Here is a 57671-nt window from a genome sequence, read left to right as displayed (position 1 = left end):
GATATAATCGGATCCGGCCTTCACTTGGCGTCATGCCCGGCCTTGTGCCGGGCATCCACGTCTTGGCGGCAAAGAAAAGACGTGGTGGCCGGGACGAGCCCGGCCATGACGAATGCGGGGCATAAGGAAGCGACGTCTTGGAACTGCACCAGCTTCGCTGCTTCGTCGCGGCTGCCGAGGAACTGCATTTCGGCCGCGCGGCGCAGCGCCTGCAGATGATGCCGTCGGCGCTGGGCCGCCACATCAAGCTGCTGGAAGAGGATCTCGGGGTGCGGCTGTTCGCGCGCACCACGCGCGCGGTGTCGTTGACCGAGGACGGCGCTGTGCTGCTGCGCGAGGGCCGCGCGCTGCTCGGTCGCGCCGAGTCGATCGAGAACGGCTTTCGCCGCCGCCTGCGCAAGCCACAGGCGCGGCGGTTCCGGATCGGCGCGATCGACAGCGCAGCGGCCGGTCTGCTGCCGCCGCTGCTGCGCGACCTCCGCGCCGCCCATCCCGACGTCGCGGTGCAGCTGCTCGAGGAGAAGACCATCCGGCTGCTGCCGAAGCTATTGTCGGGCGCGCTCGACCTTGCGTTCGTGCGCCCGCCGGAGCGGCCTGACCGCCGCATCGAGTTTGTCCCGCTATTGCAGGAGACCGCCGTGGTGGCGCTGTCGCACAAGCACGGGCTGGCGCGGCGCAAGCAGATCGTGCTGCCCGACATCGCGGATCAGCCCCTGATCGTGCCGGAGCGCCGCTCGCGGCCGCACAGCCACGATCTGACGACAAAACTGTTCGACGAGGCCGGGCTGACGCCGCGTATCCAGGAGATCGCTGACGAGAAGCAGACCATCGTCAACATGGTCGCGGCAAGGCTCGGCGTTGCCATCGTGCCGCGCTGGACCGCGCGGATGGCGATCCCCGGCGTCCGCTTTGTGCCGCTCCGCCTGAAGCGCGGCAGCAGCGCCGGCCGCCTGCCGCTCGCCGCCGCCTGGCTGAAAGGCTCCCGCGATCCGGTCCGCGACCAGGTGATCGCGGTGCTCCAGGCACGGTTGAAGAGTTACGCGCGCGAGGCGTGAGGGCGCTTTGTTGCGTGATGCCTCGACGGCAGATGAATGATTTTTGCCGGTTGACCTAGGTCAATATGACCTGCGCCGCCAGGACGAGCCTGTCAGGCATGGCGAAGCGTCAGGACTGGGTCATGATCGCAGGGTGCGTCGCTACCGCTTTGGCGGTGGTGGCGCTCGTCGCCCTTTTCTCTGCCTGAGCTGTGTCGTCCCGTAGTGTTACGGGGGTGTCCAGCCAGGTACCTGAGATAACTGGCTAATTCCAAAAGCTCGAATCGCTGGCACAAACTGCACTGGCTTGATGAGTTCCTCCCGGCATAGCCTCCCCTTCCAACGTAGGGCGGCGTTATGGGCAACCTACTTTACAGCGTGTTTGTCGTGCTGATGGGGCTAAGCCCGGTCATCCTCATGGCGATTGCCATGTTCCTAAATTGAGGGCCGAAGCGGCGTCTTTCGGCGTGCCAACCACCAATCCATTCCGCTGGCGTGCTTAGTTAATAAATCCGCGATGCCTTAACCTGGTGAAAGGTTGACGTCAGCGCCGGCGTGTACGTTTGTATCCATGAATTGGGACCTGCTGTATTTCCGCCTCTCGCTCGTCTGGATGGCGATTACCGCTGCCATGCTGGTCTATGTGCTGGTCGCATAAGGGCTGCCTCTCCGTCGCCGAAGGCCTTCCGCCGGTATTTTCCTCACGCGCCGATCGGTGATTTGCCCGGTCGGGCAACTCAGCAAAACGCGTCAAGTCCCCGCACGGGGCCCGATCGGCACCCGGTTTTCCCTGCGCCCTCTGTTCAAGAGAGGGCGGATTGAAAAGCAAGGCTCGGGCAAACCGTGTCGCGAGAACGCAGAAGTTTGTCTTGCACGCGCCACCACACACTCAGTGTCGTCCCGGCGAAGGCCGGACGACACTGAATCTGAGACGCGCAGGTGTACCTTCGCTCCGGCGCAGGTAGCCAACGGTTCCCGTCGAGGCGGGTTTTCCGGGCCAAGCTGCCGACCGGGGCGTCACTCGGCCGCTGCAGCTCAAATCCTCCGATTTTGCGGATCGGCCATGAGTTCCTCGTTTGTAGACTCGCGTTATGTTATAATATAACAGTCATTCCATGGCGCATACCCACGACCACCACCATCACGGCCACGCCCCCCACGGGCACGGCCACGGCCCGCACGCGCATCCGGCGCAGGCCGCGCACTGGTCGATCCTGCGCATGCCCGTGCCGGCCCGTCTGCTCGCGGCGCTCGCGGTCAGCGCCGGCCTGTGGGCGGTCGTCTGGCTGGCGATGAGGTGAGACCGGTGGCTGCCCTTGTTACCTTCCGCGACGTGACGCTCGGCTATGACCGCCACCCGGCGGTGCATCATCTCAATGGCGCCGTCGAGGCGGGTGCGCTGCTCGCCGTGATCGGCCCGAACGGCGCCGGCAAGTCGACCCTGCTGCGCGGCATCGCCGGCGTGCTCAAGCCGCTGTCCGGTGTGATCGATCTCGACGGGCTGGATCATCGCGACATCGCCTATCTGCCGCAGTCTGCCGACATCGACCGCAGCTTCCCGATCTCGGTGTTCGACTTCGTCGGCACCGGGCTGTGGCGCTCGACCGGCTTCTTCGGCGGCATCGGCGGGGCCGCGCGCAAGAAGATTTTGGCGGCGCTCGCTGCGGTCGGCCTCAACGGTTTCGAGAACCGCCCGATCGGCACGCTGTCCGGCGGCCAGACCCAGCGCATGCTGTTCGCGCGCGTGCTGTTGCAGGACGCCCGCCTGATCGTGCTCGACGAACCGTTCAACGCCATCGACGCCAAGACATCAGCCGATTTGCTGGCGCTGGTGAAGCGCTGGAACGGCGAGGGGCGCACCGTGCTGGCGGCGCTGCACGACCTCGACATGGTGCGCAACAATTTCCCGGAGACGCTGCTGCTGGCACGCGGCCCGGTGAAATGGGGACCGACCGCCGAGGCGCTGACGGCCGACAATCTGATGGTCGCGATGCGGATGTGCGAGGCGTTCGACGACAGCGCCGCGGCCTGCGCCTCCGATCCACGCTCGCGGGCCGCCTGACGCCGATGCTATCCGACGCGCTGGTCACGCCCTTCACCGAATTCGAGTTCATGCGCCGCGCGCTGGCGGCCGTGATCGCACTGTCGCTCGGCGGTGCGCCGATCGGCGTGTTCCTGATGCTGCGGCGGATGAGCCTGGTCGGCGACGCCATGGCGCATGCGATCCTGCCGGGAGCGGCGATCGGCTTCCTGCTGTCCGGGCTCAACCTGTTCGCGATGACGACCGGCGGCCTGATCGCCGGCTTTGCCGTGGCGCTGCTCGCCGGCCTCGTCGCCCGCACCACCGAGCTGAAGGAGGACGCCTCGCTCGCGACCTTCTATCTCGTCTCGCTCGCGCTCGGCGTCACGATTGTTTCGATCAAGGGCACCAATATCGACCTGCTGCATGTGCTGTTCGGCAACATCCTGGCGATGGACGACCAGACGCTGCTGGTGATCGCGTTCAACGCCACCCTCACGCTCCTGGTGCTCGCGGTGATCTATCGCCCGCTGGTGATCGAATGCGTCGATCCGGTCTTTCTGCGCACCGTGAGCCGGGCCGGCGCGCCGGCGCATCTCGCCTTCCTCGCGCTCGTCGTGGTCAACCTCGTCAACGGCTTCCATGCGCTCGGCACGCTGCTCGGCGTCGGGCTGATGATCCTGCCCGCGGGCATCGCGCGGTTCTGGTCGCGCGACATCACCACCATGATCTGCATCGCGGTGGCGAGCGCGATGCTGTCGGGCTATGCCGGGCTGGTGCTGTCGTACCAGACCCGGATTCCCTCCGGTCCCGCGATCATCCTGGTCGCGGCGGGGCTCTATATTGTGTCGCTGCTGTTCGGCAATGTCAGCGGCCTGGTGCGGCAGCTGTTTCCCGGCCGCCATCTCGAGGCGTGAGTACGATGCGGCGATTGTTCGGCTTGATTGGTCTGGCGCTGCTGCTGGCGAGCGGACCGGCGCGCGCCGCGGAGCGCATCAACGTCGTCGCGAGCTTCTCGATCCTCGCCGACATGGTGCGCAACGTCGGCGGTAATAATGTCGACGTGACGGCGCTGGTCGGGCCCGACGGCGATGCCCATGTCTACGCGCCGACGCCGGCTGATGCCAGGAAGGTCGCCGACGCCAAGCTCGTGGTCATCAACGGCCTCGGCTTCGAAGGCTGGATGCCGCGGCTGCTGCAGGCCTCGGGCAGCAAGGCGTTGGTCGCGGTGGCGACCAAGGGGATCATGCCACGGAAAATGGGCGGCCATGACGATCCGCATGCCTGGCAATCCGTGGCCAATGCGAAGATCTATGTCGTCAACATTCGCGACGGTTTGATCGCCGCGGCCCCCGACCAGGCAGCCATCTTCAAGGCCAATGCCGACGCCTATCTTGCCAAGCTCGAGGCGCTCGACCGCGAGGTGCACGAGGCGGTGGCGAAAGTGCCGGAGGCGCGGCGCAAGGTGATCTCGACCCATGGCGCCTTCGGCTATTTCGCCGATGCCTACGGGGTCACGTTCTTCTCGCCGCTCAGCGTGTCCACCGATTCCGAGCCAAGCGCGCGCGATATCGCCGCAATCATCGCCCAGATCAAGCTTGCGAAAATTCCGGCAGTTTTTCTCGAAAATATCAGCGATCCCCGCCTGATCGAGCGGATCGCGGCCGAGACCGGCGCCCGGGTCGGCGGCACCCTGTATTCGGACGGTTTGACGGCCGAAAAGGGCGATGCACCCACTTACATTGATATGGTCAGGCACAATATAAAGGCCCTGACCAGCGCGCTCGCCGAGTAGGGCAGGGGCCTCCCTGCCGGGCTGAGTGCCGTGATCCAAGTTCCTTCGGAGTTGTTATGGCTGAAGCTTCGCAAAAAATTCCTGTGACCGTGCTGACAGGCTATCTCGGCGCCGGCAAGACCACGCTGTTGAACCGCATCCTGTCGGAAAACCACGGCAAGAAATACGCCGTCATCGTCAACGAATTCGGCGAGATCGGCATCGATAACGACCTCATCATCGGCGCCGATGAGGAAGTGTTCGAGATGAACAATGGCTGCGTCTGCTGCACCGTGCGCGGCGACCTCGTCCGCATCATGGACGGCCTGATGAAGCGCAAGGGCAAGTTCGACGCCATCATCGTCGAGACCACCGGCCTTGCCGATCCGGCGCCGGTCGCGCAGACCTTCTTCGTCGACGAGGACGTGCAGAAGAACGCCCGGCTCGACGCGGTCGTGACCGTCGCCGACGCCAAATGGCTGAGCGACCGCCTCAAGGACGCGCCGGAAGCCAAGAACCAGATCGCGTTCGCCGACGTCATCGTGCTGAACAAGACCGACCTGGTCTCCAAGCCCGAGCTCGCCGAGGTCGAAGCCCGCATCCGCGGCATCAATCCCTATGCCAAGCTGCACCGCACCGAGCGTTGCCAGGTCGGGTTGACCGATGTGCTGGAGCGCGGCGCGTTCGATCTCGACCGCATCCTGGAGATCGAGCCCGATTTCCTCGAGGCCGGCGACGATCACGACCATGATCACGATCATCATCACCACCATGATCACGACAATGGCCATGGCGGGTTGAAGCATTATCACGACGAGGACATGCAGTCGCTGTCGCTGCGTTCGGAGAAGCCGCTCGACCCGACCAAGTTCATGCCCTGGCTGCAGCAGCTCGTCGCCACCGAGGGCCAGAAGATCCTGCGCTCGAAGGGCATCCTCGCCTTCACCGGCGATGACGACCGCTATGTGTTCCAGGGCGTCCACATGATGCTGGAGGGCGACCATCAGCGGAAATGGAAGGACGGCGAGAAGCGCGAGAGCCGCGTCGTGTTCATCGGTCGCGAACTGCCCGAGCAGGCGATCCGCGACGGCTTCGAGCAGTGCATCACCACGTGATGAAAGAGTTCGATCCGGGCGAGGCCCCTTCTTCCATCGTTTCGATCACCGACCGCGTCAAGCCGCTGCCGCTCGGCGTGGCGGTGGGGTCCGTGCATTTCCTCGGCGACCGCGCGTTCTTCGTCGGCGCCGAGGAGGGTGTTGCGATCGCGACCGCCGACGGCGAGATCACACGGACGGAGACGCATTTCGGCGCCATCCTGTGCGCCGCCTCCGACGGCAAGCGGCTCGTCACCGGCGGTGACGACGGCAAGCTGATCGCGATCGATGCCAAGGGCGAGACCTCTGTCATTGCGACCGACGCCAAGCGGCGTTGGATCGACAATGTCGCGCTGCACAGCGACGGCACCGTGGCATGGTCGGCGGGCAAGACCGCCTTTGTGCGCAATCCCAAGGGCGAAGAGAAAACCTTCGAGGTGCCGTCGACCGTCGGCGGACTTGCCTTTGCGCCGAAGGGCCTGCGGCTTGCGATCGCGCATTACAATGGCGTGACCTTGTGGTTTCCCAACATGGCGGCCAATCCGGAGTTTCTGGAATGGGCCGGCTCGCATCTCGCCGTCATGTTCAGCCCGGACAACAAATTCCTCGTCACCGCGATGCACGAGCCGGCGATGCATGGCTGGCGGCTCGCCGACAACAGGCACATGCGGATGAGCGGCTATCCCGGCCGCGTCCGCTCGATGTCATGGAGCGTCGGCGGCAAGGGGCTCGCAACCTCGGGCGCCGATACCGTGATCGTCTGGCCGTTCACCAGCAAGGACGGCCCGATGGGCAAGGAGCCGGCGATGCTGGCGCCGATGCCGGCGCGGGTCGCGGTGGTCGCCTGCCATCCGAAGAACGACATCATGGCGGTCGGCTATGCCGACGGCACCGTGCTGATGGTCCGCCTCGAGGACGGCGCCGAGATCCTGGTGCGCCGGAACGCCGGCACGGCGGTGTCGGCGCTCGGATGGAATGCCAAGGGCACGCTGCTCGCCTTCGGCACGGAAGATGGTGACGCGGGCATCGCGGAAATGTAAGAGATCGCGGCAGACGAAGCGTTTTCGAGCGAAGTGGGTACCGGTTCGCGTGAAGAAGACGCGTCAAAAGACGAAGCTCGCGCCGGGGCCGCAGCGTCATGCGATTTCTCACCACGTTCCAGCTCGCCGACTTCATCGACACGCTGGTCAGCCTGACCACGGCCTTTGTGCTCGGCACCCTGATCGGCGCCGAGCGGCAGTACCGGCAGCGCACCGCGGGGCTGCGCACCAATGTACTGGTCGCGGTCGGCGCTGCCGCCTTCGTCGACCTCGCGATGCATCTGGCCGGCGCCGACGGCGCGGTGCGGGTGATCGCCTATGTGGTGTCGGGGATCGGCTTCCTCGGCGCCGGCGTCATCATGAAGCAGGGCATGGACGTGCGCGGCCTCAACACCGCGGCCACGCTGTGGGCCTCGGCCGCGGTCGGCTCCTGCGCCGGTGCTGACCTCGTGGCGCAGGCGGCGGCGCTGACCGTGTTCGTGATCGCCGGCAACACGCTGCTGCGTCCGCTGGTCAACGCCATCAACCGCATCCCGCTGAACGAGAAGGCCTCGGAGGCGACCTACTATTTCAAGCTCGCGGTGACTCCCGAGGCATTGCCCGACATGCGCGACCGCCTGGTCGAGAAGCTGGAAGCAGCCAACTATCCGGTCGCCGATGTCGACGTGGTCGAGGCCGGCGACGACTTTCTCGAGATCGTGGCGACACTGGTCTCGACCGCGGTCGAGCCCAACGAATTGAACGCGGTGGTGGTCGACCTGCAGCATCAACCCGGCGTGCGGCACGCGACCTGGGAGGTCAGCACCACGGATTGAGCCGAGGTTCCCGCAGGCGCCGCTTCGGAACCATGCCGTGGCAGGATCGTTGACCTCGCGGACAAGGCGCAGGTGAACGAGATGGCTGCGGATCGGACCAGGTTGCGAATCGACATGCTGATCGCCTCGACGTTGGTGGCGGCGGGCGTTGCGATCGCGGTGCTTTCGCTGCACGCGATCAATGCCGCCCCGCCGCAGGAGATCGCGCAGGCGACCCAGCCGCTGCAACCGACGCCGACGCCCGAGCCGCAGAAAACCGCGCCGCCGGCCGAATCGAAGCCGGGCGGCGACCGGCCGACCACGCCGGCGCCGCAGCCCGCGCGTCCCGACGATGAAGCACAGAAGTCCGGCGCCAAGCCGGTACTGCCGCCCGCGCCCGCGGAGAAGACCGCGCCGCCGATCGAGAAAAAGTAAGCGCGCCGCAGGCTCGCATTGTGACGCGGATTTGACGGACGCTGCCGATTATACGGTCTCGCCTCCGCCGCCGGCGCCCTCCATAATCTGTCGTCTCGCCAACGACAGATGGGCCTGCCATGAAGATCGAGGACGTCCGGCGCACCGCCTATTCGATGCCGCTCACCAACCCGTCGTTTCCGCCGGGGCCCTACCGGTTCTTCGACCGCGAATATTTCATCATCACCTACAAGACCGACCCGGAAGCGCTCGCCGCCGTGGTGCCGGAGCCGCTTGAGGTCGCCGAGCCGGTGGTGAAGTACGAGTTCATCCGCATGCCGGACTCGACCGGCTTCGGCGACTACACCGAGACCGGGCAGGTGATCCCGGTTCGCTTCAGGGGCGAGGAGGGGGCCTACACCCAGGCGATGTATCTCGACGACGAGGGTCCGATCGCCGGCGGCCGCGAGCTGTGGGGATTTCCGAAGAAGCTGGCAAAGCCCAGGATCGAGGTCGAGAGCGACGTGCTGGTCGGCTCGCTGCATTACGGCTCGGTGCTCTGCGCCTCCGCCACCATGGGCTACAAGCACCGCAAGGTCGACCTCGACACCGTGCTGAAATCGATGACGGCGCCGAACTTCATTCTGAAAATCATCCCGCATGTCGACGGCAGCCCGCGGATCTGCGAGCTGGTGCGGTTTCATCTGGAAGACATCACGCTGAAGGAGGCCTGGACCGGTCCCGCGGCGCTCGGGCTGTTTCCGCACGCGCTGTGCGACGTCGCCCGCCTGCCGGTGCGCGAGGTGGTCTCGGCGCTGCATTTCAAGGCGGACCTGACGCTCGGCCTCGGCTCGGTCGCGTTCGACTACATGGCGAGATGACGAAGTCATTCCGGAGATCGTGGTGGCGATGAACGACGGTGCGCACTCGCGCACCGGAGAATCTCCCGCAACCATCTCGAGATCCCGGGTCTGCGCGCCGAAGCGCGCATCCCGGAATGACCTTTCGGGTCAGCGCACCAGAATATTCTTGAACTGCCAGGGATCGCTGGTGTCGATATCTTCCGGAAACAGTCCCGGACGATCCGTCAGCGGGGTCCAGTCGGTGTAGAAGCCCTTCACCGGGCCGAGATACGGCAGCTGGATTTCCAAGAGACGATCGAAGTCCATCTCGTCGGCCTCGACGATGCCTTCGTTCGGGTTTTCCAGCGCCCACACCATGCCGCCGAGCACGGCGGACGTCACCTGCAGGCCGGTGGCGTTCTGATAGGGCGCGAGCTTGCGGGTCTCCTCGATGGAGAGCTGCGAGCCGTACCAGTAGGCATTGTTGTCATGGCCGAACAGCAGCACGCCGAGCTCGTCGATGCCGTCGACGATCTCGTTCTCGTCGAGGATGTGGTGCTTTTCCTGCATCTTCGCTGCGCGGCCGAACATTTCGTGCAGCGACAGCACGGCGTCGTCGGCCGGGTGATAGGCATAGTGGCAGGTCGGCCGATAGATCGCCGTGCCCGATGCGTCACGCACCGTGAAGTAATCGGCGATCGAGATCGACTCGTTGTGGGTGACGAGGAAGCCATACTGCGCGCCGCGGGTCGGGCACCAGGTGCGCACGCGCGTGTTGGCGCCGGGCTGCATCAGATAGATGGCTGCGCCGCAACCGGCTTCGTGGGTGTGCGCATTCTCGGGCATCCATTTCTCATGGGTGCCCCAACCGAGTTCGGACGGCTGCACGCCTTCCGACAGGAAACCTTCCACCGACCAGGTGTTGACGAAGACGTCAGGCTCTTTCGGCGACTTCGAGCGCTGGGTGTCGCGTTCGGCGATGTGGATGCCCTTCACGCCGGCCTGCCGCATTAAGTCCGCCCATTCGGCCTTGGTCTTCGGCTTCGGGGCATTGAGCTTCAGATCGGCGGCGACGTTGAGCAGCGCCTGCTTGACGAAGAACGAGACCATGCCGGGATTGGCGCCACAGCAGGAGACGGCCGTCGTCGAGCCCGCGGGACGAGCCTTCTTGGCCGCCAGTGTCACTTCGCGAAGGGCGTAGTTGGAGCGCGCTTCCGGGCCCTTCGACGAATCGAAATAAAAGCCGAGCCATGGCTCGTTGACGGTGTCGATATAGAGAGCGCCGAGTTCGTTGCAGAGCTCCATGATGTCGGTCGAGCCGGTATCGACCGACAGATTGACGCAAAAGCCCTGGCCGCCGCCTTCAGTGAGCAGCGGGCTCAGCAGGTCGCGATAATTGTCCCTGGTCACGGCCTTCTGGATGAATTTGACGTTGTGCTTCTCGCAATGCGCCTTGCGGCCCTCGTCCTTGGGGTCGATCACGGTGACGCGTGACTTGTCGTAATCGAGATGCCGCTCGATCAAAGGCAGCGTGCCTTTGCCGATCGAGCCGAAGCCGATCATGACAATGGGACCTGTGATCTTCGCGTAGATCTGCGAGGCGGGGCTCATCATTTTCTCCAGGAGAGTGCCTAGCGGCGGATAGAGTGGATCAGGGGTTGCGACGCTTCGCGGTGACTTCGATCTCGACCTTCATCTCGGGCTTGTAGAGCCCTGCGACGATCAGCATCGTTGCGGCCGGGCGGATGTCGCCGAGGACCTCGCCGCAGACCGCGAAATGGGCATCCACGTCACGGGCATCGGTGAGGTAGTAGGTCGCGCGGACGATGTCGGCCATCGCAAAGCCTCCCTCCTTGAGGGCGGCCTCGATGGTCTTGAAGCAGTTCCGTGACTGGCTCGTGACATCTGACGGCATGGTCATCGTGGCGTAGTCATAGCCGGTGGTTCCCGCGACGAAGGCGAAGTCGCCGTCGATCACGGCGCGGCTGTAGCCGGCGATCTTCTCAAAGGGCGAGCCGGTGGAAATCAGGCGGCGGGACATCTGGGCCTCGACTGAAAATGGCTTTGCGCGGGGTTTACGGGCATTTTTGCCGCCCGCGCAACCCCTTGGTTCAGGCCTGGCGCGGCCGGCGTTAGTGGGACTGGAGCGTGGCGTCGGGCGGCGATGGCGGCGTGCCGGTCCAGCGCCGGACCAGGATATCCCTGACGATCATCACCGAGATCAGGATCAGCATGACCGTGGTGACGAGGCCGCGCCAACGCGGGCGCGCGCCATCGGTGATGGGAATGTGCTCCGACATGACGGCCCGCCTTACGCCGCGTGCGGCACGGCGAGCGGTGCCTTCCGGGTCCGGGATCGCGTCCGCGATGCCTTGGCCTCGGGCAGCGGCGCGCCGGTCGGCGTGATCATGCCCCAAGCGCCGTCCAGCGCGCCCGCGACAAGCTCGAGGCCGAGCAGCCGCTCGCGCTCGAACGTGCCCGGCAGCGACAGTTCGCCGGTCTTGGCGGCGGTGAAGCCGAAGCGGGCGTAGTAGGGCGCATCGCCAAGCAGGATCAGGGCGCCGTGGCCGCGCGCCTTGGCGACCGCCAGCGCACGCTGCATCAGCGCGGCGCCGACGCCGAGGCCGCGGCAGTCGTCGTCGACTGCCAGCGGCCCCAGCATCAGCGCGCTGCGGCCCCCCGCGCTGACGTGCCACAACCGCACGGTTCCAACCAGCCGGCCGTCCTGGCGCACGGCCGCAAGGCTCAGGCCTTCGGCGGGCGCGCGTCCGTCGCGCAGGCGCTGGCAGGTGCGCGTATGGCGATTCGGGCCAAAGCAGGCATCCAGCAGCGCTTCGCGTGCGACGACGTCCGAGCCACGCTCCGCACGGATCGCGAACGGGGCGGCATCTCGGATGAGGGCAACGGGGGTGTTCCGTCTTGCAGTCATGGCACGTCAGTCCCCGCTTGCAACGGCGTGTCGTACGCCGCGGCAAGCGTCGTTCAGGAAAATCAAAAATGATCGGGGAGGAGCCGGCGGGGCCGGCTCCCGGTTTATCGGGCCTCGAGAAGGAGGCGGGTCAGATGTGGTAGGTCTTCAACGGCGGAATGCCGTTGAACGCCACCGACGAGTAGGTCGACGTATAGGCGCCGGTGCCTTCGATCAGCAGCTTGTCGCCGATCTCGAGCGTCACCGGAAGCGGATACGGCAGCTTCTCGTACAGCACGTCGGCGCTGTCGCAGGTCGGGCCCGCGAGCACGCACGGCGTCATGTCCGCCCCGTCATGCGGCGTGCGGATGGCGTAGCGGATCGATTCGTCCATCGTCTCGGCGAGACCGCCGAACTTGCCGATGTCGAGATAGACCCAGCGCACCTCGTCCTCGTCGCTCTTCTTCGAGATCAGAACGACTTCGGTCTCGATGATTCCGGCATTGCCGACCATGCCGCGGCCCGGCTCGATGATCGTCTCCGGGATCTGGTTGCCGAAATGCTTGCGCAGCGCGCGGAAAATCGACCGGCCATATTGCAGGACCGGCGGAACGTCCTTGAGGTACTTGGTCGGGAAGCCGCCGCCCATGTTGACCATGGTGAGGTTGATCCCGCGCTCGGCGCAGTCACGGAACACGGTCGACGCCATCGCGAGCGCGCGGTCCCACGCCTTCACCTTGCGCTGCTGCGAGCCGACATGGAACGAGATGCCGCACGGCTCCAGACCCAGGCGCTTGGCGAGGTCGAGCACCTCGACCGCCATCTCCGGGTCGCAGCCGAACTTGCGCGACAGCGGCCACTCGGCGCCGGCGCAGTCATAGAGGATGCGGCAGAACACCTTGGCGCCGGGGGCGGCACGAGCGACCTTCTCGACTTCGGCGGCGCAGTCGACCGCGAACAGGCGAATGCCGAGCGCGAAGGCACGCGCGATGTCGCGCTCCTTCTTGATCGTGTTGCCATAGGAGATGCGGTCCGGCGTCGCACCGGCGGCCAGCGCCATCTCGATCTCCGCGACGGTCGCGGTGTCGAAGCAGGAGCCGAGCGAGGCGAGCAGCGACAGCACTTCGGGCGCAGGATTGGCCTTCACCGCGTAGAACACCCGGCTGTCCGGCAGCGCCTTCGCGAAGGTCTGGTAGTTGTCGCGCACGACTTCGAGGTCGACGACGAGGCACGGCTCGGTGTCGAGACCATCCTGGCGGCGGTTGCGCAGGAATTCCTGGATACGTTCAGTCATGGCACTCTCCAACGGCCCCAGCGACGGGATCCGCATCAACGTGACGTCGGGTAAGAGCGCTTCGGCCACATCGCGCGATGGAGGCGCGTTGAGGCCAAGAGACTCAAACCAGACTGTGCTGCCGTGGATTGGTTGGGAGAGTTTCCCGCCCGATCACCTGGCAATGAAGGACAAGCCTTTTCAGTAGCCCGGGCCGGCGTTGGACCGCCGGTAGAGACCAAAAAAGCCCGATCCGTCGTTGCTTTAAGTCGCGTCCCCCGTTGAGAGCGGGGTGCGCCGGTTCGCCTCCGGCTGCCAGTCACGGTTGCAAAGAGTGGTGAGACCTTCAACGGCATCCCTGGAGAGAGATGCTGGCCGCCTCGTGTCCTGATGGACGTAAGCGACCCTCGGTTCTTCCACCCCTTGGCGGCTGTCCGGCCTCTTGTCCGGATACCTACCGACTGACACACGACCACAGGCACGTGCGAAATTGGGCAAGGCACGAAATAAGTCTTTTGACTTCGTGGCGCAAGAATTTTTTTGCGATAGCGACAAATTTCCCTAACGCGTGCTTGCGATGTCGCGCGCAGCACGCGTCGGACGCGCTGAGGATGAACGGCTGTTAAGAATGACTAACGAAGCGTGTGTGCGTTTTAGCCCTGTGCCGCAGTGCTTTCTTGAATCGCTCAAGCTCACGCGCGACGCGTGAACGGCTCGACACGCTGCGCTGCGCGGATGAAGGCGATCATGATCAGTACGCCGATGCCGAACAGCACCGCCTGCAGGATGTGCGCGGCGACGTCGTCGAGCCCGAGCAGGATCGCGAGCGCCCAGCCGCCGGCGAACGCCGCGCCGAACACTTCCGCGCCGATCAGGATCGCCGCCGAGATCACGGTGATGACGCTCGGCCAGGCGATGGTGCGGTTGGTTGAGGTGGAGGGCTGCATGGTCATGGAATAGGTCCTGTTCAGGGGGCGCAATCTCTCCGAAAAGTGCCCATCTATCAAGCGCAAAAGGCCCAAAAATGCCGTATCGCGTGATATAGATTGGGCAGCATTTTCAAGGCGAAAAACGGGACATTCGATGTCAGGAACCAGCGCAGACGCCAAGGCTCAGGCCCTTGCCAACCCCCTCCTGAAGGCATGGCGGACGCCGCTCGAGACGCCGCCCTTCGCCGAGATCAAGCCGGAGCATTTCCTCCCCGCTTTCGAGCAGGCCTTCGCCGACCATTCGGCGGAAGTGGCTGCGATCACCCACGATCCGGCGCTGCCCGACTTCGACAACACCATCACGGCGCTGGAGCGCTCCGGCAAACTGCTGTCGAAGGTCGCGGCGGTGTTCTACGACCTCGTCTCGGCGCATTCGAGCCCGGCGATCCTGGAGATCGACAAGGAAGTGTCGCCCCGAATGGCGCGGCACTGGAATCCGATCATGATGAACGCTGTGCTGTTTGGCCGCATCGCCATGCTGCATGAGAAGCGCGCCTCGCTCGGCCTGACCGGCGAGCAGATGCGGCTGCTGGAGCGCACCTACACCCGCTTCCGCCGCTCCGGCGCCGGGCTCGACGATGCGGCAAAGGCCCGCATGGCCGAGATCAACGAGCGCCTCGCCCATCTCGGCACCTCGTTCAGCCACCATCTGCTCGGCGACGAGCAGGAGTGGTTCATGGAGCTCGGCGAGGGCGACCGCGCCGGCCTCTCCGACACATTTGTGGCGGCTGCCAAGGCTACGGCGGAAGAACGCGGCATGCCCCGCAAGGCGATCGTGACGCTGTCGCGCTCCTCGGTCGAACCGTTCCTGCAGAGCTCGTCGCGGCGCGATCTGCGCGAGAAGGTCTACAAGGCCTTCACGGCGCGCGGCGACAATGGCAACGCCAACGACAACAACGCGACCATCGTGGAGATCCTCAGGCTGCGCGAGGAGACCGCCAAGATCCTGGGCTTCCCGACCTACGCCGCCTACCGCCTCGAGGATTCCATGGCCAAGACGCCGGAGGCCGTGCGCGGCCTGCTGGAGCGGGTCTGGAAGCCGGCGCGGGCCCGGGCGCTCGCCGACCGCGACGCGCTGCAGGCGCTGATCGCGGAGGAGGGCGGCAATTTCACTTTGGCGTCCTGGGACTGGCGCTACTACGCCGAGAAGCTGCGCCAGCGCCGCGCCAATTTCGACGATTCCGCGATCAAGCCCTATCTGGTGCTCGACCACATGATCGAGGCCGCGTTCGACTGCGCCACCCGCCTGTTCGGCGTCACCTTCGAGGAACGCAAGGACGTCCCGGTCTGGCATCCGGATGTCCGGGTCTGGGAGGTCAAGGGCCGCGACGGCCAGCACAAGGCGCTGTTCTACGGCGACTACTTCGCGCGGCCCTCGAAGCGCTCCGGCGCCTGGATGACCTCGCTGCGCGACCAGCAGAAGCTCGACGGCGACGTCGCGCCGCTGGTCATCAATGTCTGCAACTTCGCCAAGGGCGCCGACGGCGCGCCGTCGCTGCTGTCGCCCGACGATGCGCGAACCCTGTTCCACGAGTTCGGCCATGGCCTGCACGGCATGCTGTCCAACGTGACCTATCCGTCGCTGTCCGGAACCAGCGTGTTCACCGACTTCGTCGAGCTGCCTTCGCAGCTCTATGAGCACTGGCAGGAGCGGCCCGAGGTGCTGCAGCGCTTCGCCCGCCACTACCAGACCGGGGAGGCGCTGCCGGACGATCTGCTCAAGCGCTTCCTCGCCGCGCGCAAGTTCAACCAGGGCTTTGCCACCGTGGAGTTCGTCTCCTCGGCGCTGGTCGACCTCGAATTCCACACCCAGCCGGCGGCGGCGAGCTGGGACGTCCGCGCCTTCGAACAGAAGGAGCTGGAGAAGATCGGCATGCCCGCCGAAATCTCGCTGCGGCACCGGCCGACCCAGTTCGGCCATATCTTCTCCGGCGACCACTATGCCTCCGGCTACTACAGCTACATGTGGTCGGAGGTAATGGACGCCGACGCCTTCGGCGCCTTCGAGGAGGCCGGCGACATCTTCGATCCGGCGACCGCCAAGCGGCTGCATGACGACATCTATTCGTCGGGCGGCTCGCGCGATCCGGAGGAGGCCTATGTCGCCTTCCGCGGCCGCGAGCCCGAGCCGGACGCGCTTTTGCGCCGTCGCGGCCTGCTCGAGACGCCTGAGGCGGCCTGAAGGTGCGGCCGTCGTTGAAGCGCCTGATCGCCTGGCTCGTGCTTGCGGTGCCCGTCGTGCTCGGTACGGCGGCCGCCGAGGCCCATCCGCATGTCTGGATCGTCGCCAAGAGCGAATTGATCTACGCGCCCGACGGCACCATCACCGGGGTCCGCCACGCCTGGACCTTTGACGACATGTTCTCGACCTATGCGCTGCAGGGCATCGAGACCAAGGTGAAGGGCGCCTACAGCCGCGAGGAGCTGGCGCCGCTGGCGCAGACCAATGTCGAGTCGCTGAAGGAATACGCCTACTTCACCTTCGCCAAGGGCGACGGCAAGAAGCAGAAGTTCACCGAACCGGTCGACTACTTCCTCGAATACAAGGATTCGGCGCTGACGTTGCACTTCACTTTGCCGCTGAAGACGCCGTTCAAGGCGAGGCAGCTCTCGCTCGAAGTGTTCGACCCGACCTATTTCATCGACTTCCAGTATGCCGAGAAGGAGCCGGTCAAGCTGGTCGGCGCCGCGGCGGACTGCAAGATGCAGTTCGAACGGCCGAACAGTGACGGCACCGCCGCAGCGCAGAAGCTCGGCGAGCAGAACTTTCTCGACGGCGGCAACGGCAATTTCGGCATGATGTTCGCCAACAAGGTCTCGGTGGAATGCCCATGACGCCGATCGTCTCGCGCATGACGCGCGGCCTCGCCGTGTCCGCTGCCGTGCTGGCGGCATTTGCGCTGCTCGACGGCGCCGTTCATGCACTGCTGGCGCAAAATCCGTTCGGTGCGCCGCGTGCGGCAGAGCCGCAGGGCGGGCTGGTCGGCTGGCTGTTGGCCAAACAGTCGGAGTTTTACCGCGAGATTTCCCAGACCATCCGCGCCGCGAAATCCGACGGTTCGGCGGTCTGGACGCTGCTCGTGATCTCCTTTGCCTACGGGATTTTCCATGCCGCCGGCCCCGGCCACGGCAAGGCGGTGATCTCATCCTACATGGTCGCCAACCGAGAGACCGCGCGGCGCGGCATCGTGCTGTCGTTCGCCTCGGCGCTGATGCAGTCGGTGGTCGCCGTTCTCATCGTGGGCATCTGTGCCTGGCTGCTCAACGCGACCGCGAAGACCATGTGCGGGGCGGAGAAGGCGGTCGAGATCGCAAGCTACGCGCTGATCGCGGCGTTCGGCGCCCGTCTGGTCTGGGTCAAGGGCGGCGGCTTCTTCCGTGCGCTGCAGGCGCCGGGGCCGGCGCTGGCGATGGCCGGCGCGCATCAGCACGATCACGACCATCATGATCACGATCACCACGACCACGGCCATGATCACCATCATCGTCACGCGCATGACGATCACGGGCATCATCATGACCATGGCCCCGAGCACGGTCATGACGCGCAACACGTCCATGACGAGCATTGCGGCCATTCGCACGGCCCGACGCCGGCCGAGCTCGCCGGTCCTGGCGGCTGGCGGCGCGGCTTAGGTGCGATCCTCACGGTCGGGATCCGGCCATGCTCGGGCGCGATCCTGGTGCTGGTGTTCGCGCTGGCGCAGGGCCTGTTCTGGGCCGGCATCGCCGCGACCTTCGTGATGGGGCTCGGCACCGCCATCACGGTGGCGGCGATCGCGCTCGTCGCGGTGTCGGCGCGCGGCGTCGCGGAGCGGCTGAGTGCGGCGCGCGACGGCGGCGGCATGGTCATCATGCGCGGCCTGGAATTCGCCGCCGCGGGCCTCGTGCTGCTGTTCGGGCTCGGCCTGCTGTTCGGCTACGTCGCGGCCGAGCGGGCGACGTGCCTTTGAAGTCCCTAAGTCCGGCGCTGTCCCGTATCCGTCACCCTGAGGAGCGCGTAGCGCGTCTCGAAGGGTCGACGGCCACCAGCCGGGCCGTCGATCCTTCGAGACGCCCGCAAGCGCAGGCTCCTCAGGATGACGGATAACAAGGATAACGGATAACAAGGCTGCGGGGCTCAGCTCGTCAGATAGCCCCGGATCGCCGGCAGCAGAAAGATCGCGATGTTGATCGCGAAACCGATGCTCCAGAGGATCGAGCGCAGCGTCGGGCGGTTGCCGATATAAGTGAAGACGTAGGCGATCCGCACGATCAGGAACAGCACCGCGAGCTCGTCGATCAGCCGCAGCGGGCCGACGCGGAATTCGGCGAGCAGCACGGCGAAGGCGAAGAACGGGAAGGCCTCGATGCCGTTCTGGTGCGCGCCAAGCGCCCGCGAGCGGATCGGATCGTCGTAGAAGTCGGGATCGCGCGGCCTGGCATTGTCGAAGCTGCGGAAGCCGGTCCACTTCACCGATACGATCGTCAGCAGCGAGAGCATCAGCGTCCCGAAGACGCACCATTCGGCGATCGTCATGGTTCCCCCTTATTCCGCACGGGAACGTAGCCAACCCGCACTCGGCTTGACAAGGTTGGAGCAACGCGCGAAGCCCAAGACCCCAAGCGAGGCACCCCAAGCGAAGGACGCAAGCGCAAGGCCATCATGAGCACAGTGATCCCCTTCGAGAGCGCGAAGCCTGCCGCGGCGCTGAAGCCGGAACGCGTCGGCGTGCTGCTGGTCAATCTCGGCACGCCCGATACGGCGGATGCCGCCGGCGTGCGGGTCTATCTCAAGGAATTCCTGTCCGATCCGCGGGTGATCGAGGACCAGGGCCTGCTCTGGAAGCTGATCCTCAACGGCATCATCCTGCGCGTCCGTCCGGCCCGCAAGGCGCGCGACTATCTGAAGATCTGGAACACCGAGCAGAACGAGTCGCCGCTGAAGACCATCACGCGCTCGCAGGCCGACAAGCTGGCGGAGGCGATCGCCGATCACGACCACGTCGTGGTCGACTGGGCGATGCGCTACGGCAACCCTTCGATCAAGGAGCGCATCGAGGCGCTGGCGGCGCAGGGCTGCGGCCGGCTCCTGGTGGTGCCGCTCTATCCGCAATATTCCGCCGCGACGTCGGCGACGGTCTGCGACGAGGCGTTTCGCGTGCTGGCCGGCATGCGCGCGCAGCCGATCCTGCGGGTGACGCCGCCGTACTACGACGATCCCGACTACATCGAGGCGCTCGCGGTCTCGATCAATGCGCATCTTGCGACCTTGCCATTCCAGCCCGAGATCATCGTCGCCTCGTTCCACGGCATGCCGAAGGAATATGTCGACAAGGGCGATCCGTATCAGGTGCAATGCATCGCCACGACCAATGCGCTGCGCAAGCGGCTCGGGCTCGATGCCAACGGGCTGATCCTCACCTTCCAGTCGCGCTTCGGCAAGGCCGAGTGGCTGCAGCCCTATACCGACAAGACGGTCGAGAAGCTGGCCAAGGACGGCGTGCGGCGCATTGCCGTGGTGACGCCCGGCTTCTCCGCCGATTGCCTGGAGACGCTGGAGGAGATCGCGCAGGAGAATGCCGAGATCTTCCGGCACAATGGCGGCGAGCAGTTCGCGGCGATCCCCTGCCTCAACGACAGCGACGGCGGCATGGACGTGATTCGCCAGCTCGTGCTGCGCGAGCTTCAGGGCTGGATCTGATTGTTAACGATCAGTGACACCGGACACGGCTATTCGTTTGCATCTGGTAGTCGGACGGCAGCTTCCTATGTGCTAGGGAGAACAACAGCCGGCTGAACCGGCGGAGCGGTCCTGCCGACCAATGCACGACCGTGACTGGCGACGGTCTCGCCGGCCCTGGAGGACTTTATGACTGGCTTCGACGTTTTCGCGATCGCGTTTGTTCTTCTCGTCATCGTTACGCTGTTCGCCGGGATCAAGACCGTTCCGCAGGGGTTTGACTGGACCATCGAGCGGTTCGGCAAATACACCCGCACGCTGTCGCCCGGCCTCAATCTGATCGTGCCCTACTTCGATCGCATCGGGCGCAAGATCAACATGATGGAGCAGGTGATCAACATCCCCGAGCAGGAGGTGATCACCAAGGACAACGCCACCGTGACGGTGGACGGCGTCGCGTTCTACCAGGTGTTCGATGCCGCGAAGGCGAGCTACGAGGTCGCCAATCTCAACCAGGCGATCACCGTCCTGACCATGACCAATATCCGCTCGGTGATGGGCTCGATGGATCTCGACCAGGTGCTGTCGCATCGCGACGAGATCAACGAGCGGCTGCTGCGCGTGGTCGACGCCGCGGTGTCGCCCTGGGGCGTCAAGGTCAACCGCATCGAGATCAAGGACATCGTGCCGCCGGCCGACCTCGTCGAGGCGATGGGCCGGCAGATGAAGGCCGAGCGCGTCAAGCGCGCCGATATTTTGCAGGCCGAGGGGCAGCGGCAATCCGAAATCCTGCGCGCCGAGGGCGCCAAGCAGGGGCAGATCCTGCAGGCCGAGGGCCGCCGCGAAGCCGCCTTCCGCGACGCCGAGGCGCGCGAGCGCCTCGCCGAGGCCGAGGCCAAGGCGACCCAGATGGTGTCGGAATCGATCGCCAAAGGCGACGTCGCCGCGCTGAACTATTTCATCGCCGACAAGTACATCAAGGCGTTCGGCCAGCTCGCGGAATCGCCGAACCAGAAGGTCTTGATGCTGCCGATCGAGACCTCGAGCGTGCTGGGCTCGCTGGCCGGCATCGGCGAGATCGCCCGCGCCACTTTTGGCGAGAGCGCTGCGTCCGCCACGGCCGCAGCGCGGCGCGGCGGCTCGGTGCCACCGGCCGGCCCGACTGCGCCGCCGCCGGTGCCGCCGCAGCGGTGAGGGCGTGACGGCGTCGCGCCCGCAATGATAGAGGTCACGTCATGGCCGAGATGTTTTCGACATTGGGTACCTGGAACTGGCTGATCTTCGGGTTCATCCTGATGGCGCTGGAGCTCGCAGCGCCCGGGGTCTTCCTGTTCTGGCTCGGGCTCGCAGCGCTCCTTGTGGGCCTGCTGTCGTTCGCTTTTACGCCGTCCTGGCAGATGCAGCTCCTGATGTTCGCAGTGTTCGCCGCGTTGGCGGTGCCGGCATGGCGGCATTTCGCCAAGGGCGCGACGGCGGCGAGCAAGACCAATCCCTTCCTCAACCGCCGCAACGAAGCCTTGGTCGGCCGCGAATTCACGCTGGAGAAGCCGATCATCGACGGATCGGGCACGGTGCGGATCGACGATACGGTGTGGCGCGTCGCCGGCCCCGATGCGCCGGCCGGCAGCCGGGTGAAGGTGGTCCGCGCCGACGGCGCCAGCCTGACGGTGGCGATCGCTTAGTTTGACCTGAGCCATCGACGACGACTTGGCCCGAGCGTCGGATGCTGCTTCGGACGAGTAATCCGTAGCCCGGGTCAGCCAACGGGTCGCGCGAATGCGCGCCCGATGACAGGCTCCGCGATACCTGGGGAAACCGGTCCCGCATGTCGCTCCGCTCATGCGGGCTACACACTGACGGTCGCCGAGGTCTTGCTGCCGCCCCGCTTGCTCCAGCGCTCGGCGAAACGATGGAGCGGCGTGAAGGTCTGGAACAGTTCGCGGCCGAGCGCGGTGAGGCCGTAGCCATCCTCCGATAGTTCGACGAAGCCGGCCTCGCGCAGCTCGGTCAATCGCGTCTGCAGGATCGTTGGCGAAGCCTCGTCGCAGGCAGTGCGCAGCGCGCGCGAGGTCAGCGCGCCCTCGCGCAGCTCCCAGATGATGCGCAAGGTCCAGCGCCGTCCCAAGAGATCGAGCAGCGCCATGATCGGGCGGCCGGTCCGCGAGCCGCGGACGGCGGGTCTTGTGACTGGGCCCTGCTTCGGCATGTCGCGAATTCCCTTCGAATCCCTCTTGCAAGTCGCTACAGATATTGTAGCGTGGTGCTACATTAAATGTAGCAACTGGATCAGGCCATGTCACGCCTCGCGCCGCTCGATCCGCCCTATCCGGCGGACGTTCAACAGCATTTCGACCGCATCATGCGCGGCAAGCCGCCGCTGATGCTGTTCCGCGTGATGGCCGGCCATCCGCGCGCCTGGGAGAAATTCCGCGGCGGCAGCCTTTTGGACCGCGGGCCGTTGTCGCTCAGGGCGCGGGAGATCGTGATCGACCGCACCTGCGCACTCAATGCCTGCGAATATGAATGGGGCGTCCACGTCACGGCGTTCGGCGCAGCCGCCGAACTGACGGAGCAGCAGGTCGACGCCACCGTGCGCGGTCCGGCCGATGCCGGCTGCTGGTCGCAGGCCGAACAGGCAATGATCGCGGCAGTCGACGCGCTGCATGTCCGCGCGACGCTGGATGACGCGGAATTCGCCGCGCTGTCGGCGCATTACGATGAGGACCAGATCCTGGAGATCATCCTGTTGTGCGGCTTCTACCGCACGGTCTCCTACCTCGCCAACGCGCTGGCCCTGCCGCTGGAGGAAACCGCGGCGCGGTTTCCGAAATAAACGCCGTCATTCTGGGGCGATGCGAAAGCATCGAACTATGGTGCGCAATTGCGCATCTGAGGTTCACGCTTCGCGCGCCCCGAATGACGGAGCGGAATTACGCCACACCAGCCCGCAGCAGATCGTGCAGATGGATGATGCCGACCGGCTTCTTGGCGTCGGTCACGATCAGTGTCGTGATCTTCGAGGCGTTGAGCAGCTCCAGCACTTCGCCGGCCAGCGTGTCGCGGCTGATCGTCTTCGGCGTCCTGGTCATGACCTCGTCGACCGACCGCGTCAAAAGGTCGGGGCGCATCTGCCGGCGCAGATCGCCGTCGGTGACGATGCCGACGAGATGGCCGTGGCGGTCGACGATGCCGACGCAGCCAAAACCCTTGGAGGTCATCTCGACCAGCGCATCCGACATCTTGGTGCCGAGCGGCTTCAGCGGCAGCGCGTCGCCGCCATGCATCAGGTCGCGGGCATATTTCAGGAGCGCGCCGAGCTTGCCGCCCGGATGCAGCACGCTGAAATCGGTCGAGGTGAAGCCGCGGCCCTCAAGCAGCGCGATCGCCAGCGCATCGCCGAGCGCCAGCATCATCAGCGAGGACGTGGTCGGCGCCAGATTGTGCGGGCAGGCCTCCCGGGCCTTCGGCAGCGTCAGCTGCACGTCGGCGGCCTTGCTCAGCGTCGAGTCCTTGTCGGCCGTCATCGCGATCAGCGGAATGCCGAAGCGCGCGGCATAGGCGATCAGGTTGCGCATCTCCGGCTGCTCGCCGGACCATGACAGCGCCAGGATCACGTCATCGATCGTGATCATGCCGAGGTCGCCATGGCTCGCTTCGGCGGCGTGCACGAAGAACGCCGGCGTGCCGGTCGAGGCAAAGGTCGCGGCGATCTTGCGCCCGATATGGCCGGACTTGCCGAGCCCGGTGACGATCAGCCGTCCCTTGGCATTGCCGATCAGCTCGGACGCTGCCGCGAACGGCGCGCCGAGGTCGGACTTCAGTGCTGCGGAAAGGGCTGCGACGCCGCTTGCTTCGGCATCGAGGGTGCGGAGCGCCGATTGAACGGCGCCGTCATCGGGGCCGGATGATTTGGTCATCAGCGGTTTCGGTTTGGCCATTTAGGATTCCAAGGGAGGGTTTTGCACCCGGGCGTCTCCCTTAGCACGTTCGATTCCGCGATGCGACGCGCGGCGGCCGATCCTCAACGGCTCATTAACCATAATTGTTTTAACTCCATTAACGACGTTTTCTGCCGCCCGGCGGAGTGCGTCCGACAAGTATGTGAATTCGTTGGAGTTTTTCCATCGTGTTGCGGCGGCCAGCAAGCGGCCAAGACCGGCGTGGACGCCTCGTCCGCGCGGTTTTGCCATGCCCTGCCGTGGCCGTCCTGGCGCTGACCGTGACCACCGGGTGCGCCGCGGCCCAGACCGTGACGCCCGATCTGTTCAGCCCTAATCGCCAGAGCCAGGTGATCACGCAGGATTCGCCGCTGCGCCGGACCACGGCCGACGCCATGGATCCGCTCAGCGGCCTGAAGCTGCCCGACGCCGATCGCGATCGCCGTTCCTCCTCGTCTTCATCTTCATCGACATCAACGACGACGCGGATCGGGCAGGTCCCGACCTACGGGCTCCCCGCGGCGAACGGCGCCTCGACGTCGGGCTATGACTCGCTCAACCGCAAGCGCCAGAAGCCGAAATATTACCCGGGCCAGGCCAAACCGAAGCCGCCGGCGGGACCCGGCTCGCCGCCGACGACGCCGGTGCCATTGAACGCCACGGGGCAGCTGCGGCTGTCGATCCCGCCCTCGGAGACCGCCAACAAGACGCCGCTGCCGCCGGCGATGGCCGGCACCATCGTCGGCCAGCCGCCGCGCAAGCGGCTGAAGATCGACGACGATCCGTTCGGCGCGGTCGGCGACTACGCCGGCTCGTTCATGGTCAAGACCGCGGTCGAGGCGATGGCCGGCTACGACACCAATCCGGGCCGGCTCTACTCGCCGCAGGGCAGGGCGTTCTACATGGTCGCGCCGGAATTCCTCGCGGTCTCCGACTGGGAGCGTCACGCCGTCGTCGCCGATTTGCGCGGCTCCTTCACCGGCTATGGCTCCGGGCTGACGCCGAACGCCGACGGTACGCCGCTGTCGGCGCCGCTCGATATCGACCGTCCGAATTTCACCGGCCATATCGACGGCCGTCTCGATGTCTCCAGGGACACGCATCTCCTGGGGCAGGCCCGCCTGCTGGTCTCGACCGACAATCCCGGCAGCCCGAACGTGCAGGCCGGCCTCGCCAGATATCCGATCTACACCACGGTCGGCGGCACCTTCGGCATCGACCAGAATTTCAACCGCATGCAGGTCTCGCTCGGCGGCACAGTCGACCGCACCGATTACCAATGGTCGAAGCTGACCGACGGCACCTCGTCGTCGAACGACGACCGCAATTTCACGCAGTATGGCGGTGTCGGCCGCGTCAGCTATGAGCTCAATCCGGCCGTGAAGCCGTTCGTGGAAGTGGAGGGCGACAGCCGCTTCCATGATCTCTATCTCGACCGCAACGGTTACGCGCGCAATTCGTCGGGCGGTTACGTCAAGGCCGGTACGTCGTTCGAATTCACGCGGATTCTGTTCGGCGAAATCTCGATCGGCTATGCCAGGCGCGACTATGTCGACCCGCGGCTTAGCCCACTCGAGGGCCTGCTGACCACCGCCTCGCTGACCTGGAATGCGACGCCGCTGACCACGGCCAAATTCTATTCCGATACCCAGCTCGGCGAGACCACGCTGCCCGGCACCTCGGGCGTGCTGTCGCGCACCTACACCGTCGAGGTCGACCACGACTTCCGCCGCTGGCTGACCGGCATCGGCAAGTTCACCTACGGCACGCTCGACTACCAGGGCGACAACCGCAACGACACGATCTACTCGGTGTCAGGCGACCTGATCTACAAGATGACCCGCAGCCTCTGGATCAAGGGCACCGTGCGCCGCGACTGGCTGGATTCCAACCAGCCGGGACAGAGCTCGGCATCGACCGTGGTGATGCTGGGCGTGCGAGTGCAGAATTAGCGGTGAGGATGCCTAAGTCGCATCTCAAATGAGGTGTCGTGCTCCGCGAACGCGGGGCACCCAGTACGCCGCGGCCTATCCCTTCAAGCCTTGACGTCTCTGGAATACTGGATCGCCCGCTTTCGCGGGCGATGACGGCAGAGTTTGTGAGATGCAGTTCGGTGAAACCGCCGGGGCGATTACCCCGGCAGGTCCGTCTTGCCCATCAGGAAGGTGTCGATCGAGCGCGCGCACTGGCGGCCTTCGCGGATTGCCCAGACCACGAGCGACTGGCCGCGGCGCATGTCGCCGGCGGAGAAGATCTTCGCGCGCGAGGTCTGGTAGTCCTGCAGGGAGGCGCGGACGTTGCCGCGCTGGTCGAGCTCGACGCCCAGCGTCTTGAGCAGGCCCTCGTGCACCGGATGGACGAAGCCCATCGCCAGCAGCACGAGCTCGGCGTCGAGCGTGAACTCGGTGCCGGGCAGCGGCTTGAACTTGTCGTCGACCTTGACGCAATGCAGCTTCGTCACCTTGCCGTCGACGCCTTCGAACTTCGTCGTCAGCACGGCGAATTCGCGCACCGCGCCTTCGGCCTGGCTCGACGAGGTCCGCATCTTCAGCGGCCAGTTCGGCCAGGTCACGCCCTTGTTCTCGTGCTCGGGCGGCGCCGGCATGATCTCGAGCTGGGTCACCGACTTGGCGCCTTGCCGGAACGAGGTACCAATGCAGTCCGAGCCGGTATCGCCGCCGCCGATCACGACGACATGCTTGCCGCCGGCGAGGATGTCGGCGGCGCCGTTCAGCGGCTCGCCGGAGACGCGGCGGTTCTGCTGCGGCAGGAAGTCCATCGCGAAGTGGATGCCGGAAAGCTCGCGGCCGGGGATCGGCAGGTCGCGCGGGGCTTCCGCGCCGCCGGTCAGCGCCACCGCGTCATATTGCTTGGCGAGCTCCTGCGGATCGATCGCACCGGGCGTCGAGCCGCCCACGGCCTTACCGTAGTGGAAGGTGACGCCTTCGGCTTCCATCTGCGCCACGCGGCGGTCGATGACGCCCTTCTCCATCTTGAAGTCGGGAATGCCGTAGCGCAGCAGGCCGCCGGCCTTGGCGAACTTCTCGTAGACATGCACCTCGTGGCCGGCGCGCGCGAGCTGCTGCGCGGCGGCCATGCCGGCGGGACCCGAGCCGATCACGGCGACCTTCTTGCCGGTCTTAACGGCTGCGATCTCCGGCTTCACCCAGCCATTGTCCCAGGCGCGGTCGACGATCGCGCATTCGATGGTCTTGATGGTGACCGGGTTGTCGTCGATGTTGAGCGTGCAGGATGCCTCGCACGGCGCCGGGCAGATGCGGCCGGTGAATTCGGGGAAATTGTTGGTCGAGTGCAGGTTGCGCGAGGCTTCTTCCCAGTTGCCCTGATAGACGAGGTCGTTGAAATCGGGGATCTGGTTGTTGACCGGGCAGCCCGGCGTGCCCGGCGCGGTCGAGCCGGTGCCGTGGCAATAGGGGATGCCGCAGTTCATGCAGCGCGCAGCCTGGTCGCGCGTGTCCTTCTCGCTCAGCGGAATGACGAATTCCTTGAAGTTCTTGAGTCGATCGGCGACCGGCTCGTACTTGCGGTCATGCCGCTCGATCTCGAGAAAACCTGTGATCTTGCCCATTGAAACCCGATGCCCCTGCATCATGTGTTCGTCTGTTCTGTTTGACCCTCATCCTGAGGAGCGGCGCGTGCGCCGCGTCTCGAAGGATGGAGGCCCGTGTGGCGGCCTCATGGTTCGAGACGGCGCTGCGCGCCTCCTCACCATGAGGGTCTTTCAGGCTTACGCGCCGATCGCGATCTTCGGCTCGGCGTCGGCGTTCGCCTTCATTTCCTTCAGCGCGCGGCGATACTCCACCGGCATCACCTTGCGGAATTTCGGCAGCCAGGTCTTCCAGTCGGCGAGGATCTCCGCCGCCTTCTTCGAACCCGTCAGCTTGGCGTGACGCGTGATCAGGACGTGCAGCCGCTCCACATCGGAGTCGAGCAGGTTCTGGAACACGTCGACCCGGCCATGCGCCTCGAGATCGCCGGAGTGGTGATAGGTGTCGGCGTTGATCATCTCCTCCGACAGCACGGGCTCGAGCTCGACCATCGAAAGGTTGCAGAGCTTGTCGAAGTCGCCGGCCTCGTCCAGCACATAGGCGATGCCGCCGGACATGCCGGCCGCGAAGTTGCGTCCGGTCTTGCCGAGCACCACGACGATGCCACCGGTCATGTATTCGCAGCAATGATCGCCGGCGCCTTCGACGACCGCGACTGCACCCGAGTTGCGCACCGCGAAGCGCTCGCCGGCGATGCCGCGGAAGTAGCACTCGCCCGCGATCGCACCGTACATCACGGTGTTGCCGACGATGATCGACTCTTCCGGCACGATGCCGGAGATCTTCGGCGGCTTGACGATGATGCAGCCGCCCGAGAGGCCCTTGCCGACATAGTCGTTGCCTTCACCCTCGAGCTCGAAGGTGACGCCCTTGGCGAGCCAGGCGCCGAACGCCTGTCCCGCCGTGCCCTTCAGGCCGACATGGATGGTGTCGAGCGGAAGGCCGGCATGGCCGTAGATCTTGGCCACCGCGCCCGACAGCATCGCGCCGGCGGAACGGTCGGTGTTGTTGATCTCTTCCTCGATCCTGACCGGGGCGCCGCGATCGAGCGCGGCCTGCGCCTTCCCGATCAGGCGGCGGTCGAGCACGGCTTCCAGATGGTGGTTCTGGCTTTCCGAGTGATAGATCGTCTGGCCCTTCTCCTCCTTCTGCCGCACGAACAGCCTGGAGAAATCGAGGCCCTTGGCCTTCCAGTGCGAGACCAGCGCGGTCTGGTCCAGCATCTGGACCTGGCCGACCATCTCGTCGAACGTCTTGAAGCCGAGCTGCGCCATGATCTCGCGGACTTCCTCGGCGACGAAGAAGAAGTAGTTGATGACGTGCTCGGGCTGGCCGGTGAAGCGCTTGCGCAGCACCGGATCCTGGGTCGCGACGCCGACCGGGCAGGTGTTGAGGTGGCACTTGCGCATCATGATGCAGCCCGCCGCGATCAGCGGGGCGGTGGCGAAGCCGAACTCGTCGGCCCCGAGCAGCGCGCCGATCACGACGTCACGGCCGGTGCGGAAGCCGCCGTCGACCTGGACCGCGATGCGGCTGCGCAGCTGCTGGCGCACCAGCGTCTGATGGGTCTCGGCAAGACCGATCTCCCACGGCGAGCCGGCATGCTTGATCGAGGTCAGCGGCGAGGCACCGGTGCCGCCCTCGAAGCCCGCGATGGTGACATGGTCGGCGCGCGCCTTGGCAACGCCGGCGGCAACCGTGCCGACGCCGACTTCCGACACCAGCTTCACCGAGACCTGACCGTCCGGATTGACGTTCTTGAGGTCGTAGATCAGCTGGGCGAGGTCTTCGATCGAGTAGATGTCGTGGTGCGGCGGCGGCGAGATCAGGCCGACGCCCGGCGTCGAATGCCGAACGCGGGCGATCGTCGCGTCGACCTTGTGGCCGGGCAGCTGGCCGCCTTCGCCGGGCTTGGCACCCTGCGCCATCTTGATCTGCATCATGTCGGAGTTGACGAGGTATTCCGTCGTCACGCCGAACCGGCCCGAGGCGACCTGCTTGATCGCCGAGCGCATGCTGTCGCCGTTCGGCAGCGGCTTGAAGCGGTCGGACTCCTCGCCGCCTTCGCCGGTGTTCGACTTGCCGCCGATCCGGTTCATCGCGATCGCGAGCGTGGTGTGCGCCTCGCGCGAGATCGATCCGAACGACATCGCGCCGGTCGAGAACCGCTTGACGATGTCCTTGGCCGGCTCGACGTCCTCGAGCTTGACCGGCTTGCGCTTGTCGTCCTCGGCGCTCTTGATCCGGAACAGGCCGCGCAGCGTCAAGAGACGCTCGGACTGCTCGTTGAGGATCTTGGCGAACGCCCGGTAGCGCTCCTGCGAATTGCCGCGCACGGCATGCTGCAGCGTCGAGACCGATTCCGCGGTCCAGGCATGGTCCTCGCCGCGGGTGCGGTAGGCATATTCGCCGCCGACATCGAGCGCGCTCTTGTAGATCTGGCCGTCGCCGAACGCGTCGGTGTGGCGCCGCACGGTCTCCTCGGCGATCTCGCCGAGACCGACGCCCTCGATCCTTGTGTGGGTGCCGGCGAAATACTTGGCGACGAAGTCCGCCTTCAGGCCGACCGCGTCGAAGATCTGCGCGCCGCAATAGGACTGGTAGGTCGAGATGCCCATCTTGGACATCACCTTGAGCAGGCCCTTGCCGATCGACTTGATGTAGCGCTTGACGATCTCGTAGTCGTCGAGCGCGCCAGGCAGCCGGTCCTTCATCGCGAGGATGGTTTCGAACGCGAGATAGGGGTTGATCGCTTCGGCGCCGTAGCCGGCGAGGCAGGCGAAGTGATGCACCTCGCGCGGCTCACCGGATTCCACGACGAGACCGACCGAGGTGCGCAGGCCGGTGCGGATCAGGTGATGATGCACGGCGGCGCAGGCCAGCAGCGACGGGATCGGAATCCGGTCGGTGCCGGTCATGCGGTCCGACAGGATGATGATGTTGATGCCCTCGCGCACCGCGCCCTCGGCGCGCGCGCAGAGCTCGTCGAGCACCTGCTCCATGCCCGCCGCGCCGAAGCCAGCGTGGAAGGTGGTGTCGAGCGTGCGCGACTTGAAGTGGGTCTCGGCGACGTCGGAGATCGAGCGGATCTTTTCCAGATCCGCGTCGGTCAGGATCGGCTGCCGCACCTCGAGGCGCTTGGTCGAGGCGACGCCCTGCAGGTCGAACAGGTTCGGCCGCGGCCCGATGATCGAGACGAGGCTCATGACGATTTCCTCGCGGATCGGATCGATCGGCGGGTTCGTCACCTGCGCGAAGTTCTGCTTGAAGTAGGTGAACAGCTGCTTCGGCTTGTCCGACAGCGCCGAGATCGGCGTGTCGTTGCCCATCGAGCCCGCGGCTTCCTCGCCGGTGGCGGCCATCGGCGTCATCAGGATCGCGATGTCTTCCTGGCTGTAGCCGAACGCCTGCTGGCGATCGAGCAGCGGCAGGTTGGAGCGCACGCCCTTGGCGGGCGCATCCGGCAGCTCCTCGAGCTGGATCTGGGTGCGATGCAGCCAGTCGCTGTAAGGATGGCTCTTGGCGAGGTCGGCCTTGATCTCGTCGTCGGGAATCAGGCGGCCCTGCTCGAGGTCGACGAGCAGCATCTTGCCGGGCTGCAGCCGCCACTTGGTGACGATCTGGTCCTCCGGAATCTTCAGCACGCCCATTTCGGACGCCATCACGATGCGGTCGTCCTTGGTGACGAGGTAGCGCGCCGGGCGCAGGCCGTTGCGATCGAGCGTGGCGCCGATCTTGCGGCCGTCGGTGAAGGCGATCGCGGCCGGGCCGTCCCACGGCTCCATCAGTGCGGCATGATATTCATAGAAGGCGCGGCGCTGCTCATCCATCAGGGGATTGCCGGCCCACGCTTCCGGAATCATCATCATCACGGCGTGGGGCAGCGAGTAGCCGCCCTGCACCAGGAATTCGAGCGCGTTGTCGAAGCAGGCGGTGTCGCTCTGGCCTTCATAGGAGATCGGCCAGAGGCGGCTGATGTCCTTGCCGTAGAGCTCCGAATGCACGGAAGCCTGCCGCGCCGCCATCCAGTTGACGTTGCCGCGCAGCGTGTTGATCTCGCCGTTATGGGCGATCATCCGGTAGGGATGCGCCAGCGACCAGGTCGGGAAGGTGTTGGTCGAGAAGCGTTGATGCACCAGCGCCAGCGCGCTGTCGAAGTCGGCCTCGTGCAGGTCGGGATAGTACTTGCCGAGCTGGTCGGCGAGGAACATGCCCTTGTAGATCACGGTGCGGCACGACAGCGAGCACGGATAATAGCCCGCCATGCCGCGGTCGCGGCGCTGATAGATCGCCTGCGAGATCGACTTGCGCAGGATGTAGAGGTGGCGCTCGAAATCGTCCTCGGTCTTGGCCGCACCGTTGCGGCCGATGAAGACCTGCATGTGGTAGGGCTCGGTCGGCTTCACGGTGACGCCGAGCGAGGAATTATCACTGGGCACATCGCGCCAGCCGAGCAGCTTGAAGCCCTCGTTCTTGATCTCGTCGGCGATGATGCTCTTGATCACGTTCCGCCACGCGGCGTCGCGCGGCATGAACAGCGCGCCGATGGCGTATTCGCCGGGCTGCGGCAGCTTGAAGCCGAGCTCCGCGGTCTTGCGCGCGAAGAAGGCGTGCGGAATCTGCACCAGGATGCCGGCGCCGTCACCGGCGCGCGGGTCGGCGCCGACGGCGCCGCGATGCTCGAGGTTGCACAGGATGTTCAGCGCATCGGAGACGATCTGGTGCGACTTCTGGCCCTTGATGTTGGCGATGAAGCCGACGCCGCAGGAATCCTTTTCCAGGCTCGGATCAAACAGGCCTTCGGCTTGCGGGCGCCAAGTATGCAGTTCGGGCGTGTGCAACTCACGCGCGGGCTCAGCGGCTTTCGAGTCCGCGGTCGCCGACAGCGTTCCTGCCACGATGTTTTCGCGCTCGAATTCCGACCCGCTCATGTGTCCTCTCCCTTTCGTAAGGGCTCCACCGTATTTGGCGCACCTTGAACGTTGCGGCACCCACCGGGCCACCGCTCGTCCGCCGCGAGCCGCATTTTCCTAAATTCAGACGACGGGCGTTTCAACGTCCCCTGAGGGACGGCCCTGCCTGCAGCATTCTCGGAGCTCGGGGCGCCGAGGTCTCGTTGCAATCCCTATGCCGGGATGGCCTCGAAATTGAGACAGCTTTACTGTCCTAACTTAGACCTTGCCAAATTTTTGTCTATCACACAAGCGCGAGGAAGTCCTCGCCCGCATGCTCGGATCGAACGGCTCGGCGGGCATGTGGCGCCCCCGATTCGAAGCAAACACGCCGTGATCTGGCCCAAGGAGCGACCAAGGACTGCCGAATTTGAAACTGAAGTTTTGCCCCGGGCAAGCCGGCAAGAGAGCGGAAACGCTCCAGGGCGGGGCAGACAGGAGTTACGGCGATGAAGTTGTTCACAGGTTCGGTTGCTGCCGCCGCCCTCGCGCTCAGCGCAGCCGCGGCCGAGGCCCAGCTGGCGACGTCCGCCCGGATCGGCAGCCCGCTTCTGGTCAGGGTATCCGACATGGACGGGCCCTATGCCGCCATGCCCGAGGTTCCTCCGCCGCCGCGCTTTGGCCGGGTCCCGAGCCTGTTGCCGCCGGTCGAGGTCTATACCGTGCTCCGCGAGAACGGCTATCTGCCGCTTGGCGCGCCCCGGCAGCGCGGGTTCGTCTACACGATCTCGGTGATCGACCAGGGCGGCGACGACGGCCGGCTGGTGATCGATGCCCGCGACGGCCACATCATCCGCTTCACGCCGGCCTCCCGACTCGGCGACAATTATGAAGAGGAAATGAGCGCGACCGACGGTCCGGTCGGACCGATGCCGCGGCCGATTCAGGCCCGGGTGCCGCGCCCGCCACTCCCGATCCCGCATGTCGCCAGCCGCGTGCCGGTGCCCAAACGCAGCCCGCTCTCGGCCAAGGCGCAGGCTCCGGCCCCGGCCGCCCAGGCTCCGGCGGCGCAGGCTCCCGCTCCGGCGGCTCAGGCCGCCGCGCCGCAGCCGGCCACCCCGGAGCCCGCCCAGGCAGCCGCACCCACGCCGGCCGAGCAGGCCGCAGCTGCCCCGAAGCCGGCCGAGGCCCAGGCTGCGCCGCAAGTCGTCCAGCAAGCCGAGGCTCCGACCGTCGGTCAGGGCGCTCCGCCGCCGGCGCCTGCGCCCGCGATCCTGCCGACCCAGGCAATGCCCAAGGTGCAGGGATTGGAGTGACCCGCATCGCTGTGTAGCCCGGATTGCGCTTCGCTCCATCCGGGCTACCAAGACCACGCGCAACAAGAACGCCCGGTTTCCCGGGGCGTTTTCGCAATCAGCCAATATCTGCTGACGCGGGGTTGTTGCTTAGGCGGCGACCTTGCCGGCCGAGCCGTCAACGACCTGCGGGGCCTTCTCGCCGCCGCCGATCGGAATGCTGCGGGGCTTCTTGGCCTCGGGAATCTCGCGGACGAGATCGACGTGGAGCAGACCGTTCTCGAGCGAAGCGGTCTTCACCTGCACGAAGTCGGCAAGCTGGAAGACGCGCTCGAAGGCGCGGGAGGCGATGCCGCGATAGAGCACTTCGGAGCCGTTGCCGGAGTTCTCGTTGGCGGTTTTCTCGCCCTTGATCGTCAGCGTGTTCTCCTTCGCGACGATCGAAAGCTCGGCCTGCGAGAAGCCGGAGACCGCAACGCTGATCCGGTAAGCATTCTCGCCGGTGCGCTCGATGTTGTAGGGGGGGTAGCCGGGGCTGCCGTCCGAGGTCACCTGATCGAGCAGGTTGAAGAGGCGGTCGAAGCCGACGGTGGAACGATAGAACGGAGTGAGGTCGTAGCTACGCATAGGAATAGTCCTCCATTGAGCGACTGTTTCAGTTACCCGCCCGCCATCGGGCCGGGCTTAGATGTGTGCAGCCTGATGTTTCGGTTCCGAAGCACTGGTAGCGGCCTGCACGGAGGTGATATGGGAGGGGTCACGTCGCGTTCAAGAGGCGGAAACCGCGTCGCATTTTTTGGCGCCGGCGTCCTTGATCTCCACCCTGTCTCACCACTCCGGTCCCCTTCATGACGCTCGTCTCGATTCCCGCCAACCCGGTTCCGGACGACGTTGTCAGTGGCACCATCAAGACACCAGACGGGGCCGAGCTGCGCTTTGCGCGCTGGGCGCCGCCGCCCGGCCGCAAGGGCACGGTCTGCGTGTTCGGCGGGCGCGGCGAGATGATCGAAAAATATTTCGAGACCGTGCGCGATCTGCGCGACCGCGGCTTTGCGGTGGCGATGATCGACTGGCGCGGGCAGGGCCACTCGTCGCGGCGGCTGCGCGATCCCCGCAAGGGCTATGTGCGCGACTTCGCCGACTACGAGGTCGATGTCGAGACCTTCGTGCAGCAGGTGGTGCTGCCGGATTGCCCGCCGCCTTATTTCGCGCTGGCGCATTCGATGGGCGGCGCGGTGATGCTGCGCCTCGCGCATGCCGGCAAGCGCTGGTTCGACCGCATGGTGCTGTCGGCGCCGATGATCGACCTGCCGCGCCGCCGCGTGTCGTTCTTCCCGAGCGCGCTGCTTCGGATCATGCGGCTGGCCGGGCAGGGCGGCCGCTACGTTCCCGGCGGCAGCGACGAACTGGTCGGCCTCGCGCCGTTCATCGGCAATCCCGTGACCAGCGATCCGGTGCGCCACGCCCGCAACGCGGCGATCCTGGAGGAAGATCCGACGCTCGGCATCGCGGCGCCGACGATCGCCTGGGCCGACACCGCGTTCACCGCGATGCGCACCTTCCGCGGCATGTCGTATCCGTCCGAAATCCGCCAGCCGATCCTGATGCTGGCGGCGAGCAATGACGAGGTGGTGTCGACGGCCGCGATCGAGGAGTTCGCCTATCACTTGCGCGCCGGCTCGCATCTCGTGATCGCCGGCTCCAAGCACGAGATCCTGCAGGAGCAGGACCGCTACCGCGGCCAGTTCTGGGCGGCGTTCGATGCGTTCGTGCCGGGCACGCCGCTGTTCAAGTGAGGCATGGCGTTTTCGCGCGAAGTGGATCCCGGTTCGCGTGAAGAAAACGCATCAAGGAAAAATCTAGCGCTGTAGCAGCGCGACGATGCGGTCCGGAAAGCGCTTGTCCACGAACAGCGTCCTGACCTCGGCGACGCTGAGATAGCGGTCCTTGCCTTCGCCCTTGCCCATGATGTCGAGCAGCACCGGCCACTCGCCGAGCATCAGGAGCGGATAGTAGCAGTGCAGGATGCCGTAGGACTGCGGATGCTCGTCCCTGGCGCGCTGGAAATTCGCCGCCATGAAGGTCTTGATCTCGGCGGCCGACAGCCCGCGTTCGACGCTGCCGTCGGGGGCCTTGTAATCCTTGCCGAAGGTCGCGAGCCGCGCAATCTCGTCCTCATGGACCACCGCGTGCTGGTCGAGGATGCGCGAGCCGGCGCCGTGCTTGTCGAGCGGGCCGTTGCGCAACGCGTCGAGAATGGCGCCCTGGAACAGGCTGCGCAGCTGGCTGAAAGGACCGAGGCCGTTGGCGATCTGCGCCACCATGAAGATCTTCGCTCGCGCGGTGAGCCCCTCGAACCCGGTCTTGCCGGTTGCGCGCCCGATGGTGCCGGTCAGTTCAGGCAGCGGCACGATATGGCCGCCGACATAGTTGCCGGCGACGAGCGCCCGCAGGAACGGGCAGGGATTGTCAGGAGAAATCTGCGGGGCGGGCGCCGCGCGTGCAGCCGTATCGGACATCAAACCACATCCTGAAAAGCGTCAGCCTAAAAAGCATCCATTACCGGTGGATGAATTCGCTCAGGAGTCGACGGCGAATTTCGATGTGGACGCAACCAGAGCGAGTTTGCCGAACGGCAGGCCGGCTTTCAAGAGGCCGTCGCGGTAATGCGCGATGTCGGCCGGGTTCTTCCAGTGGAAATTGCGCAAGTGACGCTCGACCGTCAGCTCGGGATGGTTGGCGAGCAGGGCCTCGGCCGCCTGCGCCGCCTCGTCGGCGCGGCCGAGCTGGGCGAGCGCTGCGGTGCGCACCGCAAGGCACTGCAGATGGTTCGGGTTCAGGTACAGTCCCTCGCGCGACCACGACAACGACGCGTCATATTGCCCGAGCAGATAATGGCTGAACGCGTTCAGCGCCGCCCATTGGTAGCGCGGGTCGCTGTTGCCGCGCTGGACCGCCGTCGAGAACAGATCGACCGCCTTGCGATGATCGCCGATCACCATGTGGCAGATTCCCAGCACGCCGCGCGCGCCCATGTCGTAGGGGTTGAGCTCGATCGCCCGCTTGATGGCGTCCATCGCGGCTTCGTAATGGCCCTGCATCGCATGCAGATAGGCCAGCAGCGAAAACGCGAACGAGGAGCGCGGGTCGAGCCGCACGCTGCTCTCGGCCAGGCTGACCGACGAGGCCCACAATTCGCGCGTGCTCGGAATCCAGCCGAACTGGATGCTCTGGATCTGGATCAGCGCCAGATAGGCGCGCGCGATCGACAGCGCGGGGTCGAGCTCGATCGCCTCCTTGAACAGCGCGATCGCGGTTTCGCAATCGTCCTTGGTCTGGTGGTAGTAGTGCGACAGCCCCTTCAGGAAGCGATCCCACGCCGTCAGTTCGGCGTTCGGCGAGCGTGCCGGCGCCGAGGCCTCGGCGCGGTAGATCTCCTGGGCGACGGCGGCGGAGAGGTTGGCGGTGATCTCGTCCTGCATCGCGAACAGGTCGCCCATGTCGCGGTCGTAGCGGCCGGTCCACAGCTGCTCGCCCTTCTCGGGCGCGATCAGTTCGGCGGAGACGCGGATCTTGTTGCCGGCGCGCCGTACCGAACCCTGGATCAGATAGGTTGCGTCGATCTCGCGCGCGATCAGCCGCGTCGAGACGTTCTTGCCCTTGTAGGCGAAGGTCGAGTTGCGGCTCAGCACGCGATAGAAGGATTGCAGCGACAGCGCGTGGATCAGGTCCTCGGTCAAGCCGTCCGAGAAATATTCGTCGGCGCCGCCGCTCAGATTGTCGAATGGCAGCACGCCGACGATCGCGGTCCGGTATTGCCCAGGCAGATGCGGGCCGTCTTCCGGAACCTGCTCCTGGGCATCGGATCCGGCCGGCGCCCAGGTCCAGACATTGACCGGCTCGGCGATGTTCTTGAAGCGGTGCGGGCCGGCGTCGACGAGGGTGACGGCAAGCCGCCGTCCCGCTTCGGTGCGGGCCTTGTCCGACACCGCGATGCCGCCGGGCGTTGCGACCGTCTCGAGACGGACGGCGATGTTGACGTCGTCGCCGAACACCTCGTCCTCGTCGGCCATGACGTCGCCCATGTGGACGCCCATCCGGAAGTGCATGGCGCGGTCGGCCGGCAGATGTTCGTTGCGCTCGGCCATCAGCGTCTGCATCGCGACGGCGGCCTCGATCGCGCCGATGATGCTCGGAAATTCCAGTAGGAAGCCGTCGCCGGTGTTTTTGACGATTCGGCCGCCGTGGTTGAGGATGATCGGGTAAATCGCGCTGCGGTGCGCCTTGAACGAGGCATGCGTCCCCGCCTCGTCGGCCCCCATCATGCGGGAATAGCCGGCGATGTCAGCGCAAAGAATGGCAGCGAGCCGTCTTTCCATGTCTCCTGTGCCCTGGAATGGCCACTTAGCCGAGGTGACCGAATCCGATACTTACAAGACAGGCCGGGTCCGGCGGAAGCCCGGTTTGCAGGCACCTATAATGCATAGTAGCAGGAATTGGCACGCGACCAACGGATGGTACAGTCGTTTCTCTACTGAATTCGTGTGTCGCCGGGATGGCGCCGGCTGGCGGATCATCCTTTCCGGGCGGTTACTTGCATAGGTTAATCTCACGGACATGCTGGGAATTCACGAGCTTTGGCTGTTCGTCCTGTCCGGGCTGCTGCTCAACGTCACACCGGGGCCGGATACCGCCTATATCATCGGGCGCACGATTCAGCTCGGATGGCGCGGCGGCGCCGCTGCGGCGATCGGAATCAGCTGCGGTTGCCTGGTCCATGTGCTGGGTGCGGCGATCGGGCTGTCGGCGCTGCTGATGGCCTCGTCGGCCGCGTTCCTGGCCGTCAAGCTGGTCGGCGCGGCCTATCTGGTGCTGACCGGTCTGCAGATGCTGCTGGCGCGCGCCAGGCCGGTCGCCGACATCACCGGGCAGGGCGGCGAGACCTCGATTTCGCGCGTGTTCTGGCAGGGGGCGCTGACCAATATCCTCAACCCCAAGGTGGCGCTGTTCTTCCTGGCGTTCTTGCCGCAATTCGTGGCGGCCGATTCGCCGCACAAGACGCTCGCCTTCCTGGTGCTCGGGCTGATCTTCATCACCGGCGGCACGCTCTGGTGCCTTGGTCTTGCGGCCTTCGCGGCGCGGGCTGCCGGCCGCATCAGGCAATCGGCCGGCGTGATCGCCTGGATCAACCGCTCGCTCGGCGCGCTGTTCATCTATCTCGGCGTCCGCGTCGCGACGCTGGAGGCGCGCTAGCTGCGCCTTGGCGCTCTGGCTGTGCCGCTCTAGCCGTGGATCTTGAGCAGCGCGCTGCCGGCGAGATAGATGCCGAGCAGGATCATCGAGATCAGGAACCAGCGGCGGAACACCTCGGGCTGCATCCGTGTGCGCACCGCCTGGCCAATGAACATGCCGATGAACGACGCCGCCATCGCGACCGCGCCCGGCAGCGCGGTGGTCGCCGTCAGCAGGCCCGAGGCCGTGAGGTTGAAGGCGAGCGCGACGGTCGCGGTGGTGAAGAACACGCCGAGCGCCTGCACCAGTTCGTCCTTCTCCATTCCGATCGCCTGCATGAACGGCATCGAGGGGATGACCTGAACGCCGGTCGCCGCCGAGATCAGCCCGGTGATGATGCCGACGATGCCGCCGATCCATTTCTCGTCGCGCCGCGCGACCTTGAAGCTTAACCGGCTCAAGCCGACGATCGCGTAGATCACCAGCAGCACGCCCAGCACCACGGTGCCATAGGCCGCGTAAGGCCCGGTCAGCAGCCCGGCATTGATCCAGATCCCGGCCACGGTGCCGAGCATCAGCGGCCACAGCCGCTTGATGATGTCGCGCAGATAGGGGCCGACGAAGGTCTGCCAGATATTGGTGACGATCGCCGGCACGATCACGATCGCGATCGCCTGGCCCGGCGCCATCGTGGTTGCGAGCAGCCCCATCGCGACTGTCGGCAGGCCGAGGCCGAGCGTGCCCTTGACGAAGCCGGCGAGCAGGAAGGCGAAGGCGATGAAGATCAGGAGATGGTCGACCATGGCGGCACATTGACCGATCGATGCGAACGGCACAATCTGGAGGTTACGGAGTTAGCCTTCGGACGACCCGAAGGTATGGGGCGGGAAACGTCATGCGGTTCGACCTGACCGATTTGCAATTGTTCATCGCGGTTTCCGATGCGCGCAGCATCACCCAGGGCGCGGCGCGCGCGAACCTTGCGCTGGCTTCCGCCAGCGAGCGGATCAAGGGCCTCGAGGAGGCGCTCGGCGTCGCACTGCTCAAGCGCGGCCGCCGCGGCGTCGAACTGACGGCGGCGGGCGAGAGCCTGCTCGGCCACGCCCGCATCGTGATCCACAATGTCGAGGCGCTGCAAAGCGATCTCGCCGCCTATGCCAGCGGCGTGCGCGCCAACGTGCTGCTGCTCGCCAACACCTCGGGCCTGTCGGAGCATCTGCCGCGCGCGCTCGCGGCCTTCCTGCACGAGCATCCCGATATCAGCGTCGACGTCGAGGAGCGCGAGAGCACCGATATCGCGACCGCGATCGCCAGCGGCGCCGCCGATCTCGGCTTCGCCGCGGAACACGCGCTGCCCGACAGCGTCGAGCGCTTTCTGTTCAGCGAGGACCGCCTGATGCTGGTGGCGTCGCGGCGCAGCGATCTCGGCGGCCGCCGCCAGATCGACTTCCAGGAAGTGGTCGGCCGCGATTTCGTCGGGCTCACGGCAACGTCTGCGCTGCAGGTTCATATCTCGCGGCACGCCGCAAAGCTCGGTGCGCGGCTGCGCTTCCGCGCCCGCCTGCGCGGCTTCGACGCGATCTGCCAGATGGTCGCCGCCGATGTCGGCATCGCCGTGATCCCGGAGACCGCGGCGCGGCGCTGCGCGGCGTCGATGCCGATCACGACGATAAGGATCCGCGACGCCTGGGCCAACCGCCGGCTGACGATCTGCGCGCGCAGCTTCAAGGCGCTGCCGCGGGCGGCCAAGCAGCTCGTGGACTATCTGCGCGCCGAAGCGCAGCGCTGACGGCAGGCTCATTTCGTCGTCACCACGCCGGCGTCCTGGATCACCTTCGCCCACTTCCTGATGTCGGCGGCGATGAAGTCGCGGAAATGCTCCGGTGTGTCGCCGGCGAGCGTCAGGCCTTGCTCGGCGAGCTTTTGCTTGACCATCGGATCGGCCATCGCCGCGGTGGTGAGCTGGTTCAGCCTGGCGACGATCGCCGGCGGGGTTCCGGCCGGCGCGACCATGCCGTACCAGTTCTCGATGATCAGGTCGGGCATGCCGGTTTCCGCCGTGGTCGGCACATCGGGCGCGGTCGGCGCGCGTTCGCGCCCGCCGAGCGCGATCGGCCGCAGCGCGCCCGCCTTGATCTGCGGCAGGATCACCGGCAGGTCGAGGAAGGTCATCTGCACCTGCTGGCCCAACAGGTCGTTCACCGCCGGCGCGGCACCGCGATAGGGCACGTGCACGATGTCGACCTTCGCCGTCAGCTTGAACAATTCGCAGGCGAGATGCGGCAGGCTGCCGGGGCCGGAGGAGGCGAAGTTGAGCTTGCCCGGCTGCGCTTTGGCGAGCGCGACCAGTTCGTTCATGTTCTTTGCCGGCACGTTGGCGGCGACCACCAGCATCTCCGGCACCGTCGCGACCAGTGTCACCGGCGCGAGGTCCTGCAGCGTGTCGTAGGCGACCTTCTCCATGCTGGGGCTGATCGCCAGCGCGCCCGCGCTCGCGATCGCCACCGTGTAGCCGTCGGGCGCCGCCTTCGCGACTGCGTCGGTGCCGAGCACGCCGCCCTGGCCGGCGCGGTTGTCGACGATGACGGGTTGCCTTGCGAGCTCCGAGATCTTCTGCCCGATCACCCGTGCGATGATGTCGTTCGGCCCGCCGGGCGGGAACGGCACGATCAGCCGGACCGGCTTGGTCGGGAAATCCTGGGCCGAAGCCGTGACGGGCGCGAGAAGCAGGAGAAGGGCCGCCAACAGCCTGCCGCACATCGTCATCTCGCCCATCCCTGACTTTTCTGGTTGCGGTCAGGATGGGCGCAGATCAGACGCCCGGCAACTCAAGAATCAGGCCAGGAACTCAGGCGTTCAGCAGCTTCATCGCCGCTTCGTGCACGCGCGGGTCGCCGGCCGCGATGATCCGGCCGCCGCTTTGCGCCGGCTTGCCGTCCCAGGTGGTGACGACGCCGCCGGCGCCGGTGACGATCGGGATCAGGCCGGCAATGTCGTAGGGCTTCAGCTCGGTCTCGACCACGAGGTCGAGATGGCCGGCGGCGAGCATGCAATAGGAGTAGCAGTCGCCGCCATAGCGCGACAGGCGCGCCGCGTTCTCGATGCGGCCGAAGCGGGCGCGGTCATCCGGATTCATCAGCAGCGGGCTCGTGGTGAAGACGGTCGCCTCCTTCAGCGACGCACAGCGCCGCACCGAGAGCCGCCGTTCGCCCGACGGGCCGGAGTAGTGCGCCGAGCCGTTGTCGCCGGAGAAGCGCTCGCCGACATAGGGCTGGTGCATCATGCCGAATACCGGCGTACCTTTGTGCAGCAGCGCGATCAGCGTGCCCCAGATCGGAAAGCCGGCGATGAAGGATTTCGTGCCGTCGATCGGATCGAGCACCCAGACATAGTCGGCGTCCTCGCGCTCATTGCCGAACTCCTCGCCGACGATGCCGTGCTGGGGGAAGTTCGACTTGATCAGCCGCCGCATCACGGCTTCCGCCGCCCGGTCGGCTTCGGTGACCGGATCGAAATCGTTCGAGCTCTTGTTGTCGACCGAGAGCGAGGTGCGGAAGAAGGGCAGGATGGTTTCGCCGGATGCGGTCGCGAGGCGGCCGATGAAAGCGGTAAAGTCGATGACCGTCACGGCATGTCCCTGAACTGCGCAAACGACGCGGTAGAAATCGAATGCGTTCTTGCCTAGCTCAATCCGGCGCGGCGCGCACGATTAACGGAGTGTTATCCAGCCCGATGACGCGGTTCCGGACTTTCGATTTGGCTTCGGATTCGAAAGCGTCCCGAGTCTCGGCCTCGATCACGAAGTTGCGAATTCTGGTATACAAGCTATGCGCGGAGCGCCGACCGCTCGGGGCTTCCCTTGTAAGATATTGATCCTACATACGGAAAGCCGCTCCTGTCGGCCTGTTGCAGTTTCGCCAGACTTTCCAACATTACCCAAGAAATGTTTCGAAAGTTCTTGCGTTTTGTGCAGCGCGGTCGCATATTGTTGCGGTGCGGTAGCGCCTCGCGCTATCGCTGCCCTCCTTGGGCGTTTCCTCCCTAGACTTGGGCCGCTTGTTCATTCAAGCGGCCCTTTTTTCTTGGGCCGTCGTTTCCGCAAGTGAACCGAGAATCCAGTTCGGCGTTTGTCGCGCCGCCGGTGTGAATTCGTGGTTCATGACTTCGTCGGGATCGCAGTGCCCGACGAAGGATTGTTTACTCCGCAGCCGCCTGGAACGGGCCGAGATCGCCGAACGGGATTTTCGCCAGCGCATCCGCCAGGGTGGCGAAGTCTGCGGCCATCTGCCCGAAGCGCGGCCCGCGCTCGCGGCGCCGCTCATCCATATAGACCGCGCGGTTGAGCTCGATCTGCACGGTGTGCAGGCCGCTCGCCGGGTTGCCGTAATGCTCGGTGATGAAGCCGCCGGCATAGGGCTTGTTGCGGCCGATCGAATAGCCGAGCGAGCTCATGATCTCCTCGACGAGGTCGGGCAACAGCGGCGCGCAGCTCGTGCCGTAGCGGTCGCCGATCACGATGTCGGGCCGGCGCGGCTCGTCGCGCGACACGCCGACCGAAGGCATCGAGTGGCAGTCGACCACGATCACCGCGCCGAACGCCTGGTGCGCCTTGTTGATCAGCCGGCGCAGCGCGCGGTGATAGGGCTTGTAGAGCACCTCGATCCGGCGTAGTGCCTCGTCCACGTCGAGCCGCTCGCGATAGATCTCCTGGCCGTCGCCGACCACGCGCGGGATGGTGCCGAGGCCGCCGGCCACCCGCATCGAGCGCGTATTGGCGAAGCTCGGCAGCCGCCCGGTGAACATCCGCGGGTCGAGCTCGTAGGGCTCTCGGTTCACGTCGACATAGGAGCGCGGGAAATTGACCCGTACGATCGGAAAGCCGCGATCGCTGAGGCCCGCGATCAGCTCGTCCATGAAGGAATCTTCGGAGCGGCGCAGCGACACCACATCGATTCGCGACGCCTCGAGGAATTCGGCCGGATAGATCGAGCCCGAATGCGGGGAATTGAAGATGATCGGCGCGCGCCAGGCCTGCGGCTCAACGATCTCGAACGGGGGCGACAACTCGCCAGCAAATTCGGTCATTCCCTTGGCGCCGTCCCTTGCGTCCGCCTCGCCCCGCAACAACTGAGTGTGCCGGAAAAGCGGAGATTTATGGGCACACATTGTCGGTAATCGCGATCATTCTGCCAAGTGAAAAGAGCGTGGTTTCAGCTGGAACGCGTCTTAAAAGCAGTGGAAGCGGCACCTGGTTGATTCGATGTCCGGTTCAGTCCACAAATGGGTGGCGCGCATTTGCCGCTGGCTTGACGCAAATTTCACCCGAAATTTACCGTCTGTCGGGCTAACTGTTCGGACTGCTCCTCAAGCCGGATTCGACGATTCCTGCCATGCCGAAAATACTTCTCGCCGAAGACGACACCGATATGCGCCGCTTCCTGGTCAAGGCGCTCGAAAACGCGGGTTTCAAGGTCTCGCCGCACGACAACGGCATGTCGGCCTACCAGCGGCTGCGCGAGGAGCCGTTCGAAATGCTGCTCACCGACATCGTGATGCCCGAGATGGACGGCATCGAGCTGGCGCGCCGGGCCTCGGAACTCGATCCCGATATCAAGATCATGTTCATCACCGGCTTCGCCGCGGTGGCCCTCAATTCCGATTCGGAGGCGCCGAAAAACGCCAAGGTGCTGGCCAAGCCCGTGCACCTCAGGGAATTGGTTAGCGAAGTGAACAAGTTGCTGGCGGCCTGATTCGCCAAAAAACCTTCACTTTGTATCCTTGCCTGCCCCGCCGCCGTCCGTTATAGGGACCCGATCCAAATTCGCTTTGGGTGCGTAGCTCAGCGGGAGAGCACTACCTTGACATGGTAGGGGTCACAGGTTCGATCCCTGTCGCACCCACCATCCTTCGCTCGCGCAGCGAGAGAAGGATGCCGCGCCGAAGCCCAACGGGCGGAGGCGGGCCTGCGGCCGCGAGCTACGGCTCGGCAAGCCACGCTTCACAACGACGAAGTCGTGGTTTCCGTTCAACCTGCCAAACAGCGCGATGTCATCACCCGCGACGACACTGAGTGGGTGCCTTGACCGTTGAGTCATACGCCCGCATTCGCGTGACATCGTTCTGTCCGAGCTTTGCCGCCGCTATGGAGGGCGGTCGGACGGAAGCCGGTAGCGCCAGGTTTCGCCGGCGAGAACCGCGCGCTGTCGACGCACAACGGAGGGCCATTCGGAGCGAACCATGCTCAGGACCGCAGCATCGCCGGACGGATCTTCATCGGCTGCGAAATATGCGCGAAGCCTTCCTTCGCAGCGGAAGCCGAGGTCGACGTAGAGATCACGCATGCGTCTCAGGCGCCAGTCCAGATGCAACTCGACCCGCTCGACCTCGAGCGCCTCGAACGCATACCGCGTCATGAGATGTGCAACGTGACTGACGAGCACGGCCTCGTTCAGTCGTCCGATGGTCCAGATGGGGGCGAACGTAGCCCGCTTCTCGTGCCGGTCGATCGCGCCGAACCCTGAAACGCCGAGAAGGTCTCCCGATCCCGCGGCCTCGATTGCGAACGCGGCCGCGGTGTCGACCTGGTCCCGTGCCGCCGCCAGGCATGCGGTATTCGGCCGGTCAGATGTGCCGCGATCGAGCCGCCGCAACATGGCCGCCTCGCGAAGCTGCCGTGCGCGCGAAGACTCCGCGCCGGTGATCCTGGTCAACAGGATAAGGTCGGTGGCGAAGCTTGCATGGTTGCTCGACGGGTGCATGCCCTATTGACGCACCCGATGGGCATGCCGTCAAATGACCGGAACGCCAGTTCATATGCAAATTGGTCATGCCGCTCAATCCAAGACATGTCGACCTGTTTCGAGAGGTCGTGCGCCACAACGGAATCACCAAGGCCGCCTTGAGCCTTCGGGTGGGGCAGCCTTTCATCAGCCGCGCGATCGCACGTCTCGAGCGCGAGATCGGTTTTGCGTTGTTCGAACGCGGGCGAGGCGGCGTCACGCTGACGCCGGAAGGCGAGATATTCCTGCGCGAGGTCGAGAGAAACCAGGCCGGCCTCGAGTATCTGGCGCGCGCCGCGCGGGGCATTCGCGAGCGCGGCAGCGGGACGCTCAGGATCGCATGTCTTCCGGCGTTCACCTATTCGTTGATGCCGCGGATCGTCAGCAGCTTCCTGCGGCAGAATCCCGACATCGTCGTATCCGTGGCTGTCCACAGCCCCGAGCGCGTCTGGAGTCTGGTGGCGTCGGGACAATGCGACGTCGGACTGGCGCGGCCGCAGGCGGGGTTTGCCGCGGTCGACGACGAGCTCCTCATGACAACGGAGGCGGTCTGCGTCCTGCCCCGCCAGCACCGGTTGCGCTCGAAGCGATCGATCGTGGCGCAAGATCTGCGAGGAGAGCCCATGATCGCAGCTTCCCCGAGCGCACCGCATCGATCCCGTTTTGAACGCATCCTCGATGAGGCCAAGGTCGAGATCAAGACGGTCGCGGAGATCCAGTACAGCATGCAGCGTTGTGCCCTGGTTGCACAGGGACTGGGTTTTTCGATCGTCGACCCGATCGTGGCCCGGGACTTTGCAAGCTCCAGAATCGTACTCAAGCCGTTCGTGCCACGGCTGGAGATCGCCACCATGTTGCTGCTTCCTTCGCAGCGGCCGCGAAGCCGCCTTGCACTTCAATTCTGCGATCTGCTGCGCGCCGAAACCGCTGATTACAGGAAGTCCGCACGCGTGCAGGCTTGAGCAACAGCGGAACGGTTTTCTCTCGCGTTGCGCTCGGCATGATCTCGCGGGACGGCGCGAGCCGCCTGGGACGCATCGCTTTGCTCAGCGCGCTGTGCTCGCCGAAAAATTCGACGGGCACTTGTGACTTTCGTCATCTCGACGCTCACATGTGAATGGCGCAGCGTGCGCGCGCATGTACGCCTCGCGCGCGTGTTCGATTCGTACGGATTGCATTCACGTCGCACGCAGTGGATTGCCGCATGATTGGGCAAGAGCGTTCGCAATGCGATCATGCGCGGGATTCTCGATATGTCATCTACCGTGCTTAGGTCGCGCCGTTGCAGCGACATGCGTTTCGTCCAGCCGCGGAGATCGAGAAAATTTTCTGAAGACTCCGCGATGATGCGTTGCCCGATCGCATCGCATGAACGCAATTTTGGATTTCTGCACGCCGCGCGTTGCCGCCCCTCTGGTTCTCGCGCAGATTGTTCTCTAGATCAGTCGAGCCTGCTCGTGACGGAGCATCCGAGCCGGACACGGCAATGACGCGACAATGATGAACGCCATGTGCGAGCACGACTGCCAGAGGAACCTGCGTCAACCCTATCGGGAGCGGCCGGCGTAAGCCGTCGGTGTCCGCATCCCGAAATGCCTCTTTAGTCTCCCCGAAATTCGCCTGTCTGTGAGCGGCCGGCGACGCAACCTTGGGAATGCGCTTCCGTTGAGCCAACGTTCGTCGTTCGCGCCAACGGGGCACGAAAGTACATGCAACCAGACGACAAGACGCCGGCACACGCAGCGCAGCTCCTGGAACACGTTCCCTTGCCGCGCGAGCCGCGGAACATCAGGGATATAACCCCCGCACCGCCGCGGCTGTTCTCGACACGATACTATCCGCCCTCGGAGCAGTTCGAGGTCTGGAAAACGCGGATGGCTTCGCTGGTCGACGTTGCGCCACCGGAAGGTCATGGCCCTGCGCACGGGTTCCTGGTGGAGTACCTGACCTGCAACATGGCCGATGTCGTCTTCACGTCGGGGCGATTCGCCGCGCAATCATTCGCCCGTGTCGTCAAGCCGTCGCATGGCACGCCCGTCGATATCTGGTGGTTGTACCGGGTGCGCTCCGGAGAAGCCCGCTTCGAGACCGCAGAGCGGCGGATTCACGCCGGGCCGGGCGCCATGTTCCTGATTTCGCTCGACCAGGATTTCCGCGGCAGCATCACGGACTATGACGGCCTGGTGCTGGGCTTGCCGCGCCAGTCGTTCGCTGATGTGGCCGATCAGCTCGACGGTGTCTGCAATATTCTACTCGAAGGCAATCTGATCGAATTGCTGGCCGATTACCTCGACCGGCTCGAAACGCGCATCACCCTCATGTCCTCGGAGGAGTTGAGGCAGGCGGGGCGGGCGACCGCGCAGATGATCGCCGCGTGCATCCAGCTCTCCTCGGATCGGCTGGAGCAGGCGCGCGGCGCGATCGAGTCGGTGCTGTTCGAGCGTGCGCGTCTCTATATAGAGTCGCATCTCGCCGACTTCGACCTGACGCCGGACCGCATCGCGCAGCAATTGCGGATCTCGCGTTCTGCCCTCTACCGTGCATTCGAGAGCGTCGGCGGCGTTGCCGGCTACATCCTGCGCAAGCGGCTGCGCGCGGCACATGCAGAACTTGTCTCGTCCACCGGCAGGCAGGTGCAGGAGATCGCCTATCGCCACGGCTTCAAGCTGGCGTCCGATTTCACCCGCGCCTTCCGCCGCGAATTCGGCGTCAGCCCGCGCGAGATGCGCGAACGCATGCGCCGTCGATCAACTACCGGTTGAGATGAGCGCAAACAACTCACGGTGAATCGAGCAAATCATTCAACTTGTGAGACGATCTGCGCGTTATTTGGACGGCCTGCTGAGTGACGTTGTCAAATATGTGTCTATCATTTTCGTTTATGACGACTCGGGGCACATTGATGGGGCAGTCGGGCGAGCGCTGGGTGGCAAGATCGCGCTCGTTGAATTCGACACATCGTTGGCCAGGACGGGACGATGATCGTGTGTACGATCATCGTTATTTTTTTGCGCGTGCGGCCGGCGGGCCCGCGCGTCGGCCCGGTCCATGGCGCGTCGCCTCCGGCGTCTTTTCAAGATGTCGCGAAAGGGGCGCACCATGGCTGTCGCACACAACTCAACAAAATCGCTGAAGCGTCAGGGCCGCAACGGCTTCGTTCGGAGCTGGATCGCGTCAGGCGATGCGGGTAGCACTTCGCTGCGGCGCCGGCTGCTGGCGGTGCTGCGACAGGCGCACCGGACGCTTGGCATGAAGCGGGAAAGGATGGGGCTTGGGTCGCTCGGAGTCGGTGGGGCGGTCGGCGCGATGTTGGCGATAGCCGGAGTCATGATCCCGCAGGCAGCGTTCGCGCAGGTTGCCATCGGCAACGGGGTTTTGAGCAACCCCGCCAATTGTACCAATCCCACCGCAGCAACCGCAGGCAGCACTGCTCTCGGTTGCGGCGCCCACGCTGCGGGCGCCAATGCTACCGCCATCGGCGCTGGCACCACTGCGAATGGCCAGAACTCCCTTGCAGTCGGAGATGCCAACAGCGCAACCGGCGATGGTTCGATCATCGTGGGTTACTCCAACTCCGTGAACGGCCTCAATGCGATCGGCATGGGCGTGTTTGCCAACGCGACCGGCACCAACGCCCTCGCGATAGGTGGCAATGCGCATTCCACTGGGGACGGTTCCTCATCCTTCGGCGTCAACAGCACTGCAAATGGCGCGGGAGCCTTGGCGCTGGGCTCGACGGCGAGCGCTTCCGGTGGGGCCTCGATCGCGATTGGATTGTCGTCCGCTGCCTCATCTCCAAACGGTTCGGGTACCGCGATCGGCGTCGGCTCCAAAGCAAACGCCGGAACCGGCGGTGGATCTCCAATCGCCATCGGCACGAATGCCAATGCCAGCGGCACCGCGCCCTCCGGCTTCACGTTCGAGGCGGTTGCGCTCGGCACCGCTTCTACCGCCACGGGGGCGTGGTCGACCAGCGTCGGTTCGACCGCTTCTGCGACGGGCACGGGGGCCAGCGCCTTCGGCACGTCGGCCAATGCGTCGGCCAACCAGTCCACCGCGATTGGCAACGGAGCGGCCGCGTCGGGAACGGGGGCCATATCCATGGGGTACCTCGCAAGCGCCAGTGCCGTGAATGCTGTCGCCTTGGGCCAGAGCGCGATCGCGAGCCAGAACAACGCCCTTGCTCTGGGCGAGGCCTCCACGGCCAGTGGAGCGAACAGCACGGCGATTGGCGGTGGGTCGGTCTCCAGCGGCTTTCAAGCGATCTCTTTGGGCATCAACGCGAACGGAGGGGCTGACAACGCAACTGCGATCGGAACACGGGCCCAGGCCACTGGCACCACCTCTGTGGCCGCCGGCAGCCAGGCGGCCGCGTCGGGCACCAGCTCCGTGGCGGCTGGCAACCTCGCAAAGGCTGGGGCGGATTTCAGCGTCGCCTTGGGCAATCAGGCGCAAGCGCTGAGCACCGGCGGCTCGGTCGCAATCGGATCGGGTGCAGTCGTTGGCAATGCGGCGACCGGCGGTGTCGCGCTCGGCAACAATGCAAGTTCGACCGGTGTCAATTCGATCGCAACCGGGGTGAGCGCCAATGCCAGCGGTGCGAATGCGCTCGCGGTCGGCTTCCAGTCGGCCGCCAGCGCCACCAGCGCGATCGCGGTTGGCAACAGCGCCGTCGCAAATGCCGCCAATGCGGTTGCTGTAGGCACCAATTCGACGGCCTCCGGCGGTCAGGCCGTCTCCATCGGCGCGAACAACACCGCCTTTGGCAACGGCGCCGTGGCGATCGGCGATCCCAGCTATGCCAGCGGCACCGGCGCCTTCACCGGCGGCGCGAACAACATTGCCAATAGTGACGGCACGGCCACCGCCACCGCCGCCAACCAGGCCAACGGCGCAGTCGCGATCGGCAACAACAACAAGGCGATCGGGCAGGGCTCCGTGGCGCTCGGCAATGGCTCCACTGCAGGGGCCGCCGGCCTTGCCGGCAATATCGCACTGGGCAACGGCGCCACGGCGGCGGCAAGCTCCGGCGATGTCGCGCTCGGCTCCGGCAGCGTCACCGCTGCCGCCGTCAACACGCCGAACACGGTGATCAACGGCACCACCTACAGCTTCGCGGGGACGACGGCGACCTCGACCGTCAGCGTCGGTGCGCTCGGCGCCGAGCGCACCATCACCAATGTCGCGGCGGGCCGGATCAGCAACTCTTCGACGGATGCGATCAACGGCTCGCAGCTCTGGGCCACCAACCAGGCGGTCGACGGCCTCGCCACCACCGTCAACAACATCAACACCGGCGGCGGCATCAAATATTTCCACGCCAATTCGACGCTGGCGGATTCCTCCGCGGTGGGCACCGATTCGGTTGCGATCGGACCGGTGTCGACCGCGACCGGCAGCGGCTCGGTGTCGATCGGCAACGGCGCCAATGCCGCCAACGCCAACGACATCGCGCTCGGCTCGGGCAGCCAGACCGGCACGGCGGTTCAAACCGCGAGCATCGTCATCGGCGGCAATACCTACAGCTTCGCCGGCACCACCCCGACCTCGACGGTCAGCGTCGGCTCGGTCGGCAATGAGCGCACCATCACCAATGTCGCGGCGGGGCGGGTCAGCAACGGCTCGACCGATGCGATCAACGGCTCGCAGCTGTTTGCCGCGACCTCGGCGATCGACAGCCTCTCGACCGTCGTCAGCAATGGCCTGACGCATTATTATGGCGTCAACGACGGCGGCACCCAGCAGGCCAACTACAACAACAACGGCGCGACTGGCGTCAACTCGATGGCGGCGGGCGTTGCCGCGTCGGCGACGGCGGCGAATGCCACGGCGCTCGGCTTCAACACCCAGGCCTCGGTGGCGGATGGCGTTGCGCTCGGCTCGGGGTCGATTTCCAACCGCGCGCTCGCGCCGGCTTCCGGCACGATCGGCGGCACCATCATCCCCTACAACACCACCGATCTCGCGCTGCTCGGCGCGGTGTCGGTCGGCAATGCGACGAGCTATCGGCAGATCACCAACGTCGCCGACGGCACCCAGGACAGCGACGCCGTCACCGTGCGCCAGCTGACCGGCGCGCTGACATCGTTCGCGACCACGACGACGAAATACTTCCACGCCAACTCGACGCTCGCCGACTCGCTCGCGGTCGGCAACAATTCGGTCGCGGTTGGCCCTGCGACCGTGGTCAATGGCGACAACGGCATCGGCATGGGCTTTGGCGCAACCGTGGCGCAGACCGCGCCCGGCGGCATCGCGATCGGCCAGAATTCGGTGTCCAACTTTGCCGATTCGATCGCGTTCGGAACCAGCGCACAGGCGAGCGGCGTCCAGTCGGTGTCGATCGGCGCCGGATCCCAGACCACCAACCCGACCAGCGTCGCGCTCGGTCCGAACGCCAAGGCGACGGCGCAGGCCGGCGACGTCGCGCTCGGTGCCAATTCGACCACCTCCACTGTGGTCGCGACTTCGAGCACCTCGATCGGCGGCACCACCTACAACTTCGCCGGCACGACGCCGACCTCGACCGTCAGTGTCGGCAGCGCCGGTGCGGAGCGCACCATCACCAACGTGGCCGCGGGCCAGATCACCCAGACCTCGACCGACGCGATCAACGGCTCGCAGCTCTGGGCCACCAACACCTCGCTTGCCGCTCTCTACACCACGGTGAGCAACATCTCGACCGGCGGCGGCGGCGTGAAGTATTTCCACGCCAATTCGACCGCGGCGGATTCCATCGCGACCGGCGCGGAGAGCGTTGCGATCGGCCCGCAGTCGGTCGCGAGCGGCGCCAATGCGATCTCGATGGGCAACGGCTCGGCCGCATCGGCCGACAATTCGGTCGCGATCGGTGCCGGCGCCAAGGCGACGGCGGCCAACTCGCTGGCGCTCGGCGCCAACGCCACCACCACGGCCAATCTGAGCGACGCGGCCTATACGCCGGTCGTCGGCAAGACCGTCGCGGGCGTTGCGACCGGCGAAGTGTCGGTCGGCTCGTCCGGCGCCGAACGCCGCGTCACCAACGTCGCCGCCGGCTCGGCTGCGACCGACGCGGTCAATGTCAGCCAGCTCCAGGCGCTCGCCTCGAGCTCGATCCGCTACGACACCGATGGCTCCGGCAACACAACCAACAAGTTGACGCTGAACAGCGGCAACGGCGCGCCGGTGACGATCAGCAACGTGGCGGCCGGCGTCGCCGGCACCGATGCGGTCAACGTCAACCAGCTCAACAGCGCGTTCGAGCAGCTCAACGGCCGGATCGGCGAGGTGCGGCAGGACGCCTGGCGTGCCGCGGCGATCGGCATGGCCGCGGCATCGCTGCGCTATGACGACCGTCCCGGCAAGGTCAGCGCGTCGGCGGGCGGCGGCCTCTGGCGCAGCCAGGGCGCGCTCGCCTTCGGCATCGGCTACACCAGCGAGAACGGCCGGCTGCGCAGCAACGCCGCGGCGACCACCGCGGGCGGCGACTGGGGCGTCAGCGCCGGCGTGAGCCTGACGCTTAATTGACGCCGGCGTCGACGAGGCGGCCGGCGTGTCTGGCTTTGATGATCTGGCTCGGGGCGGCGGCGAGCGCCGCCGCGCAGGGCGCGCCGCCTGCCGGCTACGCCGTAAAGCCGTCGGACGTCGCGGTACCGGAGGGCGAGACGCTCGGCGAGTTCAGGCGGATGATCCAGCCGTTCAAGAACTGGACCCTGATCTGCGACGAGAGTCTCAAATCGAAGCGCCGCGTCTGCAACGTCACGCAATCGATCGTCAACGCGCAGGGCGCGGTCGCCTTCAACTGGTCGCTGATCGCGACCGCCGACGGCAAGCCGCTGATGGCGATGCGGATTCCTGCAGCCGCCGGGGTCGGCGCGCAGATCGAGCTCGCGATGGGCGACAGTCCGGACCGCATCGTCGCGCAGACCGATCGCTGCGATGCCAGTTTCTGCTTCGCCACGGTCGCGATCGGCAACGTGCTGAGGCGGCACATCCGCGCGGCGACGCCGTGCCGCGTGTCCTATCAGCTGCCGCAAGGGCCGATCGTGCTGGAGGCGCCGCTGGACGGACTGTCCGGCGTGCTGGCGAAACTGAAATGAGACGACAAGCTGCATGCCGATCCGGAATCCGGAGCGCCGCATCGAGGTGCGGGACGAGAGGATGAATACGCCGATGCGACTGAAGACCCCCATCCTGATTTTCACGGCGGTCGTCGTGGCGGCGCTCAGTGCAGCCGGCGTCGTGGGCTATGCCCAGCAGATGCAGCCGGCGCAGTCGCAGCCGATGCCGCTGCAGCCGGCGACGCCCGCGCCGGCCAAAAAGCCCGCCGCCGCGAAGCCGCAGCCGCACAAGCAGCGTCCGCAGGAAACGCCGCCGCCGCCGGCCGCGGCATCCGTTCCGCCGCAGCAGGCGGGCCAGCAACCGACGGTGTTCGACGAGCACGCGCGGCAGGGCAACATCGTGACCTGCGCCAATCTGTTCGGGACGCTCGGCCGCGGCCTCGCGATGAACTCCAATTACACCGCGCAGTCGCAGTGGGACGCCAAGGTCGGCAATTCGCATTCGGTGCAGTCGCTGGTCGCGCTCGCACCTAACCAGCCCAGCCAAGCCACCCCCGCCACCAATCAGCAGGCCGCCGGCATCGTGTTTGCCGCGCCGGTTGGATCGTCCTGCGAAGGCAATCTGGTGCGGGTGACGCCGCGGACGGAGAATTGCTCGACGGTTGCCGCCGAGCTCGCGAAGCTCAACGGACAGACCGGCGCGCTCGGTGAGCTCGCGACGATGGCGCTGCCGAACGGCGCGCAGGTGGTGCTGATTCCGTTAGGCAACGCCTGCGTCGCGGTGACCGCGCTGCGGGTCGCCGGGTAACGCTGCCGCTCAACCCGGCTGGCTGCGCGGCGTCGGTCTGGCCGATCTCACCAATGACGCCAGCGATGATGCCAGCGCGGGTAGCCGCCGCGATAGTAGGCGTATGCCGGGCGCACCACGTGACGATAGCGGTAGCCGTAATAGGCCGGCCGGTATCCGCTATAATATGTCGTGGTGTAGCCGCCGCCCCAACGGTACGGCGCAGCGTAATAGCCGTCGTCATAGGCATAGCCGCCGTAGCCGTAATAGGCGGGCGAATAGCCATAACCGTAGCCGTAGCCGGGGTAGCCGTAACCATAGGCATAGCCCGGATAGCCGTAGGCTGACGAGGCGAGGCCGCCGACGACTGCGCCGGCAATCAATCCGCCTGCGAGCGCGGGACCCCACCCCCACCCGCCGTGTCCCCACCGTGCTTCGGCGGGCGCCGGGGCTGCGATGGCGCTCACCCCAAGCGCACCGACGGTTGCAAGAACAAGGCCTGTCGTCCTCATGGGATCCTCCTCGATGATGATTGCCCAGCCGGTCAACGGAGCAGGGGGGCATTGGTTGCGAATGGCGGCGCGCCTGCAACGAACCCGGGCCTGCAACAAGCCTGGCGGCGAGTGGGCACAGTGGTGCTGCCGTTGACGGCGAAGCAAGTGTTCAAGGCCGAACGGAACCTGTTCCGATCCTCCGCCGGTCGCAGCGGATGATGATCCGCGCGAGCTCGCTGAACATCGACGTGACGGCGAACCCACGCTTCATTTCAAAACGGAAAAGCGTGGCCATCGGTTCCTGAAGAAAGCGTGGCCATCGGTTCCTGAAGGATGATCGCGCGGCAGTTCCCTTGGCGCGAAATGTCGCGTCGGGCCGGCATCTAGGAACGGTGCGGGCGGCGCCGCTGTTTTCTCACAGTTCACCGGTGAGAAGCGCGCACGGCTGTGCCGCATCCTCGCCGGTTTTGTTGGAACGCGGCCGCAGTGCGGAGCGTGCCGGCCATTGGCGTCGGCTTCGCAATCCGGGTAGCCGCCAAGCTCCAGGAGGAATTGGTAATGCAGAGCAAGATCATGAAGAGCAAATTTCTGCTGACGACGGCCGTGCTGTTGGCCGGCGTCAGTCTCGCGTCGGCGCAGGGCATGCGCGAGGGCGGCGGCGGGGGCGGCATGGGTGGTGGCAGCGTAGGTGGCGGCGGAAGCGTCGGCGCAGGCGGTGGCGGTGGCGAACACGGCCGTTCCGCAGGCTCGTCGGCCGGCAGCTCCGGCGGCGCAATGCATGGCAGTCCCGGGGCGTCGCGAAGCGAAGGCGTGACGGTCGGCCGCGGCCAAGGTGGCGCACGAGAGAGCGGTCGGGCCGAAGGTCAGATGGGCCGCGGTGCGGCCGAGCGCGGCCAGACCACCGGCCAGGCCCGCGAGAGCGGCCGCGCCGAGCAGGGTCAGCGCAGCCAGAGCAGGCAGGAGCAGACCGTCGGCCAGAGCCGAAACCAGCGCGAGCAGATGGGCCGATCCGAATCACGCGAACGCGGCAGCGCCACGACGCGGCAAAGCCAGCAGCAGGAGAATCGCGCCAACAGCGCGAACCGCAGCCAGGGCACCACGACCGGCCAAGGGACGGCTCAGGACAAGGCTCAAGGCAAGACTCAAGGCAAGGCGGACACGACGACCGGCCAGAACACGACCACGGGCCAGGCAAAGGGCGCGAGCACGACCACCGGCCAGGGCACAACGGCGGCCCCGAATACGCGAGCCGGCCAGACCACGGGCGCGGCCGCTCCGCAGTCCGGCACGACGCAAAACCGGATGAACGCCGGACAGACCACCGGTCAGGCCCAGGGACAAGCCGGGACGTCCGCTCAGTCCCCGTCGAACGCCACGGTCCAGACCGAGGCCGGGCGCACCGTGACCGCGCAGCAGCAGAGCACGATCCAGCGCTCGGTGCTGTCGGCGCGTAACGCCCCGCGCGTCAATGTCAGCACGATCAACTTCGCGGTCAATCCGGGCGTGGTGGTGCCGCGGAGGTTCAACGTGGTGTCGGTCGCCGCCTTCCCGGCGCTGATCGATGCGTTCCCCTATTATCGCGACGACAGTTTCTTCGTCGTCGAGGATGAAGTCGTGTTCCTCGATCGCGAGCGCCGTGTCGTCGACGTGGTCCCGGTCGGACCGCGGACGCGCTTCAGCCATCGCGGCGGCGGCGGTGGTGGCGGTAGCGTCGCGATGATGGACCTGAACCCGCAGCAGATCCGCGAGGTGCAGCAGGTGCTGATCGACCGCGGCCTGCTGGTCGGCGAGGCCGACGGCGTATGGGGATCGCGGACTCGCGAGGCGCTGATCACTTTCCAGCGTCAAGAGGGCATCACCACGAGCGGCAGCGTCGACACGCGCACGGTGACCGCACTCGGCCTGTCGGATCGGATCGGTCAGGGCGCGGGCGCATCGTCGACGGTCGGCCAGAGCCGCACCCAGCAGAACACGACTGGACAGACGACCGATCAGACCAACGCGCCGCAGAACCAGTCGACGGGCCGGACCGACACTCAGCAGCCTGCCCAGCAGAACACGACCGGGCAGACCACGGGCCAGGCGAATTCGCCGCAGAATCAGTCGACAACCAGTCAGAGCGGAAATCAGCCGTCCGCTCAGCAGCAGGCTCCGCAGCAGAATACGACGGGCCAGGCTGCGCCGCAGAACCAGTCGACCGTCGGTCAGGGCAGCGGCAACCAGCCAGATGCCGGCCGGGACACGCAGTCCAGCCAGCCCAATCAGAACAACAATCCGCCGTCGTCAGGCTCAGGCCAGAGCCCGCAGACGCCGGCGCAAAACTCCGATCGGAAATAGAATCCGTGGACAGGGGCCCCGCTGCAGAGCGGGGCTCTTTTTTTGCGATCTTGCGATCAGCCTTTCACGTCGGACTTCGGCACCAGGCCGAACCGGCCGTGCAGCCCGCGCCAGAGGCCGGCGCACAGAACGCTCAGAAGCTTGCGCATCGAACTCCCCTCGACATCAACCATCGTGCGATCCTGCTGACGCCGGTGGCGAAAGGACAGAGCCAATTCTGAGCAGGCCTGCGCAGTTTTTAAGCAAGGCACCGTTGCGGCGCCGCGGTGCGCGTCGAAAAATCTCATGAGATTCAATTGCCGGTCGGCTGGCACGCCTCGTGCATCAACGGCGTTGAGTTGGCCGCTAGGGTTCCGACCTTGCCAAGCAAGGTGCTGGTCCGAGAGCAGCCGCTTGCGGGGGAGACATCCCCGTAGGTGCACGGCGGGATAAAAGCCCGGGAGACCTCGTCAGCCAAGGGATTGG

The 57671-nt window shown here is 65.8% G+C and carries 49 protein-coding genes, 1 tRNA gene and 1 riboswitch; of the genes, 30 read left to right on the top strand and 20 right to left on the bottom strand.

Translation table 11 applies throughout. From position 1 onward, the window contains the following. The first annotated feature begins 137 nt into the window (after positions 1-137). From JEY66_RS38005 to JEY66_RS37960, 10 genes are all read left to right on the top strand, one after another. Positions 138-1055 carry a LysR family transcriptional regulator gene (locus JEY66_RS38005; RefSeq protein WP_018269697.1) on the top strand — a complete coding sequence of 306 codons (918 nt, stop codon included), beginning with the start codon at positions 138-140 and terminating at the stop codon, positions 1053-1055. Between the two features lie 1094 nt (positions 1056-2149). Then, a complete protein-coding gene (locus tag JEY66_RS38000; protein WP_016842587.1) occupies positions 2150-2335 on the top strand; it encodes a hypothetical protein in 186 nt (61 codons plus the stop codon). A 5-nt stretch (positions 2336-2340) separates the two neighbouring features. After that, on the top strand, positions 2341-3096 hold the full coding sequence (locus JEY66_RS37995; RefSeq protein WP_018269698.1) for a metal ABC transporter ATP-binding protein: 756 nt from the start codon (positions 2341-2343) through the stop codon (positions 3094-3096). 5 nt (positions 3097-3101) lie between these two features. Further along, positions 3102-3971, top strand: coding sequence for a metal ABC transporter permease (locus tag JEY66_RS37990; RefSeq protein ID WP_016842589.1), 870 nt, complete (start codon positions 3102-3104; stop codon positions 3969-3971). Between the two features lie 5 nt (positions 3972-3976). Beyond that, on the top strand, positions 3977-4849 hold the full coding sequence (locus tag JEY66_RS37985; protein ID WP_016842590.1) for a metal ABC transporter substrate-binding protein: 873 nt from the start codon (positions 3977-3979) through the stop codon (positions 4847-4849). Between the two features lie 56 nt (positions 4850-4905). After that, complete coding sequence (locus JEY66_RS37980) at positions 4906-5943, top strand: CobW family GTP-binding protein (RefSeq protein ID WP_026192215.1); 1038 nt, start codon at positions 4906-4908, stop codon at positions 5941-5943. Next, complete coding sequence (locus JEY66_RS37975) at positions 5943-6962, top strand: WD40 repeat domain-containing protein (RefSeq protein ID WP_018269699.1); 1020 nt, start codon at positions 5943-5945, stop codon at positions 6960-6962. Before JEY66_RS37980 ends, JEY66_RS37975 begins: the two co-directional genes overlap by 1 nt. Positions 6963-7060: 98 nt before the next feature. Continuing rightward, complete coding sequence (locus JEY66_RS37970) at positions 7061-7777, top strand: MgtC/SapB family protein (protein WP_018269700.1); 717 nt, start codon at positions 7061-7063, stop codon at positions 7775-7777. An 81-nt stretch (positions 7778-7858) separates the two neighbouring features. Then, entirely contained in the window at positions 7859-8191 is a 333-nt protein-coding gene (locus tag JEY66_RS37965; RefSeq protein WP_018269701.1) for a hypothetical protein, read from the top strand. A 119-nt stretch (positions 8192-8310) separates the two neighbouring features. After that, entirely contained in the window at positions 8311-9051 is a 741-nt protein-coding gene (locus tag JEY66_RS37960; protein ID WP_016842596.1) for an acetoacetate decarboxylase, read from the top strand. Between the two features lie 129 nt (positions 9052-9180). Here the strand turns inward: JEY66_RS37960 and JEY66_RS37955 are convergent, their stop codons facing one another. The 6 genes from JEY66_RS37955 to JEY66_RS37930 form a co-directional block, all read right to left on the bottom strand. Beyond that, positions 9181-10623 (bottom strand): homospermidine synthase, encoded by a 1443-nt coding sequence (locus tag JEY66_RS37955; protein ID WP_026192216.1) that lies wholly within the window; start codon positions 10621-10623, stop codon positions 9181-9183. 40 nt (positions 10624-10663) lie between these two features. Further along, positions 10664-11053, bottom strand: coding sequence for a RidA family protein (locus JEY66_RS37950; RefSeq protein ID WP_016842598.1), 390 nt, complete (start codon positions 11051-11053; stop codon positions 10664-10666). A gap of 91 nt (positions 11054-11144) precedes the next feature. Beyond that, complete coding sequence (locus JEY66_RS37945; protein WP_016842599.1) at positions 11145-11312, bottom strand: hypothetical protein; 168 nt, start codon at positions 11310-11312, stop codon at positions 11145-11147. An 11-nt stretch (positions 11313-11323) separates the two neighbouring features. Next, complete coding sequence (locus tag JEY66_RS37940; RefSeq protein WP_018269702.1) at positions 11324-11941, bottom strand: GNAT family N-acetyltransferase; 618 nt, start codon at positions 11939-11941, stop codon at positions 11324-11326. Positions 11942-12071: 130 nt separating this feature from the next. Beyond that, entirely contained in the window at positions 12072-13214 is a 1143-nt protein-coding gene (locus JEY66_RS37935; protein ID WP_016842601.1) for a type III PLP-dependent enzyme, read from the bottom strand. Positions 13215-13885: 671 nt separating this feature from the next. After that, complete coding sequence (locus tag JEY66_RS37930; protein WP_016842602.1) at positions 13886-14146, bottom strand: hypothetical protein; 261 nt, start codon at positions 14144-14146, stop codon at positions 13886-13888. 130 nt (positions 14147-14276) lie between these two features. On the opposite strand from JEY66_RS37930, the gene JEY66_RS37925 reads away from it, so the two are divergent. The 3 genes from JEY66_RS37925 to JEY66_RS37915 are packed head-to-tail and all read left to right on the top strand — an operon-like array spanning position 14277 to position 18135. Continuing rightward, entirely contained in the window at positions 14277-16364 is a 2088-nt protein-coding gene (locus JEY66_RS37925; protein ID WP_018269703.1) for a M3 family metallopeptidase, read from the top strand. 14 nt (positions 16365-16378) lie between these two features. Further along, positions 16379-17017: a DUF1007 family protein gene (locus JEY66_RS37920; protein WP_018269704.1), complete on the top strand. Its 639-nt coding sequence runs from the start codon at positions 16379-16381 to the stop codon at positions 17015-17017. Beyond that, positions 17008-18135, top strand: coding sequence for a nickel/cobalt transporter (locus JEY66_RS37915; RefSeq protein ID WP_016842608.1), 1128 nt, complete (start codon positions 17008-17010; stop codon positions 18133-18135). The genes JEY66_RS37920 and JEY66_RS37915 overlap by 10 nt, the downstream gene beginning before the upstream one ends. Before the next feature lie 167 nt (positions 18136-18302). Here the strand turns inward: JEY66_RS37915 and JEY66_RS37910 are convergent, their stop codons facing one another. Continuing rightward, a complete protein-coding gene (locus tag JEY66_RS37910) occupies positions 18303-18701 on the bottom strand; it encodes an MAPEG family protein (RefSeq protein WP_016842609.1) in 399 nt (132 codons plus the stop codon). A 126-nt stretch (positions 18702-18827) separates the two neighbouring features. On the opposite strand from JEY66_RS37910, the gene hemH reads away from it, so the two are divergent. The 3 genes from hemH (at position 18828) to JEY66_RS37895 (ending at position 21526) form a co-directional block, all read left to right on the top strand. Continuing rightward, entirely contained in the window at positions 18828-19865 is a 1038-nt protein-coding gene (hemH, locus tag JEY66_RS37905; protein ID WP_026192217.1) for a ferrochelatase, read from the top strand. Between the two features lie 168 nt (positions 19866-20033). Continuing rightward, the gene (locus JEY66_RS37900; protein WP_018269705.1) at positions 20034-21038 is read left to right on the top strand and encodes an SPFH domain-containing protein; all 1005 of its coding nucleotides are present in this window, start codon (positions 20034-20036) and stop codon (positions 21036-21038) included. 41 nt (positions 21039-21079) lie between these two features. Further along, on the top strand, positions 21080-21526 hold the full coding sequence (locus JEY66_RS37895; RefSeq protein WP_018269706.1) for an NfeD family protein: 447 nt from the start codon (positions 21080-21082) through the stop codon (positions 21524-21526). A 164-nt stretch (positions 21527-21690) separates the two neighbouring features. On the opposite strand, the gene JEY66_RS37890 is transcribed toward JEY66_RS37895, so the two are convergent. Continuing rightward, complete coding sequence (locus tag JEY66_RS37890; protein ID WP_016841096.1) at positions 21691-22050, bottom strand: winged helix-turn-helix transcriptional regulator; 360 nt, start codon at positions 22048-22050, stop codon at positions 21691-21693. Positions 22051-22137: 87 nt separating this feature from the next. Between JEY66_RS37890 and JEY66_RS37885 the strand changes: the two genes are divergently transcribed. Further along, positions 22138-22677 carry a carboxymuconolactone decarboxylase family protein gene (locus JEY66_RS37885; protein ID WP_016841097.1) on the top strand — a complete coding sequence of 180 codons (540 nt, stop codon included), beginning with the start codon at positions 22138-22140 and terminating at the stop codon, positions 22675-22677. Positions 22678-22774: 97 nt separating this feature from the next. Here the strand turns inward: JEY66_RS37885 and JEY66_RS37880 are convergent, their stop codons facing one another. Then, positions 22775-23782, bottom strand: coding sequence for a KpsF/GutQ family sugar-phosphate isomerase (locus tag JEY66_RS37880; RefSeq protein ID WP_016841098.1), 1008 nt, complete (start codon positions 23780-23782; stop codon positions 22775-22777). Positions 23783-24042: 260 nt separating this feature from the next. Here JEY66_RS37880 and JEY66_RS37875 point away from each other — a divergent pair, with 260 nt between their 5' ends. Beyond that, on the top strand, positions 24043-25734 hold the full coding sequence (locus tag JEY66_RS37875) for an outer membrane beta-barrel protein (protein WP_018269707.1): 1692 nt from the start codon (positions 24043-24045) through the stop codon (positions 25732-25734). A 179-nt stretch (positions 25735-25913) separates the two neighbouring features. Here the strand turns inward: JEY66_RS37875 and JEY66_RS37870 are convergent, their stop codons facing one another. Together JEY66_RS37870 and gltB are read right to left on the bottom strand one after the other, a co-directional pair. Next, a complete protein-coding gene (locus JEY66_RS37870) occupies positions 25914-27371 on the bottom strand; it encodes a glutamate synthase subunit beta (protein WP_018269708.1) in 1458 nt (485 codons plus the stop codon). Between the two features lie 159 nt (positions 27372-27530). Next, positions 27531-32282: a glutamate synthase large subunit gene (gene gltB / locus JEY66_RS37865; protein ID WP_018269709.1), complete on the bottom strand. Its 4752-nt coding sequence runs from the start codon at positions 32280-32282 to the stop codon at positions 27531-27533. 470 nt (positions 32283-32752) lie between these two features. On the opposite strand from gltB, the gene JEY66_RS37860 reads away from it, so the two are divergent. After that, positions 32753-33559 (top strand): hypothetical protein, encoded by an 807-nt coding sequence (locus tag JEY66_RS37860; RefSeq protein ID WP_018269710.1) that lies wholly within the window; start codon positions 32753-32755, stop codon positions 33557-33559. A gap of 129 nt (positions 33560-33688) precedes the next feature. On the opposite strand, the gene JEY66_RS37855 is transcribed toward JEY66_RS37860, so the two are convergent. Then, on the bottom strand, positions 33689-34165 hold the full coding sequence (locus JEY66_RS37855) for an Hsp20 family protein (protein WP_016844027.1): 477 nt from the start codon (positions 34163-34165) through the stop codon (positions 33689-33691). Positions 34166-34386: 221 nt separating this feature from the next. Here JEY66_RS37855 and JEY66_RS37850 point away from each other — a divergent pair, with 221 nt between their 5' ends. Then, the gene (locus JEY66_RS37850; protein WP_016844028.1) at positions 34387-35334 is read left to right on the top strand and encodes an alpha/beta fold hydrolase; all 948 of its coding nucleotides are present in this window, start codon (positions 34387-34389) and stop codon (positions 35332-35334) included. A gap of 63 nt (positions 35335-35397) precedes the next feature. Here the strand turns inward: JEY66_RS37850 and JEY66_RS37845 are convergent, their stop codons facing one another. Together JEY66_RS37845 and JEY66_RS37840 are read right to left on the bottom strand one after the other, a co-directional pair. Beyond that, positions 35398-36057: a hypothetical protein gene (locus tag JEY66_RS37845; protein ID WP_016844029.1), complete on the bottom strand. Its 660-nt coding sequence runs from the start codon at positions 36055-36057 to the stop codon at positions 35398-35400. 60 nt (positions 36058-36117) lie between these two features. After that, positions 36118-37917 carry an adenylate/guanylate cyclase domain-containing protein gene (locus tag JEY66_RS37840; RefSeq protein ID WP_018269711.1) on the bottom strand — a complete coding sequence of 600 codons (1800 nt, stop codon included), beginning with the start codon at positions 37915-37917 and terminating at the stop codon, positions 36118-36120. Between the two features lie 238 nt (positions 37918-38155). Between JEY66_RS37840 and JEY66_RS37835 the strand changes: the two genes are divergently transcribed. Next, positions 38156-38791: a LysE family translocator gene (locus JEY66_RS37835; RefSeq protein ID WP_016844030.1), complete on the top strand. Its 636-nt coding sequence runs from the start codon at positions 38156-38158 to the stop codon at positions 38789-38791. 29 nt (positions 38792-38820) lie between these two features. Here JEY66_RS37835 and JEY66_RS37830 read toward each other — a convergent pair whose 3' ends face one another. Then, positions 38821-39573, bottom strand: a complete 753-nt coding sequence (locus JEY66_RS37830) for a sulfite exporter TauE/SafE family protein (protein WP_016844031.1) — start codon at positions 39571-39573, stop codon at positions 38821-38823. 92 nt (positions 39574-39665) lie between these two features. On the opposite strand from JEY66_RS37830, the gene JEY66_RS37825 reads away from it, so the two are divergent. Next, a complete protein-coding gene (locus JEY66_RS37825; RefSeq protein ID WP_018269712.1) occupies positions 39666-40559 on the top strand; it encodes a LysR family transcriptional regulator in 894 nt (297 codons plus the stop codon). 8 nt (positions 40560-40567) lie between these two features. On the opposite strand, the gene JEY66_RS37820 is transcribed toward JEY66_RS37825, so the two are convergent. The 3 genes from JEY66_RS37820 to JEY66_RS37810 all read right to left on the bottom strand — a co-directional run bounded on the left by JEY66_RS37820 (position 40568) and on the right by JEY66_RS37810 (position 43855). Continuing rightward, complete coding sequence (locus JEY66_RS37820) at positions 40568-41545, bottom strand: tripartite tricarboxylate transporter substrate binding protein (RefSeq protein ID WP_016844034.1); 978 nt, start codon at positions 41543-41545, stop codon at positions 40568-40570. Positions 41546-41618: 73 nt separating this feature from the next. After that, the gene (gene hisN / locus JEY66_RS37815) at positions 41619-42398 is read right to left on the bottom strand and encodes a histidinol-phosphatase (protein WP_016844035.1); all 780 of its coding nucleotides are present in this window, start codon (positions 42396-42398) and stop codon (positions 41619-41621) included. A 569-nt stretch (positions 42399-42967) separates the two neighbouring features. Continuing rightward, positions 42968-43855 (bottom strand): N-formylglutamate amidohydrolase, encoded by an 888-nt coding sequence (locus JEY66_RS37810; RefSeq protein ID WP_026192220.1) that lies wholly within the window; start codon positions 43853-43855, stop codon positions 42968-42970. A gap of 305 nt (positions 43856-44160) precedes the next feature. Between JEY66_RS37810 and cpdR the strand changes: the two genes are divergently transcribed. Together cpdR and JEY66_RS37800 are read left to right on the top strand one after the other, a co-directional pair. Continuing rightward, on the top strand, positions 44161-44520 hold the full coding sequence (cpdR, locus tag JEY66_RS37805; protein ID WP_016843340.1) for a cell cycle two-component system response regulator CpdR: 360 nt from the start codon (positions 44161-44163) through the stop codon (positions 44518-44520). 78 nt (positions 44521-44598) lie between these two features. Then, positions 44599-44673 (top strand) — tRNA-Val (locus JEY66_RS37800). Positions 44674-44910: 237 nt separating this feature from the next. Here the strand turns inward: JEY66_RS37800 and JEY66_RS37795 are convergent. Continuing rightward, the gene (locus JEY66_RS37795) at positions 44911-45480 is read right to left on the bottom strand and encodes a GNAT family N-acetyltransferase (RefSeq protein WP_244620801.1); all 570 of its coding nucleotides are present in this window, start codon (positions 45478-45480) and stop codon (positions 44911-44913) included. Positions 45481-45596: 116 nt separating this feature from the next. Between JEY66_RS37795 and JEY66_RS37790 the strand changes: the two genes are divergently transcribed. From JEY66_RS37790 to JEY66_RS37765, 5 genes are all read left to right on the top strand, one after another. Then, the gene (locus tag JEY66_RS37790) at positions 45597-46511 is read left to right on the top strand and encodes a LysR substrate-binding domain-containing protein (protein ID WP_016844348.1); all 915 of its coding nucleotides are present in this window, start codon (positions 45597-45599) and stop codon (positions 46509-46511) included. 912 nt (positions 46512-47423) lie between these two features. Beyond that, the gene (locus JEY66_RS37785) at positions 47424-48311 is read left to right on the top strand and encodes an AraC family transcriptional regulator (protein WP_240537206.1); all 888 of its coding nucleotides are present in this window, start codon (positions 47424-47426) and stop codon (positions 48309-48311) included. Between the two features lie 337 nt (positions 48312-48648). Beyond that, on the top strand, positions 48649-53055 hold the full coding sequence (locus tag JEY66_RS37775; RefSeq protein WP_026192221.1) for a beta strand repeat-containing protein: 4407 nt from the start codon (positions 48649-48651) through the stop codon (positions 53053-53055). A 38-nt stretch (positions 53056-53093) separates the two neighbouring features. After that, positions 53094-53627 (top strand): invasion associated locus B family protein, encoded by a 534-nt coding sequence (locus tag JEY66_RS37770; protein ID WP_018269716.1) that lies wholly within the window; start codon positions 53094-53096, stop codon positions 53625-53627. A gap of 13 nt (positions 53628-53640) precedes the next feature. Further along, complete coding sequence (locus tag JEY66_RS37765; RefSeq protein WP_018269717.1) at positions 53641-54396, top strand: hypothetical protein; 756 nt, start codon at positions 53641-53643, stop codon at positions 54394-54396. 47 nt (positions 54397-54443) lie between these two features. Here the strand turns inward: JEY66_RS37765 and JEY66_RS37760 are convergent, their stop codons facing one another. Then, positions 54444-54887: a hypothetical protein gene (locus tag JEY66_RS37760; protein ID WP_026192223.1), complete on the bottom strand. Its 444-nt coding sequence runs from the start codon at positions 54885-54887 to the stop codon at positions 54444-54446. Positions 54888-55427: 540 nt separating this feature from the next. Between JEY66_RS37760 and JEY66_RS37755 the strand changes: the two genes are divergently transcribed. Beyond that, on the top strand, positions 55428-57206 hold the full coding sequence (locus JEY66_RS37755) for a peptidoglycan-binding domain-containing protein (protein ID WP_026192224.1): 1779 nt from the start codon (positions 55428-55430) through the stop codon (positions 57204-57206). A 334-nt stretch (positions 57207-57540) separates the two neighbouring features. After that, a riboswitch (guanidine-I (ykkC/yxkD leader) is annotated at positions 57541-57651 on the top strand. Positions 57652-57671 lie beyond the last annotated feature (20 nt).

This window comes from Bradyrhizobium elkanii USDA 76 (assembly GCF_023278185.1).
Classification (GTDB): domain Bacteria; phylum Pseudomonadota; class Alphaproteobacteria; order Rhizobiales; family Xanthobacteraceae; genus Bradyrhizobium; species Bradyrhizobium elkanii.
Note: the sequence above shows the minus strand (reverse complement) of the source record. Positions and strands in the feature narration are given on the sequence as shown.

Coding starts and splice junctions, on each gene's coding strand:
- JEY66_RS38000 (WP_016842587.1), top strand. CDS start 2,150: ATGGCGCATACCCACGACCACCACCATCACGGCCACGCCCCCCACGGG.
- JEY66_RS37990 (WP_016842589.1), top strand. CDS start 3,102: ATGCTATCCGACGCGCTGGTCACGCCCTTCACCGAATTCGAGTTCATG.
- JEY66_RS37985 (WP_016842590.1), top strand. CDS start 3,977: ATGCGGCGATTGTTCGGCTTGATTGGTCTGGCGCTGCTGCTGGCGAGC.
- JEY66_RS37980 (WP_026192215.1), top strand. CDS start 4,906: ATGGCTGAAGCTTCGCAAAAAATTCCTGTGACCGTGCTGACAGGCTAT.
- JEY66_RS37975 (WP_018269699.1), top strand. CDS start 5,943: ATGAAAGAGTTCGATCCGGGCGAGGCCCCTTCTTCCATCGTTTCGATC.
- JEY66_RS37970 (WP_018269700.1), top strand. CDS start 7,061: ATGCGATTTCTCACCACGTTCCAGCTCGCCGACTTCATCGACACGCTG.
- JEY66_RS37965 (WP_018269701.1), top strand. CDS start 7,859: ATGGCTGCGGATCGGACCAGGTTGCGAATCGACATGCTGATCGCCTCG.
- JEY66_RS37960 (WP_016842596.1), top strand. CDS start 8,311: ATGAAGATCGAGGACGTCCGGCGCACCGCCTATTCGATGCCGCTCACC.
- JEY66_RS37955 (WP_026192216.1), bottom strand. CDS start 10,623: ATGAGCCCCGCCTCGCAGATCTACGCGAAGATCACAGGTCCCATTGTC.
- JEY66_RS37950 (WP_016842598.1), bottom strand. CDS start 11,053: ATGTCCCGCCGCCTGATTTCCACCGGCTCGCCCTTTGAGAAGATCGCC.
- JEY66_RS37945 (WP_016842599.1), bottom strand. CDS start 11,312: ATGTCGGAGCACATTCCCATCACCGATGGCGCGCGCCCGCGTTGGCGC.
- JEY66_RS37940 (WP_018269702.1), bottom strand. CDS start 11,941: ATGACTGCAAGACGGAACACCCCCGTTGCCCTCATCCGAGATGCCGCC.
- JEY66_RS37935 (WP_016842601.1), bottom strand. CDS start 13,214: ATGACTGAACGTATCCAGGAATTCCTGCGCAACCGCCGCCAGGATGGT.
- JEY66_RS37930 (WP_016842602.1), bottom strand. CDS start 14,146: ATGACCATGCAGCCCTCCACCTCAACCAACCGCACCATCGCCTGGCCG.
- JEY66_RS37925 (WP_018269703.1), top strand. CDS start 14,277: ATGTCAGGAACCAGCGCAGACGCCAAGGCTCAGGCCCTTGCCAACCCC.
- JEY66_RS37915 (WP_016842608.1), top strand. CDS start 17,008: ATGCCCATGACGCCGATCGTCTCGCGCATGACGCGCGGCCTCGCCGTG.
- JEY66_RS37910 (WP_016842609.1), bottom strand. CDS start 18,701: ATGACGATCGCCGAATGGTGCGTCTTCGGGACGCTGATGCTCTCGCTG.
- hemH (WP_026192217.1), top strand. CDS start 18,828: ATGAGCACAGTGATCCCCTTCGAGAGCGCGAAGCCTGCCGCGGCGCTG.
- JEY66_RS37900 (WP_018269705.1), top strand. CDS start 20,034: ATGACTGGCTTCGACGTTTTCGCGATCGCGTTTGTTCTTCTCGTCATC.
- JEY66_RS37895 (WP_018269706.1), top strand. CDS start 21,080: ATGGCCGAGATGTTTTCGACATTGGGTACCTGGAACTGGCTGATCTTC.
- JEY66_RS37890 (WP_016841096.1), bottom strand. CDS start 22,050: ATGCCGAAGCAGGGCCCAGTCACAAGACCCGCCGTCCGCGGCTCGCGG.
- JEY66_RS37885 (WP_016841097.1), top strand. CDS start 22,138: ATGTCACGCCTCGCGCCGCTCGATCCGCCCTATCCGGCGGACGTTCAA.
- JEY66_RS37880 (WP_016841098.1), bottom strand. CDS start 23,782: ATGGCCAAACCGAAACCGCTGATGACCAAATCATCCGGCCCCGATGAC.
- JEY66_RS37870 (WP_018269708.1), bottom strand. CDS start 27,371: ATGGGCAAGATCACAGGTTTTCTCGAGATCGAGCGGCATGACCGCAAG.
- gltB (WP_018269709.1), bottom strand. CDS start 32,282: ATGAGCGGGTCGGAATTCGAGCGCGAAAACATCGTGGCAGGAACGCTG.
- JEY66_RS37860 (WP_018269710.1), top strand. CDS start 32,753: ATGAAGTTGTTCACAGGTTCGGTTGCTGCCGCCGCCCTCGCGCTCAGC.
- JEY66_RS37855 (WP_016844027.1), bottom strand. CDS start 34,165: ATGCGTAGCTACGACCTCACTCCGTTCTATCGTTCCACCGTCGGCTTC.
- JEY66_RS37850 (WP_016844028.1), top strand. CDS start 34,387: ATGACGCTCGTCTCGATTCCCGCCAACCCGGTTCCGGACGACGTTGTC.
- JEY66_RS37845 (WP_016844029.1), bottom strand. CDS start 36,057: ATGTCCGATACGGCTGCACGCGCGGCGCCCGCCCCGCAGATTTCTCCT.
- JEY66_RS37840 (WP_018269711.1), bottom strand. CDS start 37,917: ATGGAAAGACGGCTCGCTGCCATTCTTTGCGCTGACATCGCCGGCTAT.
- JEY66_RS37835 (WP_016844030.1), top strand. CDS start 38,156: ATGCTGGGAATTCACGAGCTTTGGCTGTTCGTCCTGTCCGGGCTGCTG.
- JEY66_RS37830 (WP_016844031.1), bottom strand. CDS start 39,573: ATGGTCGACCATCTCCTGATCTTCATCGCCTTCGCCTTCCTGCTCGCC.
- JEY66_RS37825 (WP_018269712.1), top strand. CDS start 39,666: ATGCGGTTCGACCTGACCGATTTGCAATTGTTCATCGCGGTTTCCGAT.
- JEY66_RS37820 (WP_016844034.1), bottom strand. CDS start 41,545: ATGGGCGAGATGACGATGTGCGGCAGGCTGTTGGCGGCCCTTCTCCTG.
- JEY66_RS37810 (WP_026192220.1), bottom strand. CDS start 43,855: ATGACCGAATTTGCTGGCGAGTTGTCGCCCCCGTTCGAGATCGTTGAG.
- cpdR (WP_016843340.1), top strand. CDS start 44,161: ATGCCGAAAATACTTCTCGCCGAAGACGACACCGATATGCGCCGCTTC.
- JEY66_RS37790 (WP_016844348.1), top strand. CDS start 45,597: ATGCCGCTCAATCCAAGACATGTCGACCTGTTTCGAGAGGTCGTGCGC.
- JEY66_RS37785 (WP_240537206.1), top strand. CDS start 47,424: ATGGCTTCGCTGGTCGACGTTGCGCCACCGGAAGGTCATGGCCCTGCG.
- JEY66_RS37775 (WP_026192221.1), top strand. CDS start 48,649: ATGGCTGTCGCACACAACTCAACAAAATCGCTGAAGCGTCAGGGCCGC.
- JEY66_RS37770 (WP_018269716.1), top strand. CDS start 53,094: ATGATCTGGCTCGGGGCGGCGGCGAGCGCCGCCGCGCAGGGCGCGCCG.
- JEY66_RS37765 (WP_018269717.1), top strand. CDS start 53,641: ATGCCGATCCGGAATCCGGAGCGCCGCATCGAGGTGCGGGACGAGAGG.
- JEY66_RS37760 (WP_026192223.1), bottom strand. CDS start 54,887: ATGAGGACGACAGGCCTTGTTCTTGCAACCGTCGGTGCGCTTGGGGTG.
- JEY66_RS37755 (WP_026192224.1), top strand. CDS start 55,428: ATGCAGAGCAAGATCATGAAGAGCAAATTTCTGCTGACGACGGCCGTG.